Below are 53,221 nucleotides of genomic sequence, written 5' to 3' on the forward strand. Positions count from 1 at the left end.
CCGAAGTCATCAAGTTCATGTTCAAGATGGGCACCCCGGCCACCATCAACCAGGTGCTGGATCAGGAAACTGCCCAGCTGATCGCCGAAGAGCTGGGCCACAAGGTCAAGCTGGTCAGCGACACCGCTCTGGAAGACTCCCTGGCCGAGTCGCTGAAGTTCGAAGGTGAAGCCTTCTCCCGTGCTCCGGTCGTGACCGTAATGGGCCACGTCGACCACGGTAAGACCTCGCTGCTCGACTACATTCGTCGCGCCAAAGTGGCCTCCGGCGAAGCGGGTGGCATTACCCAGCACATCGGTGCCTACCACGTGGAAACCGACCGCGGCATGGTCACCTTCCTCGACACCCCCGGTCACGCCGCGTTTACCGCCATGCGTGCACGCGGTGCCAAGGCGACCGACATCGTCATCCTGGTCGTCGCAGCTGACGACGGCGTGATGCCGCAAACTCAGGAAGCCGTACAGCACGCGAAAGCGGCTGGTGTGCCGATCGTGGTTGCAGTGAACAAGATGGACAAGCCGGAAGCCAACCCGGACAACATCAAGAACGGCCTGGCCGCACTGGATGTGATTCCGGAAGAGTGGGGCGGCGACGCGCCATTCGTACCGGTTTCCGCCAAGGCCGGTACCGGTATCGACGAGTTGCTCGAGGCCGTGCTGCTGCAGGCTGAAGTCCTCGAGCTGAAAGCCACTCCGTCGGCCCCGGGTCGTGGTGTGGTGGTCGAATCGCGTCTGGACAAGGGCCGTGGCCCGGTAGCCACCGTGCTGGTTCAGGACGGTACGCTGCGTCAGGGCGACATGGTGCTGGTCGGCGTCAACTATGGCCGCGTGCGCGCCATGCTCGACGAGAACGGCAAGCCGATCAAGGAAGCAGGTCCGTCCATTCCGGTCGAGATTCTCGGCCTCGATGGTACGCCGGATGCCGGTGACGACATGACCGTGGTCGCCGACGAGAAGAAGGCCCGCGAAGTTGCCCTGTTCCGTCAAGGCAAGTTCCGCGAGGTCAAGCTGGCCCGTGCTCACGCCGGCAAGCTGGAAAACATCTTCGAGAACATGGGCCAGGAAGAGAAGAAAACCCTCAACATCGTGCTCAAGTCCGATGTGCGTGGTTCTCTGGAAGCCCTGCAAGGCTCGCTCAGCACCCTGGGCAACGACGAAGTGCAAGTACGTGTGGTCGGTGGTGGCGTCGGTGGTATCACCGAGTCCGATGCCAACCTGGCGCTGGCTTCCAATGCCGTACTGTTCGGCTTCAACGTTCGTGCTGACGCCGGTGCGCGCAAGATCGTCGAGGCCGAAGGCCTGGACATGCGCTACTACAACGTCATCTACGACATCATCGAAGACGTCAAGAAGGCGCTCACCGGTATGCTCGGCAGCGATGTTCGCGAGAACATTCTGGGCACCGCCGAAGTGCGTGACGTATTCCGTTCGCCGAAGTTTGGCGCGGTTGCCGGTTGCATGGTCATCGAAGGTACCGTCTACCGCAACCGTCCAATCCGCGTGCTGCGTGAAGACGTGGTGATCTTCGAAGGTGAGCTGGAATCGCTGCGTCGCTTCAAGGACGACGTCGCCGAAGTGCGTAACGGCATGGAGTGCGGTATCGGCGTGAAGAGCTACAACGACGTCAAGGTCGGCGACAAGATCGAAGTGTTCGAGAAAGTCCAGGTGGCTCGCAGCCTGTAATCGCGAGTCGCAACACGCAACGCCCGGCCCCGCATTCGCGCGGCCGGGCGTTTGCCGCTTTTGAGTCCGCTGACGAATAGACAGCGGACGAAGTAAAGGTAAGTAGAAAATGGCCAAAGATTACAGCCGTACCCAGCGTATCGGCGATCAGATGCAACGCGAACTGGCCCAGCTTATCCGGCGTGAGGTCAAGGACCCGCGTCTGGGGCTGGTGACCATCACCGCCGTCGATGTCAGCCGTGATATCGGTCACGCCAAGGTGTTCATCACCGTCATGGGGCAGGACGACGCCGAGGCGATCAAAGAGAGCCTCAAGGTACTCAATGACGCGGCCGGCTTCCTGCGCATGCAGCTGGGCAAGGCGATGAAGCTGCGCAGCGTGCCACAGCTTCACTTCCACTACGATGAGAGTGTCCAGCGCGGTGCTCACCTGTCGGCGCTGATCGAGCGTGCCGTAGCGGAAGATCGTCTGCACGACGACACCGCGGGTTCCAAGGAGTAAGGCGTGGCGCAGGTCAAACGTATTCGCCGCAAGGTCGACGGCATCATCCTGCTCGACAAACCGCACGGTTTCACGTCCAACGCCGCGCTGCAGAAAGTGCGTTGGCTGCTCAATGCCGAGAAGGCCGGTCACACCGGCAGCCTCGATCCACTGGCCACCGGTGTGTTGCCGCTGTGTTTCGGTGAAGCGACCAAGTTCTCCCAGTATCTGCTCGACGCTGACAAGGGCTACGAGACCGTCGCTCAGTTGGGCGTTACCACCACCACTGGTGATGCCGAAGGTGATGTTATCGAACGGCGCCCGGTGACCGTCGGTCGCGCCGAAGTCGAGGCACTACTGCCGCGTTTTCGCGGTGAAATCAAACAGATACCGCCGATGTACTCGGCGTTGAAGAAGGACGGTCAGCCACTCTACAAGCTGGCCCGTGCGGGTGAAGTAGTGGAGCGCGAAGCGCGTTCTGTTACTATTGCGCGCCTGGAACTGCTGGCCTGCGAAGGCGAGCAGGCCCGTCTGGCGGTTGATTGCAGTAAAGGCACCTATATTCGTACGTTGGTCGAGGATCTCGGCCAATTGCTGGGCTGCGGTGCGCATGTCGCCGAGTTGCGTCGTACCAAGGCCGGACCGTTCGATTTGACGCGCACCGTGACGCTGGAAGAACTGGAAGCTGCACACGCCGAAGGTGGCAACGAGGCGCTGGATCGCTTCCTGCTACCGGCCGATAGCGGTCTGCAGGACTGGCCTTTGCTGCAGTTCTCCGAGCACAGCGCGTTCTACTGGTTGCAAGGGCAGCCAGTGCGAGCGCCGGAAGCGCCGAAGTTCGGTATGGTGCGGGTGCAGGATCATAATGGTCGCTTCATCGGCATCGGTGAAGTGAGTGACGATGGGCGTGTTGCCCCGCGTCGATTGATTTATACCGGTGCGTAGCACCGAACGATTCGGCCGAGATGGCTGAAAGCCTGATGCTGACGATGTCGTCATCAGGTACTCCGAGGGTGGCTGTTAGTAGGCACGGTCATACCTCTTTTTAAAACACGGGGAGCGATTCCCGGCCTATTGAGACTGCTTCGGCAGTTTCCAGATGAGAGGAAGCCAACATGGCACTCAGCGTTGAAGAAAAAGCCCAGATCGTTAACGACTATAAGCAAGCTGAAGGCGATACCGGTAGCCCGGAAGTGCAGGTTGCCCTGCTGACCGCCAACATCAACAAGCTGCAAGGCCACTTCAAGGCCAACGGTAAAGATCACCACAGCCGTCGTGGTCTGATCCGTATGGTTAACCAGCGTCGTAAGCTGCTGGACTACCTGAAGGGTAAAGACACCAGTCGTTACAGCGCCCTGATCGGTCGCCTGGGCCTGCGTCGTTAATAGACGCGAGCTGCACAAGTTGGAAGCTGGGAGTTCGGCGTCGCGGGTGGGGAGTGATCCTCACCTCGTGGCGCTGGGCTTCCAGCTTTTGGCTTTTCGAGGGATGCATCGGGTCCGACTCCCGCGCCTCTTTCCAATTTCCCCCAAGGCAACAAAGAGAAGGAAAACACCGTGAACCCGGTAATCAAGAAATTCCAGTTCGGTCAGTCGACCGTTACCCTCGAGACTGGCCGTATTGCCCGTCAAGCCTCCGGCGCAGTGCTGGTCACCGTTGACGACGACGTCAGCGTACTGGTCGCCGTAACCGGCGCCAAAACTGCCGACCCAAGCAAAGGCTTCTTCCCGCTGTCCGTGCACTATCAGGAAAAGACCTACGCTGCCGGCAAGATCCCTGGCGGTTTCTTCAAGCGTGAAGCGCGTCCTTCCGAGAAAGAAACCCTGACCTCGCGTCTGATCGATCGCCCGATCCGTCCGCTGTTCCCGGAAGGCTTCCAGAACGAAGTGCAGGTCATCTGCACCGTGGTTTCCACCAGCAAGAAGACCGATCCGGACATCGCTGCGATGATCGGTACCTCGGCTGCCCTGGCTATCTCCGGTATCCCGTTCAACGGCCCGATCGGTGCTGCGCGCGTTGCCTTCCACCCGGAAACCGGCTACCTGCTGAACCCGAACTACGAGCAACTCAAGGCCTCCAGCCTGGACATGGTCGTAGCGGGCACCAAGGACGCCGTGCTGATGGTCGAATCGGAAGCCAAAGAGCTGACCGAAGACCAGATGCTGGGCGCCGTGCTGTTTGCCCACGAGGAATTCCAATCGGTCATCCAGGCTGTTACCGAGCTGGCCGCCGAAGCCGCCAAGCCGACCTGGGACTGGCAGCCGAAAGCCGAGAACACCGCTCTGCTGAGCGCTATCCGTAGCGAGTTTGGTGAGGCAATTTCCCAGGCTTACACCATCACCATCAAGCAAGACCGCTATGCGCGTCTGGGCGAGCTGAAAGATCAGGTCGTTGCCAAGTTCTCCGGTGAAGAAGGTCAGCCTTCCGCCGGTGAAGTCAAAGAAGCCTTCGGCGAAATCGAATACCGCACCGTGCGCGAGAACATCGTCAACGGCAAACCGCGTATCGATGGCCGTGACACCCGCACCGTGCGTGGCCTGAACATCGAAGTCGGCGTTCTGGACAAGACCCACGGCTCGGCGCTGTTCACCCGTGGCGAAACCCAGGCACTGGTCGTTGCCACCCTCGGCACCGCTCGCGACGCGCAACTGCTCGATACCCTTGAAGGCGAGCGCAAAGACCCCTTCATGCTGCACTACAACTTCCCACCGTACTCGGTCGGTGAGTGTGGTCGTATGGGCGCCACTGGCCGCCGCGAAATCGGTCACGGCCGTCTGGCACGTCGTTCGGTTCAGGCCATGCTGCCGGCTGCTGACGTGTTCCCGTACACCATTCGTGTGGTTTCGGAAATCACCGAGTCCAACGGTTCTTCCTCGATGGCTTCCGTCTGCGGCGCTTCCCTGGCCTTGATGGACGCTGGTGTACCGATGAAGGCGCCGGTTGCCGGTATCGCCATGGGCCTGGTCAAGGAAGGCGACAAGTTTGCCGTTCTGACCGACATCCTCGGCGACGAAGATCACCTGGGCGACATGGACTTCAAGGTTGCCGGTACTGCCAATGGCGTTACTGCACTGCAGATGGACATCAAGATCCAGGGCATCACCGAAGAGATCATGGAGCAGGCGCTGGAGCAGGCGCTGGAAGCTCGCCTGAACATCCTCGGCCAGATGAACCAGGTCATCGCCCAATCGCGCAGCGAGCTGTCGGCTAACGCGCCGACCATGCTGGCGATGAAGATCGACCAGGACAAGATCCGCGATGTGATCGGCAAGGGTGGCGCGACCATCCGTGGTATCTGTGAAGAAACCAAGGCCTCGATCGACATCGAGGACGATGGCTCGATCAAGATCTTCGGCGAAACCAAGGAAGCGGCCGAGGCTGCCAAGCAGCGCGTACTGGCCATCACCGCGGAAGCCGAGATCGGCAAGATCTACGTCGGCAAGGTCGAGCGCATCGTCGACTTCGGCGCCTTCGTCAACATCCTGCCGGGCAAGGACGGTCTGGTGCACATCTCCATGCTGAGCGATCAGCGCGTGGAGAAGGTCACCGACGTGCTGCAGGAAGGCCAGGAAGTGAAGGTTCTGGTACTGGACGTGGACAACCGCGGCCGTATCAAGCTGTCGATCAAGGACGTAGCGGCTGCCGAGGCCTCTGGCGTCTAAGCACGCACGGTTGGTCTGTTCGAACGAGAAGGGCTCCTGCGGGAGCCCTTTTTTGGTTCTTCGCATTCTCGCGGGGAGGATACGTTTGACACCGGACTTGAAATTACGTGTTAGCTGTCGATGACTTGACACTCTCCATTAGCACGCCGCCTGGCCTGATGGGTTTCGCCCCTTACGGGCGAGTCACTTTCTCTTGCTTGCCCAAGAGAAAGTAACCAAAGAGAAGGGCACCCCACCATTCGGCCCCGGCTGCGCCGGGGTTCCCTCGTTCCATCACCGCTCCAGGGGCACGCCACGAAGGGCCATCCCTGGCCCATCGTGGCTCTCGCGACATCCATGTCGCTCAACCCCTTCCACGGCGATTCCACTCGGCCTCCTGAAGGGGATTTGGACGTCGTCTGTACCATCGCAGATGAAGAGCAAAGGCAAAGACCAGACGCCGCCAATTCCAATTCCGCAAAGATTACGCAAGCTCGCGACCTGGTCCCCTTCAGGAGGCCGAGTGGAGGTGTTGCGTAGGGGAGCGAGCCGCATGGATGCGGCGAGATACCGATGGCGGCCCCGCTTAAAGGGCCAGGGATGGCCCTTGTAAGCCGGCCCCCGGAGCAGCACCGGAGCGAGGAAACGCAGCGAAGCGGAGTAACAGCCGCAGGCTGGCCCGTAGGGTGAGCAAAGCGAATCAAGTTTCGCGCAGCGAAACCCGGATGTCGGGGTGCCCTTCTTTGGCACACCTTTCTTGGGCAAGCAAGAAAGGTGTGGCGCCCGTAAGGGGCGCAACCAAAACGCTCAATGGACTCGGTAATGAATAGTGCTAAGCCAGTAAGCGATACGCACACAAACTTGCCAGTCCGGCGTCAACTCGCACTTGCTCCAAGCTATGCGAAAAGCCTTTTTGTGCTTGATCGGCAGGTTCTGCCGCTTGCACCGGAGACTTCCTGGGCGCGCATCGCGATTTGTGCGCCGGTCACTGTTCATGCGTGCCTTTGATGCCCTTATGGGCCTGATCGAGTACGTCAGTACTTCAAGATCATGCAAATTGCCCGAGGCTTTTCATCCAACTCGGCGAAATGCAATCAAAAGCATGGTTTGGTATTTTGTTAAGTATTTGTTTTTAAAGGGAATATTTTATTTTTTAAACCTGGCACAGCCCCTGCAACAGTACTGGTGAACCTGCAGCCAGGAGATGGTTTGCAGATTGTCTGGAATGTACAGGAGTCGAATCATGAAACAGCCAATCAACCGTTTTGCCGCTACCACCCTGACCGCTGCCGTACTGAGCATGTCTCTGGCCTCGGCGGCCTTCGCCGCACAGCCGACCATGCTGGCAGCCAATGACACTGTGGATAAAGCCGAGCAGGCGGTATCCGACACCTGGATCACCAGCAAAGTGAAGTCCACCTTCGTTGCAGACTCGAACCTCAGCGCGCTGGACATCAAGGTCGAGACCAACCAGGGCGTGGTGTCTCTGTCCGGCACTGTTGCCACCGATGCCGAGCGTGATCTGGCTATCGCCAAGACCAAGGAAATCGAGGGTGTGCGTGACGTGTCCGCCGATGCCCTGAAAGCCGCTGACTGATAGCCGAGCCGGCCGGGCTAGAGCCCGGCCTCACTTTCTGTCACTGGGAGAATGACCATGAATAGCGACATCATCAAAGGCAAATGGAAGCAGCTCAACGGTCGCATCAAGGAGCGTTGGGGCAACCTGACCGATGACGACCTGGACGTCGCCGAGGGCCACAGCGAATACCTGGCCGGCAAGCTGCAAGAACGTTACGGCTGGACCAAGGAAAAGGCCCAGCAAGAGCTGCGCGATTTCAGCGACAAGCTCTGAGCACGGATTGCCGGGCAAGGATGCCCATACGTACGGATAGCTTCAGAAACGGATATCTCTTCAGCACGGATGGCTACAGGCAGGACGCCTGATCAGCACGGATAGCGACAAGCATGGAGGCGCGAAGGCCCCGCCGGTGTGACCGGCGGGGCCTTGATTTTTATGCAGGGCGCACGATGCGATCGTCACTGCGAGTGCGCTGCATGCAGCGCAGCATCAACTGCCGCGCTTGCTGCGGACCTCGGTCAGGCGCCCGCCTTCGAAACGCAGGAAGTGGTACATGCCGCTTTTCGGGCCGTATATCCACTCCTCGACACTCACCTCATTACGAAAACCGTAGCTGTCGACCACTTCCTTGTAACCGACAAACTCGCGACTGGACGGCTCTCCACATTTGTTCAGCACCTCTGCGGTGGGCGCTGTCTTGCTGACCAGAGCGCTACCGCAGCGGTAGGTGGAAGACGCCTCGGCCATCAGAGGCAGGCAGAGCAGGGTGAGCAGACAGCTGAATTTGCGCATGAGAGCCTCCTGTTCAGCGTTCGCGCCGACGTTCGATGGCCGTCAGGCGGTTACCCTCGAAGCGCAGGATGCTGAGCATGCCGTTGCTCGGGCCGTATACCCACTCCTCGATCATGTACTCGCGGCGGTCATAGGAGCCCAGGGTGTAGCCGACCGGATCGCGGTGCACCGGCGCGCCACATTTGCGTTCCACCTCGAACGGACGGTCGCCAAGGCTGACCAGGGCGCTGCCGCAGCGTAGCGTGTCGGCCTGCGCAGTAGCGCTGAGCAGGCCGGCAGTCAGGGTGGCAAGCGTGATGATGGATAAGCTGCGCATGATCATTGGCTGTCCAGGTGCAGGGTGGTGAGCACGCGGCCGTCGGCTTCGGGTTCACCCAGGTTGGCATCGATCAGGTAGACGCGTTCATCGTACAACCCGCCTTGTTCAACCAGATAATCCTTGATCGTTGCAGCGCGTTGCTGAGCCAGTTGGCGCAACAACAGCTTGCTTTGAGCCCAGGAGTCCAACACCGCCGTGCGCATGTTCTGCTGGCGTTGCTCCTTGTCCAGTTCGGCCCATTCGGCCGGCGGCTGTTGCTTGAGGCGGGTGCGATAGATGCCTTCGAGCAGAGCGGCTTGTTCGTCTTCGGCGACCGTCAGCTCATCGGGACTGGCTGGCACCCGGTCACCACGGCGTTGCAGTACCTTGTACCAGGTTTCGCGAAATTCGCGCTGCAGACGCTGTTCGGCCAATAACGGGCCATCGGCACTCTGTGCGGCCTGGCCTTCCACCTCCAGGCGCAGATTGGGGCGTTCCCCCAGCGCTTTGGCCAGCGTGTCCAGTGCCTGGCGCGCGTCACCCTCAAGCTCTGCAGAGCCGGCGGCGAACGGCACGGTGCTGAGGTCGACGTTACCGCCGCCGACCAGCCCGGCGATGAATTTGAACGGCGCCTGGGCTGTGCGCAGCACCAGGTTGCGCAGGGTCTGCCAGACGATGGGCATGACACTGAACTCGGGATTGTTGAGGTCGCCCTTGACCGGCAGCTCGATGGCGATGCGCCCCTGAGTGTCTTTGAGCAGGGCGACTGCCAGGCGAATCGGCAGGTCCACGGCGTCCGGGCTGTCGACTCGCTCGCCCAGTTGCAGGTTCTCCACCAGTACCTTGTTCTCGGCGTTGAGCTGGCCTTTCTCGATGCGGTAGTGCAGGTCGAGGTTGAGGCGGCCCTTGCGGATGCGATAACCGGCGAATTTGCCGGAGTAGGGCGTGATGGTGGTCAGCTCGACATTCTTGAAGCTGGTGGCGATATCCAGACTGTTCAGCGGGTCGAAAGGTGTCAGCTTGCCCTTGATGCTCATCGGCGCGTAGCGGTCGACCTTACCCTGGATATCGACGCTGGCGGCTTGCGGCTTCTGATTGTCGAGTACGCCGATGCGCCCGTTCATCTGCTGAACGGCGGTGGCGAAGCTGGGGGTCAGGCTGAAGTCGGCGAAGTTGGCCGAGCCGTCATTGATGGTTACACCACCGATGCGGATCGCCAGCGGCTCACCCGCATCGGCCTTGCTCTCGTTCGGCGACGCCGGCTGCGGCACGATCAGCTCGCTGACGTTAGTGGTCAGGTTCTCGTTGATCACGAAGCGTGCGTAGGGCTGATCCAGTTCGACGCGCTCGATGGCCAGACTTTGACCATGGCGATAGTCGATGCCGCCCACCCGTACCTGCTTCCAGCGTACGAAATCGCGTTCGCGCAGGGTGTCCAGGGTGTGCAGCTGATCGACCCTGGCGCTGCCGGTGACGCTGAGCGCCAGCGGCTCGGTGCTCTTGAGCTGCACGTCGAGATCACTGCCGAGCAGGCCGCTGCGCAGTTCCAGGCGAATGAAGGGGCTCAGATAGGCCTGCGCCAGACGCAGATCGATGTCCTGCGTGGCGACCTTGAGTTGAGCGCTGGTTGGGCTCAGTTGTACGTTGCCGGCCGCCTGCAGCTTGCCCTGTTTGCCGAGACCGCTATCGAGCCTGAGGTCGAAAGGTTTGTCGCCGAGACTGTCGAAATTCTTCAGATCCAGGTTCAGTGGGCCGACCTCCACTGCCACTTCCTGCTGCGGTACGCGGTCGGCCAGGTGAGCCTTGTAGTCGCGTAGCTGCACATCTTGCAGCAGCACTTGCCAGGGCTTGCTATCGCCGGCTTGCGACGTTGGCTCGGCCGTCTCGCTACTGACGCTTTCGGGTTTGGCGAACAGCTTCTGCCAATCCAGCTGGCCGTCGGCTTCGCGCGCCGCCCAGGCTTCGAGGCCCTGGCTAAGCACCTGGCCGATCACCACCTGCTGCTTGGCCAGGTCAAAACTGGTGTTGTCGATATCCAGGCGTTGCAGGCGTAACAGCGGTTTGCCTTGCGGATCGTCGATGGCGAAGGGGGCCAACTGCACCTTGACCTTGCTCAGTTGCAGCTCGGTACCGCTGGAGAGGTCGAGGCGATAGTCGCTGCTGAGGTCGACCTGGCCTTCTTTCAGCACCAACGGCAAGGCATCCCGCACGTAAGGCCAGAAGGTGCTCAGGCGGCCATCGCTGATGCTCAGACTGCCGCTGGAGGTGATGGGCGTCAGGCTGACCTGGCCGCGCCAGTCGATCTGCAAGCCGTGCGGGCCACTGGCGGTCATGGTCATTTCGGCGTTGTCACCGGCCAGGGTGCTGAGGTTGTGCAATTCCAGATCGAGCGCGTCATAGGCGAATTCCACGGCCTCGCTCGGGCGCAGGTCCTGGAAGCGCAGTGACTTCTCACGCAGACGGATGCTGTCGATGCGCAGCGGGAAGGGCTCGCTGCTCTCTGTCTTGGGTTCCGCCTGGCTTTCCGGCAGGTTGAACAACTGGGTGAGATTGAGCGTACCGTCTTTGGCGAAGAGTATTTCAGTGCGCGCACCGTCAAGCTCGACGTCACTCAGGTGCAAGGCACCGCTCCACAGGCTGTCACTTTGCAAGTTGGCGTAGAGGCGCTGGAAGCTCACTTGCTCCTGGCCACTCTCGCCGATACGCAGGCCCCAGAGGCTCAGCTCGAGCGTGAAGGGGTTGAGCTGCACGCGCTGCAGCGAGGCGGGCACCGTGCTGTACTGCGCCAACTGCTGATTGGCGACACGCAGGGCGATGCCCGGCAGAATCAGAAAGCCGATCAGGCTGTAGAGGAAAACGGTGATCAACAGTGCGCTCAGCGCGCGCTTCAGTCCTTTGGGCATGGCTTGGCGTCATCTATCCAGACGAGGAGACGACTTGGAGTATGGCACGGCGGTTCGGTTCCGGTCGTTATCGCTGCAGTCAGATTGCGTGCCGGCCGAGCTTCAAAGCTGCAGGATCAGGGTTTTCAGCGGCGGTTTGGCGTCATGCGAAGGGAAGTCCGGTGCCGGTGCGATGACCTGGCAATCCTGCACTGGGCGGCCGAGTTTCTCGGCGCAGCGAAGCACTTGGGCGCGCCAGTCGCTCATCTCCACTTTTGCCAGGTTGTTGCAGCACACCAGGGTGCCGCCTTCGGCAGTGGCCAGCAGAGCTGGCTTGAGCAGACTCTGGTAATCACGCAGCAGATCGACCGTACCGAAGGCACTCTTGGCCCAGGCTGGCGGGTCGAGGAACACAAGATCGAACTGACGCGGTTGCAGGCGCGGGTAACTCGGCAGTTTTTGCCCGCGTCGGCTGCTGATCGGTAGATCGGCCAACTGACGAATCGCCGGGAAGTAATCGGACTGGATGAACTGCATGGCGGGCAACTCGGGGTTGAGCGCACCGTTTTCGCGGCCCACGGCGAGGTTGCCCTGGGCGAAGTCGAGGTTGGTCACCTCGCGTGCGCTACCCGCTGCGGCGCACAGGCCGACGCCGCAGGTGTAGGCGAACAGGTTGAGCACGGACTTGTCGGCGCTGTTGGCCTTGACCCAGCCGCGGGCGTTGCGCAGGTCGAGAAACAGCAGCGGGTCCTGTCCGGCATGCCGGCCGCGTACGCGGTAATTCAGCCCCCATTCGTGGCCGACCATATCCTCCAGCGCTGCCTCGTCGGCCTGGAACAGGGTTGGGTCGCGATCGATCCGCGAATTGCCCTTGGAGCGGTCGTTGTAGACCAGGAGCAGCGGCTGACCCAGATGAGTTTCGACGTTGCCGACGATGCTGTGTAGCTCGCTGGCCTCAAGTGGTTGATGAAAACTCTGTACCAGCAACTGCGGGCCGTAGCGGTCCACGGTCAGGCCAGGCGCGCCTTCCTGGCTACCGTGGAACAGTCGGTAGCAGTCGGTGCCTTGGGCGTGCAGGTCTGCGAGGAGGTTTTCGCGAGCAGCGAGGGCGGCGCGCAGCGCCTGGTCAAGAGAAGGCATGCGCGGCGTCTCGGAGAAAGGGAGGCGCAAGTTTATCAAGAAAAGCCGCGGGGGATGGACGTGGGTCGGTGGCCTACAGGCGCGGCGCTAAACGACGCTGGGCGCGCTGCGCTGCACTGTTACGAATCGCCCAGCGCAGCAGCGTGGCGGTGCGTTGCACGCTGCTGCGAATCAGCGGACGGCGCCAGGGCGCCTGGTGTTCGCCGAGCAGGTCGCTGGCCCATTCCGGCAGCAGGTCTACACCGGCCTGCATCATCAGATTGCCGAAGGGTTTGGCGAGAATATTGGGCATCGGTGCGGCATACAGCAGCCGCACCACTTCGCGGGTTCGCGCGTCACACAGCAATTGCGGGCGCATGCGCTGGAGGTAGTCGCTGATGGCCTGGCGCGATTTAGGGACGTCCTGCGCGCCGAGGCGTTCGGCGATCAATGCCACTTCGCGGTAGTAACGATGCTGTTCGGCCACCGGCAGTTGCGGGTCGACGTAGCGCAGGTAGCCGGCGAGAAACTGGCTGACCTCGGAGACATGCACCCAGGTTAGCAGCTCGGGGTCGCTGGCGGCATAGGGGCGACCGTCCGGCGCGCTGCCGACCACCTGAAGGTGGATGCGGCGCACCTTGTCGATCAATTGCTCGGCATCGTGCAGGCCACCATAGGTGGTGCCGGCGATGAACAGGCTGGTGCGGCGCAGGCGGCCGAGCATGTCCTGGCGAAAGGTAGAGTGATCCCACACCCCGGCCAAGGCCAGCGGGTGGAGCATCTGCAGGAGCAGGGCGGAGATGCCGCCGACCATCATCGCAGTGAAGTCAGCGTGGACTTTCCAGACCATCGACTCGGGGCCGAACAGCCCGGCATCACCGTGCGGCTGATCGAGGTCGAGCACGCCCAGCGAGGCGCCGGTGAGGCTGTGCACCTGTTTTTCGATTTGTCTGCGTAGGGTTTCCATGGCGCGCAGTTTCGGCGCTTGGCTGGCGCAAGACAAGATGAGCCCGGCCCTTTCGGGCCGGGCGGAGGGTCAGCGGTTGAGACGCTGATCGATCAGGCTGTCGACCACGCTGGGGTCGGCCAGGGTCGAGGTGTCGCCCATGTTTTCCAGCTCGTTGCAGGCGATCTTGCGCAGGATGCGGCGCATGATCTTGCCTGAGCGGGTCTTGGGCAGGCCCGGTGCCCACTGGACCAGTTCCGGCTTGGCGAAACTGCCGATCTCCTTGCCGACCAGGGTCAGCAGATCCTTCTTCAGCTCGTCGGAAGGCTCCTGGCCATTCATCAGGGTGACGTAGGCATAGATGCCCTGGCCCTTCACGTCGTGCGGGTAGCCGACCACTGCCGCTTCGGCCACGGCATCGTGCAGCACCAGTGCGCTCTCCACTTCGGCGGTACCGATGCGGTGGCCGGATACGTTGATCACGTCATCCACGCGGCCGGTGATCCAGTAGTAGCCGTCCTCGTCGCGGCGTGCGCCGTCACCGGTGAAGTAGTAGCCGGGGTAAGGCTTGAAGTAGGTATCGATCATGCGTTGATGATCGCCGTAGACGCTGCGGATCTGGCTCGGCCAACTCGCCTTGATGGCCAGTACGCCGCTGCCGGGGCCATCGATCTCCTTGCCCTGTTCGTCGAGCAGCACCGGTTGTACGCCGAAGAACGGACGGGTGGCCGAGCCGGGCTTGAGGTCGGTGGCGCCAGGCAGCGGAGTGATCAGGATGGAGCCTGTTTCGGTCTGCCACCAAGTGTCGACGATGGGGCAGCGGCTATCGCCCACCACATGAAAGTACCACTCCCAGGCTTCCGGGTTGATCGGCTCGCCCACCGTGCCGAGCAGGCGCAGGCTGCTACGCGACGTGCTCTTGACCGGGGCTTGACCCTCGCGCATCAGTGCACGCAGGGCGGTCGGTGCGGTGTAGAAGGTGTTGACCTGGTGCTTGTCGATCACCTGCCAGAAGCGCGAAGCGTCCGGGTAGTTGGGCACGCCTTCGAACATCAGAGTGGTGGCAGCGTTGGCCAGTGGGCCGTAGACGATGTAGCTGTGCCCGGTAACCCAGCCGACATCGGCGGTGCACCAGTAGATGTCGCCCTCGTGGTAGTCGAACACGTACTTGTGGGTCATCGCTGCGCCGAGCAGGTAGCCGCCAGTGGTGTGCAGCACGCCCTTGGGTTTCCCGGTGGAACCCGAGGTGTAGAGGATGAACAGCGGATCCTCGGCGTCCATCGGCTCGGCCGGGCAGTCGGCATCGACTTCCTTCAGCGCCTGGTGGTACCAGAGATCACGACCTTCCACCCAGGCGATATCGCCCTGAGTGCGTTCGACTACCACCACGGTGGAGACGTCCGGGCAGCTTTGCAGGGCCTTGTCGACGTTGGCCTTCAAGGGGATGTACTTGCCGCCGCGCACGCCTTCGTCGGCGGTGATCACTGCACGGCAGTCGGCATCGAGGATGCGGTCGCGCAGGGCATCCGGAGAGAAACCGCCGAACACCACCGAATGCACCGCACCGATACGCGCGCAGGCGAGCATGGCGTAGGCTGCTTCGGGAATCATCGGCATGTAGATGCACACCCGGTCGCCTTTCTTTACGCCACGGCCCTTGAGCACGTTGGCCAGTCGGCTGACGTTGTGGTGCAGCTTGTTGTAGGTGATGTGTGCCGACTCGGCCGGGTTGTCACCTTCCCAGATGATGGCGATCTGTTCGCCGCGCTTTTCCAGGTGGCGATCAATGCAGTTGTAGGCAACGTTGAGTTGGCCGCCCTTGAACCATTCGGCGTGGCCTTGTTTCAGGTCGCTGGTATGCACCTTGTCCCAGGGTTTGAACCAGTCCAGAAAGGTCTTGGCCTGCTCGCCCCAGAAGGTCTCGGGTTGCTCGACGGACTGTTGATACAGGCGCAGATAAGCATCGTTATCCAGGTGTGCGCGCTGACGTACCGCGTCGGCCACGGGGTGGCGGGTGATCTCGAACATGGCGGGCTCCTTGTAATTGTTTGTCCGCAACAATCACAAGGGTGCACCCAAGCAGGCGCTTGGTTCAAGGGGCGATATTCGACGCAAGAGCGGCTGCGCGCCGTGAACACTGCCCGGCGCTTGGCCCCGGGCAGCGTCAGACGCGTGCATCAGCCGCGATGATGTTCGCGGAAATGAGCGATCAGGCCCTGGGTCGATGCATCCGATGCACTGCCATCGAGCTGGCCGGTCAGGCGCTGATAAACCTCCTTGCCCATCTCCTTGCCCAGCTCCACGCCCCACTGGTCAAAGGCATTGATGCCCCAGATGGCGCTCTGCACGAAGACCTTGTGCTCGTAAAGGGCAACCAGCGCGCCCAGCTCGAACGGTGCGATGCGGTTCATCACCAGGATGTTGCTCGGGCGATTGCCGGGGATCACCTTGTGCGGCGCCAGGCGCTGTACGTCGGCCTCGGCCATGCCCTTGGCGCGCAGTTCGGCCTCGGCCTCCTCACGCGTCTTGCCCTGCATCAGCGCCTGGGCCTGCGACAGGCAGTTGGCGAACAACCACTGGTGATGGTCGGACAATGGGTTGTAGCTGTTGACCGGAACGATGAAGTCCGCCGGTACCAGCAGGCGGCCCTGGTGCAACAACTGGTGGTAAGCATGCTGGCCGTTGCAGCCGACACCGCCCCAGATGATCGGCCCCGTGGCGATGTCCAGCGCGCTGCCATCCTGGCGCACGCTCTTGCCGTTGGACTCCATGTCCAACTGCTGCAGGTGCTTGGTGAAGTTACGCAGGTAATGGTCGTAGGGCAGGATGGCGTGGCTCTGCGCGTCCCAGAAATTGGTGTACCAGATGCCCAGCAGGGCCATCAGCACCGGCATGTTCTCGGCCAGGGGTGCCTGGGTGAAGTGCTGGTCCATGGCGTAGGCACCGGCCAGCAGTTCCTTGAAGTTGGACACGCCGATGGCCAGGGCGATGGGCAGGCCAATGGCCGACCACAGCGAGTAGCGGCCGCCGACCCAGTCCCACATGGGGAAGATGTTCTCTTCGCCGATACCGAACTCGATGGCAGCCTTGCGGTTGCTGGTTACGGCGATGAAATGGCGGTGCAGCTCTTCTTCCGGGCCGCCCATGGCCAGGTACCAGTCGCGCGCGGCCAGGGTGTTCTTCAGGGTTTCCAGGGTGCCGAAGGACTTGCTGGAAACGATGAACAGGGTAGTTTCCGGGTTGAGGCGGGCGGTCAGTTCGCGGAATTCGCTGCCGTCGATATTGGCCAGGTAGTGGCAGCGCACACCGCGTTGGGTGAACGGACGTAGTGCTTCGGAAACCAGTTGCGGGCCGAGGAAGGAGCCGCCAATGCCGATGTTGACCACTTCCTTGATCGGTTTTTCGCTGTAGCCGCGCCACAGGCCGCTGTGAATGCGACTGACCAGCTCGGTGACCTGGTTCAGGACGCGATGGACCTCGGGAATGATGTCATGGCCGTCGACCAGCAGGCGGCGGCCAATCGGGCTGCGCAGGGCGGTATGCAGCGCGGCGCGGCCTTCCGAAGCGTTGACCTGTTCGCCGTGGTACAGGCTGGCGATGGACTCCTGCAGACCGGCCTGCTCGGCCAGTTGAATCAGCAGATCGAGGCCGTGCTCATCGATCAGGTTCTTCGAGTAATCCAGCAGCAGCCCGCAGCTGTCGAGGGAAAAGCGCTGGTAGCGCCGTGCGTCTGCAGCGAAGGCTTCGCGCATGCTGAAACCGGCCATCTCGGCGCGATGCTGCTGCAGGGCCTGCCAGGCGGGCAGGGTGGTGACGTCTTGAGGCTGCTGGTAATAGGCCATCGGAGCTCCTGGTCCACAAAAGCAAAAGGCCCGGATCGATCCGGGCCTTTGAGAGTGTAACCGGCTGCCTTTGCGGGCAGCTACTGGCGTGGCAGTTCAACCACCAGATTATCGATCAGGCGGGTGCTACCCAGCTGTGCAGCAGTCAGCACCACCAGGTGATGATCGTCGAGCTGGGCCGGGCGCAGGTTCACCGCGTTACGGATCTCCAGGTAATCGGGGATGAAGCCAGCACCACGTTGCTGCGCCTGGGCACTGTCGATAAGCCGTGCGTAATCGCGAGCGCCACGCTGCAGCTCTTCGGCGATCGCTTGCAGGCCTCGATACAGCGCGGGGGCGGCGGCGCGTTGCTCCTCGCTGAGGTAGCCGTTGCGCGAGGACAGCGCAAGGCCGTCCTCGGCGCGTTGAGTTGGCGCACCGATAATCTGGATCGGCATGTTCAGGTCCTGCACCAGTGCGCGGATCACTGCCAGTTGCTGATAGTCCTTCTCGCCGAACACGGCCAGATCAGGCTGGACCATGTTGAACAGCTTGGTCACCACCGTCGCGACGCCCTCGAAATGCCCCGGACGACTGGCGCCGCAGAGGCCTTCGGAAACACCGGGAACGATGACGCGGGCCTGGTCACCCATGCCGTGCGGGTAGATTTCCGCGACATCGGGGTGAAACAGCAGGTGGCAGCCGGCCGCCAGCAGTTTCTCCTGGTCGGCGGCGAGGGTGCGCGGATAGGTGTCCAGATCTTCACCGGCGCCAAACTGCAGTGGGTTGACGAAGATGCTGGCAACCACGAAATCGGCGCGTTGGGCGGCGATCTGTACCAGCGAAACGTGGCCCGCGTGCAGATTGCCCATGGTCGGCACGAAACCGATTTGCTTGCCCTCGGCCCGTGCCTGAGCGATGGCTGCGCGCAGCTCGCGCAGGGTCTTCACCGTGGTCATGCGGAAAACCCATGTTCGGCAGCCGGAAAGCTGCCGTCTTTGACGGCCTGTACGTAAGCGCTGAAGGCGCCCTGAATGCTGCTCTGGCCCTCCATGAAGTTACGCACGAACTTCGGCGAACGACCGGACAGCGACAGCCCGAGCATGTCGTGCTTGACCAGCACCTGGCCATCGGTGGCGCTGCCTGCGCCGATGCCGATCACCGGAATCTTCACCGCCTGGGTGATTTCCGCGGCCAGCTCGCTCGGTACGCATTCGAGCAGCAGCATGGCCGCACCGGCCTGCTCCAGTGCCATGGCGTCGGCACGCATCTGCCGCGCCTGCGCTTCCTGGCGGCCCTGAACCTTGTAGCCGCCGAGAATGTTCACCGCTTGTGGGGTCAGGCCCAGATGCGCGCACACCGGTACGCCGCGCTCGGCCAGCAGACGGATTGGCTCGGCCAGCCAGCCAGCACCTTCCAGTTTGACCATGTGCGCGCCGGCCTGCATCAGCTTGGCGCTGTTGTGCAGAGCCTGCTCGGTGGTGGCATAGGCCATGAATGGCAGATCGGTGACGATCAGTGCGCCCTGGTTGCCGCGTTTGACGCAGGCGGTGTGGTAGGCCATTTCCTCGACGCTGACCGGCAGGGTGCTGTCGTGGCCCTGCAGGACCATGCCCAGGGAGTCGCCGACCAGCAATACGTCGACACCCGCCTGGCAGGCCGCATGGGCGTAGGTGGCGTCATAGCAGGTCAGCATGGCGATCTTTTCACCGTTCTGCTTGAGGCTCTGCAGGGTGGTCAGGGTAACGTCAGGCATTTCAAAGGTCCTCGCTCAGGCTCGGTATACCGCTTCTATCTGGCTGCAATCCGGCCTGGATTGGCATCAAAGGTGCGCCCGGCGCTGGGCGACGGGACGCCTATAGTCCTGATGGGGGGGCGTGAAGTCAATTGCAGGTGTTACCGCTCTGTTACTGGCGTTACCGCCAATGCCCGTGGCGAACGGCCGAGCTAGAGCTGGCGCGGGCTTGCGGCGGGTAGCAGGCGCAGAACAAGGTGAAGGTGGCTGGCGCTTGCTCGGGCGTCACTCCGGCAGGCGCTCCAGGCCGGTGAAGGGGCAGGCTTCGAGCAATGCATTGAGGCTGCGGCCGTCTGGCAACTGCAGCTCTGCGGCCAGCTCGGCCAGCGGGTAGAGCACGAAGGGCCGCGCGTGCATGTGGTAGTGCGGCACGGTCAGGCGCTCGTCGTCGATCAGGCGCTCACCGAACAGCAGGATATCCAGGTCCAGTGTGCGCGGTCCCCAGCGTTCGGCCTTGCGCACGCGACCCTGCTCCTGCTCGATGCGTTGCAGCGCGTCGAGCAATTGCCAGGGTTCCAGCGCGGTATCCAGCGCTGCCACGGCGTTGACGTAACGCGGTTGATCCGCCGGGCCCAGGGGGTCGCTGATGTAGAACGACGAGTGCGCCTGCAAGCGGCTGTGCGGCAACTGGGCGATAGCATGCAAGGCCGCGCGTAGCTGTTGCAGCGGCTCGGCCAGGTTGCTGCCAAGGCCGATGTAAACCCGCTCCATCATTCGCCGCCGCTTTCGTCGCTGCGCTTACGCCGATTGTTGTTGCTGCGGCGACGTTTGCGTGGCGCGGCGCCGGTGCTTTCGCCTTTGCCAGCGAGGTCGCGAATCATCTGCCGGCGCTCACTGTCGTTGGCGTCTTGATAGTCCGTCCACCATTCGCCCAGGCCTCCGGTGTCTTCCCCGGCCAGTTCGCGCAGCAGGAGGAAGTCATAGCCGGCGCGGAAACGCGGGTTCTCCAGCAGCAGATCGGCACGCTTGCCGCTGCGTCGCGGCAGGCGCTCCTGCATGTCCCAGATTTCGCGAATCGGGATGGTGAAGCGCTTGGGCACAGCAATGCGCTGGCATTGCTCGGCGATCAGTTCGTGGGCGGCTTCCTGCATGGCCGGAATCGGCGGCATGCCTTTGCTCTGCAACTGCAGTACGCGGGCCGGCAGGGCAGGCCACAACAGTGCGGCGAAGAGGAAGGCCGGCGTAACTGACTTGCCATCGTGGATGCGGTCGTCGGTGTTGATCAGCGCCTGGCGAATCAGCTTCTCGGTGTACTGCGGGTTCTGCTTGAGCGCTGCGCCGCTGGCCGGGAAAAGTTGAGCGAACAGGTCGTGCTCGAGCAGCAGGTCAAAGGTGTATTCGGCGTAACCGGCGAGGAACAGCTTGAGCACTTCGTCGAACAGGCGTGCCGAGGGAATGTCGCGCAGCATCGGCGCCAGACGGCGAATCGGCGCGGCGCTGTGCTTCTCGATATCGAAATCCAGCTTGGCGGCGAAACGCACCGCACGCAGCATGCGCACCGGGTCTTCCAGGTAACGCTGCTCAGGGTCGCCGATCAGGCGTACCTGATGGTTGCGCACATCGTGCATGCCGCGGGCGTAGTCGAGGATGTGCTCCTGGGTTGGATCGTAGTACAGCGCGTTGATGGTGAAGTCGCGGCGCTGTGCATCGTCTTCCAGAGTGCCGTAGACGTTGTCGCGCAGGATGCGGCCGCTTTCGTTGCGTGCCGCCTGGTTGCTGTTTTCCTCTTCCTCGCCTTGTGGGTGGTTGGCGCGGAAGGTAGCGACTTCGATGATCTCGCGGCCGAAATGCACGTGAACCAGCTTGAAGCGGCGGCCGATCACCCGGGCGTTACGGAATTCGGCACGCACCTGCTCGGGCGTGGCGCTGGTTGCGACGTCGAAATCCTTGGGGTCGATATCCAGCAGCAGGTCGCGAACGCAACCACCGACCAGATAGGCCTGGTAGCCGGCCTTCTGCAGGCGCTCGACCACGCTGATGGCGTGACGGCTGATCTCGTTGCGCTTGAGCGGATGTTGGCTGCTGCTCAGCACTTCGGGAGTGCTGCGTGGGCGTGGGGCACGGCGCAGAGGTGAGTGGAAAGATTTGAACAGCTTTTTCAGCATGGGATGCACTGTTTGGAGTAGTGGTCGGCCTGCTGCGCATGCGCTTGAAAATCGAATTGCGTGGGCATCACGGCGTTAAAAGCAGTTTGCTTTGGCAAGGTTTTTCAACTGCATGCGAAACGATGACCGCATGATTGCTGCGGATTCTAGCATCGTGTAGGGAGAAGGTGTGTAGAAGGGCGGCAGGCGGGGATCTGAGGACCGGAAGCTACTGGGGGAGCCGAAGCTCCCCCCCAAGTTGGTGCGTGCTCTGTTTTTATTGTTATTGAGGGCCTGTTGTTTTTGTTGTTTGGCCCTTCCCGGCTTGCCGTGGCTTACCGGGTGCTCCCCAGAGAGGGGAGCCAATAGCAAACGGATTTCTTTGGACGCTGATGCTGCCTTAATCAACCAGTTCTGGCGCTGCCTTGAAGCAGTTTTATTGTTCTCAGCCTGGTCGCTGGGGCGAACCCCTCGCGGCAACTCCTCTCCAAAAGAATCAGTTAGCTGCGCCTCCGTACCTTGTTGTTTTTGTTGTTCTGGAGTCGTTACGTCTTGTTCTTATTGTGTAGGGCATTGCTTGTTATTGTTGTTGTGCCAGAGATAAAGCAGATGCCGTGCCAGTTTTTGTGATTCCTTGTAAATCAAGGGCTTGCGGCATTCGTGGGTGTTCGGTGGGGGATAAAAAGGCCGGGTTTTCGTTACCGATAGACCCGGCCTTTGTTACGAGATATTGAAACGGTAACAACCTGTGGAACCCGTGTGCGGGCAGGTTGTCACCGTCGCCGTGCCGTCAAGGGCCGCTGGTCACACCGGATTTGCGTCGCGGAATGCCCAGGCGCTGGCGGCGTTCCCACAGGCATTTGCGACTGATGCCCAGCTTGCGCGCCAGCTCGGTCTCGGTCATGTGATCCTGGTGCTCGAGGACGAAGTGCTGGAAGTAATCCTCCAGTGACAGGTCCTCGGTCGGCTCGTGACTGTTGCCACTGCTCTGCCCGGCCACTGCTGGCAGGCCGAAGTCCTCGTCATCCAGATCGTCCAGCTCGATATCGATGCCCAGCAGGTCGGCGGAAATTTCCGCACCCTCGCAGAGAATCACTGCGCGCTCGATGGCGTTTTCCAGTTCGCGCACGTTACCCGGCCATGGGTAGTGGCGGATCGCTTGCTCGGCATCATGAGCGAAACGCAACGGCTCGCGGCCCATGCGGGTGTACTGACGCACCAGGAAGGCCTGGGCGATCTCGATCACGTCGCTACCGCGCTCGCGCAGCGCTGGCAGCTTGAGGGCGATGACGTGCAGGCGGTAATAGAGGTCTTCACGGAATTGGCCGGTCTTGGCCAGGGTCTTCAGGTCGCGGTGAGTGGCGGCAATCAGGCGCACGTCCACTTTCTGTGACTGCACCGAGCCGACCCGGCGAATCTCGCCTTCCTGCAGCACGCGCAGCAGGCGCGCCTGGGCTTCCAGCGGCAGTTCGCCAATCTCGTCGAGAAACAGCGTGCCACCGTCGGCCGCTTCCACCAGACCAGCGCGCCCGGCGCTGGCGCCGGTGAAGGCGCCTTTTTCGTGGCCGAACAGCTCGGACTCGATCAGGGTTTCCGGAATGGCGGCGCAGTTCACCGAAATCAGCGGTGCCTTGGCGCGCTTGGACAGGTTGTGCAGGGCGCGTGCAACCAGCTCCTTGCCAGTGCCGGACTCACCCTGCACCAGCACATTGGAGTCGGTGGGGGCGACCTTGCGAATCTTGCTGTAGAGCTCCTGCATGGCGGCGCAGGAGCCGATGATGCCGATCTCGCCATTGGCGTTATCCACCACCTTCTCGGCATTGCCACTGCGTGCGCTGTTACCGGTGGCTGGCGCGGGTGCGCTCTTGGCTTCCTGGCGGTCGCGCAGGATGCGAGCGACCGCCTGCAGCATCTCGTCATGGTCGAAGGGTTTGGCAATGTAATCGACCGCGCCCATCTTCATCGAGTCCACCGCCGAGCGCAGGCTGGCGTAGCTGGTCATGATCAGCACCGGAGTACCTTCGCCCAGTTTGATCAACTCGGTACCTGGCGCGCCAGGCAGACGCAGGTCGCTGACGATCAGGTCGAAGGTGGGAATGCTGTAGCGCTCCTGGGCTTCCTGTACCGAGCCAGCTTCGCTGACCTGGTACTGATTGCGTTCGAGCAGGCGGCGCAAGGCAGAGCGGATAATGGTTTCGTCTTCGACGATAAGAATATGTGGCATCAATTCGGTCTCTCGACGGTCACGGAGGTGCCATGGGCAGCCTCTCTCGCTGTTTACATCGCTACGGACGTCGCCTCGACATGCCTCGGTAGGGTGACCCGAATTCGAGTGCCCAATTGGCGCTCGGGGTCAGCCGGGCTGTCGATTGTTATCTGTCCATAATGCTCTTCCACGATCGAATAGACCAGCGCGAGGCCCAGGCCGGTCCCTTCGCCAGGGTCCTTGGTGGTGAAGAAGGGCTCGAACAGGCGGTCGATGATCGCCTTGGGAATACCGCTGCCCTCGTCCTCGACGATCAGGTCTACGGTGTGCTCGCTGGCTTCGCTGCGTACGCGGATGGCGCCGCCGGGAGGCGAGGCGTCACGGGCGTTGGACAGCAGGTTGATCAGCACCTGGGCCAGGCGCTGCGGATCGCCGCAGGCCCAGTGCTGCGGATCGCACAGGTTGTAGAACTGGATATCGAAGTTGCGCTTGTTCAGCGACAGCAGACCGATGGCGTCCTGCGCCACATCGGCCAGGCACACCGGCTCGTCGCTGCGCTGGTGGCTGCCGGAGTGGGCGAAGCTCATCAGCGATTGGACGATGCGTGACACGCGCTTGGTCTGTTCGAGAATCTGCCCGCTGATTTCGGTCAGCTCGGCGTCGGTCTCACGTTCCTCGCGCAGGTTCTGCGCCAGGCAGGCGATACCGGTGATCGGGTTGCCGATCTCGTGGGCGACGCCCGCAGCGAGACGGCCGATGCTGGCCAGGCGCTCGGAGTGCACCAGTTTGTCTTCGAGCATCTGCGTTTCGGTCTGGTCCTCGACCAGCAGCACCAGGCCGCTGTTACCGGGTGCCAGTGGCTCGTTGATGGCCGCCTTGTGCAGGTTGAGCCAGCGGATCTGGCCATCGAGCGCCAGGTGCTGTTTATGCAGGTGCTGGTCGGGGCGTTCGATGAAGTCCTGCAGCAGGCTCTGCCAGGGTTCGCTCAGGGTGCTCAGGCGTGAGCCGACGATGCGTTGTGCGGGGATGTCGGTGAGTTCTTCCATGGCCCGATTCCACATCAGGATCTCCTGGTCCTTGGCCAGCGAGCACACCCCCATCGGCAACTCCTGCAGGGTCTGGCGGTGGTAGCGGCGCAGCGCATCGAGCTCGGCGGCCAGGCCGGTAAGGCGCGACTGGTAGTCCTCCAGGCGGCTTTCGATGAAGTGGATGTCCTCGGTGACGTAGCCCTCGGTGCCGGACTTGTAGGGCAGGAAGGTTTCCACGATGTCCTGCGCCACGCTCGGGCCCATCAGACCGGAGAGGTTGGCCTCGATTCGGTCGCGCAGGCGGCGCAGGGCATAGGGACGGCTTTCGTCGAAGGGCAGGTGCAGGTCACGCAGAGCCTGTTCCACCTCGCGCTGTGCGGTCTTGGCGCCAAGCGGCTTGGCCAGTTGCGCGGCGAAGTCCTGCGGCGAGTCGGCGACCAGCTCGCGCCGTTGCGGGCGGCGCACGTTGTCCACCGCGCAGGCTTCGGCGGCGCTCTTCTCCTCGGGGCTGGCGTCGGTGAACAGCGATACCAGGGTGAACACCAGCACGTTGGCGGCGAGCGAAGCAATGGCCGCCAGGTGCCAGCTGGCATCGTCGAGCACATAGATGACGTTGAACAGCGGCAGGTAGAAACCTTCCAGATTGCCCAGCAGCGGCAACAGCATGGTCAGCGCCCAGACGCTGATGCCGGCCAGCAGGCCGGCGAGGAAGCCGCGGCGATTGGCCGTCTGCCAATACAGCACCGAGAGCACGCCGGGCAGGAACTGCAGGGTGGCGACGAAGGCGACGATGCCCAGGTTGGCCAGATCCTGCTGCGCACCGAGCAGCAGGTAGAAGCCGTAGCCGGCCATGATGATGAAGGCGATCAGCGCGCGGCGCGTCCACTTCAGCCAGCGGTAGATGTTGCCTTCGGCTGGGGGCTGGTACAGCGGCAGCACTAGGTGATTCAGCGCCATGCCGGACAGTGCCAGGGTCGAGACGATGATCAGGCCGCTGGAGGCCGACAGCCCACCGACATAAGCCAATAACGCCAGGGTTTCACTGTTGACCGCGATCCCCAGGCCCAGAGTGAAGTACTCGGGGTTGGTGGTTGCGCCGAGCTTGAGACCCGCCCAGAGAATCAGCGGCACCGCCAGGCTCATCAGCAACAGGAACAGCGGCAGGCCCCAGCTGGCACTGACCATGGCGCGCGGGTTGAGGTTCTCGGTGAAGGTCATGTGGTACATGTGCGGCATGACGATGGCCGAAGCGAAGAACACCAGCAGCAGGGTGCGCCACGGGCCTTCCTGCAGCGGTGTGTGCAGGGTCGACAGCGCGGCCTGGTTTTGCACCAGCCACAGCTCCAGCTCACGTGGGCCGCCGAATACCTGATACAGCGCGTACCAGCCAATGACGCCCAGCGCGACCAACTTGACCAGGGACTCGAAGGCGATGGCGAACACCAGGCCCTCGTGCTTCTCGCGGGTGGCGATATGGCGCGCGCCGAACAGGATGGTGAACAGGATGATCAGGCCGCAGTAGCTCAGCGCGACCTTTTCCTGCAATGGTTCGCGGCTGAGGATGCCGATGGAGTCGGCCACCGCCTGGATCTGCAGGGCCAACAGCGGCAGCACACCGATCAGCATGAACAGCGTGGTCAGGGCGCCGGCCCAGGTGCTGCGAAAGCGAAAGGCGAACAGGTCGGCCAGCGATGACAACTGGTAGGTGCGGGTGATGCGCAGGATCGGGTAGAGCAGCACCGGCGCCAACAGGAAGGCCCCGGATACGCCGAGGTAACTGGCCAGGAAGCCGTAACCATACTGGTAGGCCAGACCCACCGTGCCATAGAAGGCCCAGGCGCTGGCGTAGACGCCAAGTGACAGGGTGTAGGTCAGTGGATGGCGGATGATCCAGCGGGGGATAAGGCCGTGTTCACTGACCCAGGCGACACCGAACAGCACCAGCAGATAGCCGGCGCTGATCAGGATCAGTTCGCTCAGGCTAAAGCTCGTCAGCATCGCGTTGGCTCTGAAGGATGAAGGTAACGACGATCAGGATCAGCCACAGCAGATAAGGCCGATACCAGGCGCCATTGGGGTCGATCCACCAGTCCATGATGGCCGGTGAGAACAGGTAGATCCCCACTACCAGGATCAGAACCAGTCGGTAGATATACATGTGACATCTCGTCGAAAGATGCCGCGATGGTAAAGGAAGCTGCGCGCTTCAAGCCACAAACTTGAAGTCAGCCATGTAGGGTGCGCCATGCGCACCGAGGCCGTGCGAGCTTATCCGGTGTGCACTGGTGCGCGGCGCGCCCTACCTCAATTGCGTTTCGGCCAGGGTGCGGCTGCGCGGAATGCGTGTGGCGTCCCAGTTGGCGATGCCCCAGGCCAGCAGCTCGGCAGATGCCGCGCCTTGCAATTCGGCGGGTGGTTGTTGCCCCAGCGCGCGCAGGGCGCGTAGCAGCAGAGGCCCGGCCTGATCGGCGGGTAGTGGTGGCGAGCGGTAGCTCTTGCCCAGCTTGTGCCCGTCCGGCTGAATGATCAGCGGCACGTGCAGGTAACGCGGTTGCGACAGCCCCAGCAGTTCCTGCAGATAGAGTTGGCGCGGGGTGGAGTCGAGCAGGTCGGCGCCGCGCACCACGTCGGTAACACCTTGCCAGGCATCGTCCAGCACCACGGCGAGCTGATAGGCGAACAAGCCGTCGCGCCGGCGAATCACGAAGTCGCGGACTTCACGGCCCAACTGCTGGCGAAATTCGCCCTGCACTCGGTCGATGAAGTGATAGTCCAGCTCTGGCACGCGCAGGCGGATGGCCGCTTCGTGGTCAGGGTGGCAGGCGTTACGGCAGAACCCCGGATAAATGCCGGCGTGGCCTTCGAGCTGCTTGCGCGAGCAGATGCAGGCGTAGGCCAGGCCCTGGCTGAATAGCCGGGCGATCACCGCTGTGTATTCGGCGTGGCGCTCGCTCTGGCGCACCAACTCGCCGTCCCACTCGAAACCGTAGGCTTCCAGCGTGCGCAGAATCGCATCCTGAGCGCCGGGCACTTCCCGTGGCGGGTCGAGGTCTTCCATGCGCAGCAGCCAGCGACCGCCAGCGGCGCGGGCATCGAGGTAGGAGGCGAGAGCGGCGACCAGCGAGCCGAAGTGCAGATAGCCGCTGGGCGTGGGGGCGAAGCGCCCGACATAGGCTGTGTTCATGGAGCTAGAGCCAGAAACAGAGCGGGGCGCCTAAGCGCCCCGTTGTCAGATCAGGAACCGACCTGCTTTTCCTTGATTTCCGCCAGCGTCTTGCAGTCGATGCACAGCGTGGCGGTCGGGCGGGCTTCGAGGCGGCGAATGCCGATCTCTACACCGCAGGAGTCGCACCAGCCGTAATCGTTGTCTTCGATCAGCTGCAGGGTTTCGTCGATCTTCTTGATCAGCTTGCGCTCGCGGTCACGGGCACGCAGTTCCAGGCTGAATTCTTCTTCCTGGCTGGCGCGGTCGGCCGGATCCGGGAAGTTGGCCGCTTCGTCCTGCATGTGGTGCACGGTACGGTCGACTTCCTGCATCAGCTCCAGCTTCCACTTATTGAGGATGCCGGTGAAGTGAGCGCGCATCGGCTCGCTCATGTATTCCTCGCCCTTCTTCTCTGGATAAGGCTCGAAACCACGAATCAGCTGGCTGGTGCTTTTGGCTTTTTCTTTTGTGGGCATGGATGACGCCTCTCACTCTTTCAAATCCATCGCGCAGGTTATTCCATTGCCAGGCGTTTGTCCGGCCCTGCGACTGCAAGCCGGCGAACTTACCAGATCAAATCGGGGCGCGCTACTCCCGGTTGTCTATGCCTTGTCCGGTGTGTGAGCGAAATCCGCAAGGGACTGCTCTGCAAGCGTAGCGGCGCTTTGGCGCCCTTGCCGTGGCCTTGAGCTGCCCTGCTAGAATCCGCGCCTCGCAACCCTGAAGACAGACTCATGGCTCAGCTCTACAGTGCGCGCAGTCGCGCCATCGAACCCTTCCACGTGATGGCCCTGCTGGCGCGTGCCAACGAGTTGCAGGCCGCCGGCCATGATGTGATTCACCTGGAAATCGGCGAGCCGGACTTCACCACGGCCGAGCCGATCATCCGTGCCGGCCAGGCCGCGTTGGCCGCCGGGCACACGCGCTACACTGCGGCCCGCGGCCTGCCGCAGCTGCGTGAAGCCATCGCCGGCTTCTACGCCGAGCGTTACCGGCTGAGCATCGATCCGCAGCGTATTCTGGTTACACCGGGCGGCTCCGGCGCACTGCTGCTGGCCGCCAGCCTGTTGGTCGACCCGGGCAAGCACTGGTTGCTGGCCGACCCGGGCTACCCGTGCAATCGTCATTTTTTGCGCCTGGTCGAAGGCGCCGCGCAACTGGTGCCCGTCGGCCCGGACGTGCGTTACCAGCTCACCCCGCAATTGGTAGAACGGCATTGGGACTCAGGCAGCGTCGGCGCCCTGGTCGCGTCGCCGGCCAACCCGACCGGCACCTTGCTGCACAAGGATGAGCTGGCGGCCCTGTCGACCTGCCTCAAACAGCGTGGCGGTCATCTGGTGGTGGACGAGATCTACCACGGCCTGACCTACGGCTGCGATGCCCCGAGCGTGCTGGAAGTGGACGACGATGCCTTCGTCCTCAATAGTTTCTCCAAATATTTCGGTATGACCGGCTGGCGCCTGGGTTGGTTGGTGGCGCCTGAGGCGGCGGTGCCTGAGTTGGAGAAGCTGGCGCAGAATCTCTATATCAGTGCGCCGAGCATGGCCCAGCATGCCGCGCTGGCCTGCTTTGAACCGGCCACGCTGGCGATCTTCGAAGAGCGGCGTCATGAATTCCAGCGTCGCCGTGACTACCTGCTGCCGGCATTGCGTGAGCTGGGCTTCGGTATCGCCGCCACGCCTGAAGGCGCCTTCTATCTATATGCCGACATCAGCGCCTTTGGCGGCGACGCCTTCGCTTTCTGCCGGCACTTCATCGAAACCGAGCATGTGGCCTTCACCCCGGGTCTGGATTTCGGCCGTTACCAGGCTGGGCACCATGTGCGCTTCGCCTATACGCAGAACGTCGAGCGTCTGCAGCAGGCGGTCGAGCGTATCGCGCGCGGCCTGAAGAGCTGGAAGCCCGATGCGCTTTGATCCGCCGCTGGAGGAAGGGCGGCTGTTGCGCCGCTACAAGCGCTTTCTCGCCGATATCGAGACGGCCAGCGGCGAGCAGATGACCATCCACTGCGCCAACACCGGCTCGATGCTCAACTGCATGAGTGAAGGCTGTCGGGTGTGGTTCAGCCGCAGCAACGATCCCAAGCGCAAGTTGCCGGGCAGTTGGGAAATCAGCGAAACGCCGCAGGGGCGCCTGGCCTGCATCAACACCGCGCGGGCCAACGCGCTGGTGGAAGAAGCGCTGCGTGCCGGCGTGATCAGCGAACTGGCTGGCTTTACCGCGCTCAAGCGCGAGGTGGCTTACGGGGTGGAGAACAGCCGCGCCGATTTTCGTCTGGATTACCCGGACGGGCCGGCCTTTGTCGAGGTCAAGAGCGTGACGCTGGGCTTCGATGGCAGCGATGTGGCGGCCTTTCCCGATGCAGTGACGCAGCGCGGCGCCAGGCACCTACGCGAGCTGGCCGCGCTGGCGCGTGCCGGAGTGCGCACGGTGCAACTGTACTGCGTGAATCTCTCCGGCATTCGCGCAGTGCGCGCCGCCGAGGAAATCGATCCGACCTACGCGGCGGGATTGCGTGATGCCAAGGCTGCGGGGGTGGAGGTGCTGGCCTACGGCGCCGAGCTCAGCCCTGAAGGGATCACCCTGGTCCGCCGGCTGGAAGTCCTTGCGTAGGGTGCGCCGTGCGCACCGGCTACTGCTTTGGGAACGCCGTGCGCACAGCGCATCCTACGGCGCAATCCAGATTCCGTTCGCGTCTTCCTTGCACGCCAGCCTCTGCAGCGCCTGGCCCTCGCACGGGCCAGCCACGCATTCACCGCTCTCGATCAGAAACAGCGCACCGTGAGTCGCGCAGCGGATCAGGCTGCCGCTGTCATCGAGAAAATCGTCTGGCCGCCACTCCAGGGCAATGCCGCGATGTGGGCAGCGGTTGATATAGGCGTGCACCTGACCGTCCCTGCGTACCGCAAGCAGGTTCAACTGGTCGAGCACGAAGCCCCGGCTCTGACCCTCGGCCAGTTCCTGTGGGGCGCACAAGCGAATCATCGCGGTTTCCCGTTAGCGTGAAGGTCGACGACCTCGGATGACCTTCCTCCGGCAGGAAGAAGGTGGCGCATAGCGCCGCAAGACGGGCGAATTATCCCGCAAGAAGGAGGAGGGCGCATCCTTGCGCCAAGTGGAACTCAGAACTGCCAGGAGGCCGACACGCGGAAGGTGCGACCCGGCTCGCTGTAGTAGTCGACCGGTTGAGGTGTGGTGCGGCCGCCAATGCTGGGCACATTGAGGGCGTTCCAGTACTTCTTGTCGAACAGGTTGAACAGACCGGCCTGCAGCCGGACGCCATCCAGCGCTGCCGGTTGCCAGTAACCGGTGAGGTCGACCACGCCATAGCCGGGGGCCTTGAAGTCGCTGTCGTTCTCGACCTTGTCGCGACGGCGGGCGGCGGTCAGCATCAGGTCCGCACCATAGTGCTGCTGGGTGTAGCTGAGACCGAGGGTGCCAGTCAGCGGGGCGACCGAGTTCAGGTGCTGTTTGGTTTCGCGGTCCTTGCCCACGGCCCAGGCGACCGAGCTCCAGGCTTGCCAGGAGGGTGCGAACTGCCAGTGCGCGGTGCCTTCGGCGCCGTAGATACGCACCTTGTCGCGGTTCTCCATCACCTCGAAGAAGGTCGGGAATTCTCCGGCCTGGAAGCCGTAGTCCTCTTCGTTGGCGGTGATGCTGTCGATGAAGTTCTTGTAACGGTTGTCGAACAGGCTGACGGAGCCGCCGAGATGCTTGTCGCCCAGGCGCGCGCCGACTTCGTAGCCGGTGCTTTCCTCGGGCTTGAGGTTGGGGTTGCCGACGCGCGCGTAGCCCATGCCGGAGTTGGTGAAGGTGCTGTACAGCTCGTTGACGTCCGGTGCCTTGAAGCCCTGCGCCCACTGCGCGTAGAGGGTTGCCAGCTCGTGCGCCTGCCAGGTCAGCAGCAGGCTGCCGGCCCAGTTGGAGTCCTTGTTTTCGGTGAGCATCACACTGTCGCCGGCCAGCACGTAACCGCTGGTGCCGCTCTTGGGTTTGTACTCGTAGCGGTCATAGCGCACGCCCGGCGTCAGGGTCAGTGTGTCGCTGAGGGCGATGTCGTCTTTCAGGTAGAGGCCGTACAGGTTGCCCGGCGTCTTCGGCATTTCGGCCTGATTGGTGTGCAGGTTGATGCAGGAAAAGTAGATGCCGGCGGGCGTGCTGTCCGGGCGCGGCGGGAAGGGCGGTACCAGTACGCTGGGGCAGGCATCGTAGCCGCCGCTGTACTGCTCGGCCTCGATGCGGCTCCACTCCGCACCCAGGGTCAGGTTGTGCTGCCCCAGTTGCTTGCCCAGGCTGCCGTTGATGCCGTATTGGGTTTTCTCGATTTCGTTGTTACGGCCGAACGGGCCGGCGAGGGTTCCGGCGCGAGTGGCGTCCACCTCGTCTTCGCGACGCAGCTTCTGCCAGTAGACGATGGTGTCGGCCCAATCCAGCAGGCTGTCGCTGCTCTCGGCACGGTACTGGTGGTCGAAGGACAGGCGCTTGCGCTCGTTGCTCTCGCGGGTTTCATAGTGCCGTGGATAGTTGGCGGTGCCCTGGTTGATGCGGCTGTCCATGTCTTCTGTGCGCTCGAACAGTTCGGCGGTCACACCGACGCGGTGCCCGCCGCCGAGCTTCTGCTGAACCTTGAGCAGCAGGCTGTGCTGATCGGTGTCACTGGGGTTGGCCTCGGTGCGCTGGCTGCCCAGAACATCACGGTTGCCCTGGTTATCGAGCTCGTGCCCCTTGCGCCCGCCAGCCTGGAGCAACCAGGAGGTGTCGTTGAAACGACCGGCCAGCGCGGCATTGAGCCCCCAGCTGCGGTCGGCGCTGTCGTAGTCGTTCTTGATCATTCCGGCGAACTCGTCCTTGTCGCCCAGCAGGTCGTCCGGGTTCAGCGTACGCAATTGCAGCGCTCCGCCGAGGGCGCCTGAGCCAACCTGGCTGGAGTTGGCGCCGCGCACCACGTCGATGGAGGACAGACCCTGGAAGTCGATGCTGTTGAGGCCGCCGTTGACGTCGCGCACGGCGTCGTTCAGCCAGGGCATGCGAATACCATCGAGGGTGGTGAGCACACGGTCGCGGTCCAGACCACGGATGTTGATGCTGTTGTTGCTGCGGTTGTAGTTCAGTCCCGGCTCGGCACGGCGCGACAGGTCATCGAAGCTGCGAATCTGTCGGCGTTCCAGCGTCTGGGCGTCGGTCTGGGTCGTGGTCGGCAGCGGTTGCTTGGCCGCCACTCCAGTGACCTCGACAGCGGGTAGCTCGGCTGGCGTTTCAGCCAGAGCCAGCGAAGGGCACAGCAACAGCAGCGCGAGCCAGGAGCGGCGAGCGAGGGGCGGGCGAACGTGCATGGTGATACTCCGGTGCATGTGTGGCAGCTCTGCGACTGCCTGGTTGGCGACGGCGCAAGACGTTAACCAGATTACTTATTTGATGCAAATAATTCTCAGGTAGATTATCGTTCTCTCAAATTGCACTGCCGTGTCGGTACGCGTTCGCGTCGCCGACGGTGGTGGTAACTGCCCGTGAGAGAGGAAATCCCGATGAGTACCGCAAATAACTTGGCAGCCCCGGCTGCTGGTCTTTACCAGGCCTGGCAAACGCTGCGTGATGAGCAACCCCGTCTGCGCGCCCGGGAAGCAGCGGCGCAGCTAGGTGTCAGCGAGGCCGAGTTGACCGCTAGCCGCCTGGGCATCGACGCGCAGCGCTTGCGCCCGGATTGGGCCGCGCTGCTGCCGGCGCTTGGCGAACTCGGTCGGGTCATGGTGCTGACGCGTAACGAGCATTGCGTCCATGAGAGCAAGGGGCTGTACCGTGAAGTGAGCGTTGCCGCATCCGGGCAGATGGGCCTGGTGGTGTCTGCCGACATCGACCTGCGCCTGTTCCTCGGTGGTTGGGCCAGCGTGTTCGCCATCGCCGAGGAAACCGCCAAGGGCACCCAACGCAGCATCCAGGTGTTCGACCAGCAGGGCGTCGCCGTGCACAAGGTCTACCTGACCGAGCACAGCAAGTTAAGCGCCTGGCAGCCGTTGGTCGAGCGTTTCGCCGGCGAGCAGAATGCCGAGCTGCAATTGCTGCCACCGCCAGCCGCACCAGCGCGCAAGGCCGATGCGGAGGTCGACAGCCAGGCGCTGCGTGAGGGCTGGGCGACGCTGCAGGACACCCACCATTTTTTCGCCCTGCTGAAAAAGCATGAAGTCGCGCGTACCCAGGCGTTGCGCCTGGCGGGTGAGCAATGGGCGCAGCCGCTGGCGACCTCCGAGCTGACAGTGCTGATGGAGCAGGCCGCTGCCCGTGAAGTGCCGATCATGGTGTTCGTCGGTAACCGTTACTGCATCCAGATTCACACCGGCTCGGTGCACAATCTGCGCTGGATGGACAGCTGGTTCAACGTACTCGACCCCGATTTCAACCTGCACCTGCAGACCCGTGGTGTGGTCGAGCTGTGGCGCGTGCGCAAGCCCAGCGTCGATGGCGTGATCACCAGCCTGGAAGCCTTCGATGCCGAGGGCGAGCTGGTCGTCCAGCTGTTCGGCGCTCGCAAGCCTGGCATGGCTGAGCGTGATGACTGGCGCGAGCTGGCCGAGTCGCTGCAGGTGCTGGCCTGATCCGTGCCGGATCCCCGCTGGGGCCGGTCGATGTCACGTTCGAGGAGTCGAGACCATGCGTCTTGCGAATATTCTGGGCGGCCTGGCGGCTGTCCTGCTGTTTCCCAATCTGGCGCTTGCAGAGCCATTGCCGCAGCGCTGGGTGAGTTCCGGTGGTGCCCTGAGTGAGTGGGTGGTGTTGCTGGGCGGCGAGAGCAAACTGGTGGGTGTCGATACCACCAGTCGTCATCCGGCGTCGCTGACCAAGCTGCCCAGCGTCGGTTATCAACGGCAACTGGCTGCCGAGGGCATTCTCGCCCTGCGCCCGGACCTGCTGCTGGGCAGCGAGGAGATGGGCCCGCCACCGGTGCTCGAGCAACTGGCAGCAGCCGGCGTACGTATCGAACGTCTGACGGCGCGCGCGGAGCTGGACAGCCTGCAAGCCAACCTGAAACGTCTGGGCCAGTTGCTCGGGGATGAAGCGGCAGCGCAACGCGCCTTCGCCGATTACCAGGCGCGTCTGCAGACTCAGCAGCAGTGGGTCGAGCAGGCCCAGCGCAGCCAGGAAGCGCCCGGTGTGTTGCTGTTGCTCGGGCACGCCGGTGGCAGCCCGTTGGTGGGCGGCGTCGATACTGTGGCCGATTGGCTGATCAGTCGCGCCGGTGGGCGCAACCTGGCCAGTCACAATGGCTACAAGGCGCTGTCCAGCGAAGCGCTGCTGGCGCTCGATCCGCAGGTCGTGGTGGTCGCTGATCGTGCTCTTGAAGGCGATGCTGCTAGGCAGGCCCTGCTGCAGCAGAACCCGGCGCTGGCCGGTACGCGTGCGGCGCGCGAGGGGCGTTTGCTAACGCTCGACCCGACCCTGCTGGTCGGCGGTCTTGGACCGCGTGTGCCGGATGGGCTGGCGATGCTCGGCGCAGGCTTTTATCCTGCCAGCCACTCTCTGACAGCTGAAGCCAAACGCGCGCCATGACCTCACCTCTTTCGACGCGCCCATTGTTCATCGCACTGGGCCTGCTGCTCGTGCTTGCGCTGTGGCTCTCGCTGGCGCTCGGCCCGGTCAGCCTGCCGCTGGGCGACACTCTGCGTGCCGCGCTGCGTCTGCTGGGCGTGCCGCTTGCAGCTGATGCGTCGGTGCAGCAGGCGGAACTGATCCTGGCGCAGATCCGTATGCCGCGCACGCTGCTTGGGCTCGCCGTGGGTATGGTGCTGGCGCTCTGTGGTGTGGCGATGCAGGGGCTGTTTCGCAACCCTCTGGCGGACCCTGGCCTGGTCGGCGTTTCCAGCGGTGCCGCGCTGGGCGCTGCGGTGGCCATTGTTGGCGGCGCCGCGTTCGGCGGTTTGCCCGAAGCCTTCGCGCCTTATCTACTGTCGGCCTGTGCCTTCGTCGGTGGCTTGCTGGTGACGGCGCTGGTCTACCGCCTGGGTCGGCGTGATGGGCAGACCCACGTGGCGACCATGTTGCTGGCCGGCATTGCCCTGACCGCACTCGCTGGCGCGGCCATCGGCCTGTTCACCTACCTGGCTGACGATGCGACGTTGCGTACCCTGACGTTCTGGAACCTGGGGAGTCTCAATGGCGCCAGTTACGCACGGCTCTGGCCGTTGTTGCTGGCAACGCTGGCCGTGGCGCTATGGTTGCCGCGGCGGGCACGAGCGCTGAACGCGCTGCTGCTGGGCGAGTCGGAGGCGCGCCACCTCGGTTTCGATGTGGAGCGCCTCAAGCGCGAGCTGGTGTTCTGCACGGCGCTGGGTGTCGGCGCTGCAGTAGCCGCCGCCGGCCTGATCGGCTTTATCGGGTTGGTGGTTCCGCACCTGATGCGGCTGCTGGTCGGCCCCGATCATCGCTTGCTGTTACCGGCATCCGCACTGGCCGGTGCCAGCCTGCTGCTGCTGGCTGATCTGGTTGCACGCCTGGCGTTGGCACCTGCCGAGTTGCCGATCGGCATCGTCACGGCGCTGATCGGCGCACCGTTCTTTCTTTATCTGTTGGTGCGGGGGCGAAGCTGATGCTGCAGGTCGAACGGTTGGAAGTTCGCCGCGGGCCCTGTGTGGTGCTCAGTGACATCGATCTGCAGCTGCGTCCAGGCGAAGTGCTGGGTGTGCTGGGGCCGAATGGTGCGGGCAAGAGCACCTTGCTGGCAGCGCTGACCGGCGAGTTGCCGGCCAGTGCCGGGCAGGTGACGCTGGAGCAGCGCGCGCTCGATGAATGGTCGGGGCCGGAGCGTGCCCGGCGGCTTGCAGTGCTACCGCAGAGTTCGAGCCTGAATTTCGCCTTCCGCGTCGAGGAGGTGGTCGCCATGGGCCGTCTGCCTCACGACAGCGGTCGCGTGCGCGATGCGCAGATCATCCTGGAGGCGCTGCACGCAGCTGATGCAGCGCACTTGGCCGGGCGCAGCTATCTTGCCCTGTCCGGCGGTGAGCGTCAGCGCGTGCACCTGGCGCGAGTGCTGGCGCAGCTGTGGCCGGGCGGCGAGGGGCAGATTCTGCTGCTCGACGAGCCAACCTCGATGCTCGACCCCCTGCATCAGCACACCTGCCTGCAGGCGGTTCGTCGTTTGGCTGAATCCGGTGCGGCGGTGCTGGTGATTCTCCATGACCTCAATCTGGCTGCGCGTTACTGTGATCGCCTGTTGTTGCTGGAGCAGGGCAGGGCGCATGCGCTGGGCACGCCTGCCGAGGTGTTGCGGGCCGAGCCGCTGCAGGCCGTTTTCGGCCTGGAGGTGCTGGTGCAGACTCACCCCGAGCGCGGCCATCCCCTGATCGTCGCACGCTGAGCCTTGGAGAGTTCGATGCGAGTGGTTCTGCTGAGTTGTCTGATGCTGCTGGCCGCCTGCCAGAGTCGATATGCGCTACCGCCCCCGGCGCCGCTCGCTCCGCTGGGCCGCGAGCACGCCGACCTGGGTCGTATCGTCGATCTTGCCAGTGGGCAAACCATCAGCCCTGAGCAGTTGCTGAGTCGCCTGGCGCCGGCCCAGCGGGTGTTGGTCGGCGAACAGCATGACAATCCCGATCACCATGCCGTGCAGCTCTGGCTGTCGCGTGAGCTATCCCGGCAACGCCCGCAGGGCAGTATGTTGATGGAGATGCTCAATCCCGATCAGCAGAGCAGGGTCGATCAGGCCCAGGCCGCTGCACGCACAGGGCAGGTGCCTGCAGATCCGTTCGACGCGCTGGCCTGGCAGTCGGGATGGGGCTGGTCGCTGTACGGACCGCTGGTGCTACATCAGTTGCGTCAACCTTATCCCCTGCTCGCGGCCAATCTGGACCGTGCCGAGATCATGCAGATCTACCGCCAGCGCCCGACCTTGCAGGGCGAGCGCTCCAGTGCAGGCGAGGTGCAAGCGCGTTTGCTGGCGTATATCCGTGAATCGCACTGCGATTTGCTGCCGGACAGCCAGTTGCCGGCGATGCTCGCCGTGCAGCAGCAGCGCGACCGGCGCATGGCCGAGGCGCTGTTGGCCGCACCGCAGCCAAGCCTGCTGCTGGCTGGCGCCTTTCACGTGCGCAAGGACCTCGGCGTGCCGCTGCACCTGGGTGATCTCGATGCGCAGACCGGCAATGTGGTGCTGATACTGGCTGAGGTCGGTCGTGCGGTGGACGCGTCCATGGCTGACTACGTCTGGTTCACCGCCGCGCAGCCTGCGCAGGATCACTGCGCCAAACTGCGACCCTAGCCGCCTTTCGCAGGCAGGCCGCAAGGTATCCTCGGCGCTTTGCCGCTCTGGAGCCTGCCCTATGTCCACTGACGTCCGCGACCTGCTGCAAGGTTATTTCAACGCCCTCAATGATCGGGATATTCGCGCCTGCCTGGCACGGGTCAGTGACGAGCTGATTCTGGAGCCCAATCAGGGGTTCGCCGAGCACGGGCGCGACGCCTTCGCTGCTTTTCTCGAGCGGCAACTGCATTGCTATCGCGAGACGGTCGATGCATTGGTGATTCTGGCCGAACCACAGGGGCGGCATGCTGCCTGCGAGTACCGCGTCATTGGCGAGTACCTGGCGACCGACGATGGGCTGCCGGAGGCCTGCGGGCAGCGTTACGAGATGCGGGCGGGCGCGTTCTTCGAAATCGGCAATGGGCTGATCACGCGCATCAGTCTGCATTTCAACCTGCCGGACTGGCTGGCGCAGGTCGACGATTGAATCCGGCTAGGGGCATCGGCTGGAGACAGCGGGACGGACGTTCGTCCAGGCAAAAAAAGACCCGGCAAGAGCCGGGTCAATAACCGTGATTAGCCTGATGAGGAGATAATCTGAAGAGTCCGACTGAATGGTCTCTTTAGCTTATCGGCTGATCTCGCGATCAGTTGAGGTAATAATAACAATTCTCATTTTCATAGTCAACGCCCTTTTGAGAATTTTTCTCAGAAAGTTTTTGCCGAGCTCAGAAATGCAAAACCCCGGCGATGGCCGGGGTTGGTCGAGACCAAATGAAGGCTCAGGGCTCGCCGGGCAGGCGCAGCTGAGTCACTTCCTTGTTCAGCAGGTCGATGCGTCGGGCCATGCTCTCGATCAGGCTGTGAGCGATGCGCGGGTTACTCTGCATCAGGCTGAGGAACTGCTCCTTGGGGATCACCATGACCGTGCAAGGTTCGCTGGCGACCACCGTGGCGCTACGCTTCTCGCGCGTGAACACTGCCATGGCACCGAAGATTTCGTCCTTCTGCACGTCACCGACCTTCTGGCCGTCGACGTAGGCCTCGGCGTGGCCCTCGATGATGATGAACACGTGGTCGGCTTCATCGCCCTGGTGAATCAGTTCCTCACCGGCAGCGAAATGCTGGAAGCCAGTCGCCGGACGGATCTCCGGTTGTTTCAGGCGTGCCAGTGCGTCGGACAGCAGGGCAGTATGGCCGATCAGGTATTGAATGAACTGTTCCTGGCGCTGCTCGCTCGCATAGATGTGTTGGAACACGTCACTGCGCGAATAGGGAATCAGGCTGATGGGTTCTTCACTGCTGTAGCGGCAGGAGGGCAGATCGATGCCCTGACGCAGGCCGACCAGATCGCCTTCCTGCAGATAGAACAACGGGCGCTCGTCGACCAGCGCATGCAACAAGCCATTCTCGATGATGAATAGCTGATTGCCTGGCAGTACCTGAGCCAGGTCATCGACACGTTCCAGGCGCAGTGGCTCACCCGCGGGTTGCAGCCCTTCCAGCAGCTGAGTGGGGATACTCTGTAGGCGGTTGATCAACTGATCGGCGTAGGCCGGTTGCTCCCCGAGTAAATACATAACCGTAATTCCTTGAACTGGCTGGGCTGGCTGACCACACGAAGGTCCCTGAAACAATAGGCTGTGCGGCTCTTCGAGTAAATCACCTTGCACTGGTGTTGTGAGCTAGCTCTTGTTGTGGCTCTGGGCTTCGTCCAGCTTGCCGTTCAGTTCGGCCTTGTGCGCCGCAGGTAGCTCACTCCAATGCACATCGAGCAGCGCGCCCTCGATGGCGTAAAGCAGCACCTTGGAGGCACGGAAGCCACGCGCCCTGACCGCGCGATAGGCGCCGACAGCGCCGTAGCGGCGCAAGTCGTTAGCGCTGTGAATACCCACAGCGTGTAGCCACTGTGCCGAAGTCTTGCCCAGGTTCTTCAGGTGTTGCAGTTCGTCGTTCATCGGGCCTCCATGCGTGCGGGTGAAAGGTTCACGTTGGCGTGCCTGCCAAAAAGTGTAGCGGCCAATTGCCTGGGCCTGAGTGGCGCATACCGTGGTGTGTGCGCTGCTACTTGGTGCGATAACGCAGGCGCGTGCCGAAATTCACCGACATGAGAATTTCATCGGCGGTCAGTTCGACGGGAAAGTAGGCGCCGGAGATCTGTGCGTGGGCCAGGCTGGCGCCTTCGATCTTGGCGTTACGGAAGTCCAGGCCGCGCAGGTCGGCGCCGCGAAAATAGGCGTCGGTGAAGTTGATCGCGTCGGTGTCCATGTTGCGCAGGTCGAGCCCGCGAAAGTCGCCGCCAGACAGGTCGACTTCGACACCCTTGGGCTTCTGCGCATTGAAGCCCTTCACGTCGTCGTTATGCAGGAGGTGGTAGAGCGGATGATCAAGCTGGCGTGGCTGGCTCATGGCAGATACCGGTGGTGGTCTCACCGGCAGTATAGAAGCCCTGCCAGGGTTTGCCTGGCAGGGTGAAGCCATGGGTCAAGGGCGCGACGATGCTCAGATCCCTGGCAGACGCTGGCGAATACGTTCGACCAGGCTGTCCAGGCTTGCACTGTCGTGTGTATCGACGCGCTTGCTATGGCTCTGCTCCTCGTCGTCGAGTGGTTCGCGACTGGTTTGCTGGGCCTGGATAACGTCCAGCGTCGCATCGGACGGGTCCTGGTCTTCGATCTGGCGCTGCTCCAGCCAACTGGCGATGACGGCTTGCGGCGCATGGCAGTCGAGAATCAGGAACGGCACACCAGTCTCTTCAGCGACTTCGCTGGCAGCCTGGCGTTGCGCTGACTTGAGATAGGTTGCGTCGATCACCACAGGAAAGCCTGCCAGTAGTGTCTGGCGCGCCAACTGGTGCAGGCGTTGGTAAGTCGCCTGGCTGGCGTCGCTGCTGTAGATGCCGGCGCTTAACTGGTCCTTGGCTTCGGCACTTTGCTCGCCAAACAGGCGCTTGCGCTCGATGTCGGAGCGCAGGCGAATGGTGCCCAGTGCTTCGACCAGGCGCATGGCGACATGGCTCTTACCGACAGCGGATACGCCATGGGTGATGGCCAGGAAGGGCGATGGAATGGCGCTGTAGCTCTCCGCCAGAGCGGCGTAGCCACGGTACTGGCGCAGGATCACTGCTCGCTGCACCGAGTCCTGTTCCTGACCCAGGCGGAACAACGCGACTTTGCCACGAACCATGGCGCGGTAGGCCTTGTAGAAATTCAGCAGTTGCAGGGCTGCATAGTCGCCGGTGCGTTCCAGCCAGCCGCTGATGAAGCGGCGTGCCAGGCACTTGAGGCCGCGGTCTTCGAGGTCCATCGCGAGGAAGGCGATATCGGCGGTGACGTCGGTAAAACGGAAGGGTTCGTTGAACTCGATGCAGTCGAACAGCACCACGTGACCATCGATCTGGGCGGCGTTGCCCAGGTGAATGTCACCGTGGCATTCGCGGATGAAGCCCTGCGTCTTGCGTTCGTTCAGTAGTGGTTGCAGGCGTTCGTAGCTGGACTGAGCCCAGGCCTCGAGGGCGTCGAGTTGCTGCAGGTCTGCCTGCTCGCTGAGCATTGGACGAATCTGCTCGAAATTTTGTTGCACCGGAACCATTACCGCTTCGGCAGTGCCTAGCGGATGATCCTGCGGTACCTTCGGTGCGTTCAGGTGAAAAGTGGCGATCTGCTCGGCCAGGGCGTCGATATGGGCGTCGTTCAGTTCGCCGCGGGCCTGAATGGCGCTGAGCAGTTGCTCCTGCGGAAACTGGCGCATTTTCAGTGCATATTCGATGGCTGGCGTGCCGCCGTCGAAGCTGGGTGCGTCTTCACTGCCGCTGATCGGCAACACGTCCAGATACAAATCCTTGGTCAATCGCTGGTTGAGGCGCAGCTCTTCTTCGCAGAAATGACGGCGTGCATCGAGCTCGGTGAAATCGAGAAAACCGAAGTTGACCGGTTTTTTGATCTTGTAGGCGTATGGGCCAGTGAGCAAAACCCAGGAAATGTGGGTCTCAATGACCTGAAACCCATCCACAGGGTGCGGATACAGGGCCGGGTTCTGCAATGCGGCAATCAGGGCTTGGCTCACGTTCGATCCTTGTTCTAGACGCTGTTCGAGCTGGGCATTATGGCCGCTGTGAGCTGCTCTGCAAACCATCCGGGCGGCCTGCTGGCCCCTATGTAAAGTGCGTATAATCCCGCCATGACTCGAAAACGCTCCCCCCGCTCAAACAAAAAATCCCGCTCGTCCGGCATGCGTCCCTGGCTTGCATGGGGCCTCAAGCTCGGTCTGGTTGGCCTGGTGATCCTGGCTGGCTTTGCCGTTTACCTCGATGCCGTGGTGCAGGAAAAATTCTCCGGCAAGCGCTGGACCGTGCCCGCAAAGGTTTACGCCAGACCGCTGGAGCTCTTCGTGGGCCAGAAGTTGGCCAAGGATGACTTCCTGCGCGAACTCGACGCCCTGGGCTATCGCCGTGAAAGCACGGTCAATGGACCTGGCGCGGTATCGGTGGCGGGTAACAACATCGAACTTAACAGTCGCGGCTTTCAGTTCTACGAGGGCGCCGAGCCCGCACGGAAAGTCCGAGTGCGCTTCTCTGGCGATTATGTGGCCGGGCTGACCCAGGCCGATGGCAGCAATCTGGCGGTGGCGCGGCTGGAACCGATGCTGATTGGCGGGCTTTACCCGGCGCACCAGGAAGATCGCATTCTGATCAAGCTGGATCAGGTGCCGGCCTATCTGATCGATGCATTGGTGGCGGTCGAGGATCGCGACTATTTCGAACACTTCGGCGTATCACCCAAGGGTATTGCCCGCGCGCTGTGGATCAACGCGTCCTCCGGTCGCCTGGTGCAGGGCGGCAGCACCCTGACCCAGCAGTTGGTGAAGAACTTCTACCTGACCAACGAGCGTACCCTGCTGCGTAAGGGCACCGAAGCGATGATGGCGGTGCTGCTGGAGCTGCATTACGACAAGCGCGAGATTCTCGAAGCCTATATGAACGAGGTGTTCCTCGGTCAGGACGGGCAGCGCGCCGTGCATGGCTTCGGTCTCGCCAGCCAGTACTTCTTCAGTCAGCCGGTATCCGAACTGAAGCTGGAGCAGGTCGCGTTGCTGGTGGGCATGGTCAAAGGCCCCACCTACTTCAACCCGCGGCGCAATCCCGAGCGTGCGCTGGCGCGCCGCAATCTGGTACTCGACCTGCTTGCCGAACAAGGCTCGATCACCCCCGAAGAAGCCGCGACGGCCAAACAGAAGCCGCTCGGCGTGAGCGCGCGCGGCAGCATGGCTGACAGCTCGTTCCCGGCGTTCCTCGACCTGGTCAAGCGTCAGTTGCGTGAGGATTATCGTGAGCAGGATCTGACCGAAGAAGGCCTGCGCATCTTCACCAGTTTCGATCCGATTCTGCAGCTCAAGGCTGAAGAGGCGCTGGCCGAGACGCTCAAGCGCCTGGCCGGACGCAAAGGCGTAGATGAAGTGCAGGCCGGTATGGTCGTGACCAACCCCGAGACTGGGGAAATTCAGGCATTGATTGGCAGCCGTCAGCCGCGGTTTGCTGGCTTCAACCGAGCGCTGGACGCCGTGCGGCCGATAGGTTCGCTGATCAAGCCGGCGATCTACCTGTCGGCGCTGGAGCGTCCCAGCCAGTACACCCTGACCAGTTGGCTGGAGGATGAACCCTTCTCCATCAAGGGGCAGGACGGCCAGGTCTGGACGCCGCAGAACTATGACCGCAAGGCTCACGGCACCATCTACCTGTATCAGGGGCTGGCGCACTCCTACAACCTGTCTACGGCCAAGCTCGGCCTGGAGATCGGCGTGCCCAATGTGCTCAAGACTCTCGAGCGATTGGGCGTCGAGCGCAAGTGGCCGGCCTATCCGTCGATGCTGCTCGGTGCTGGGGCTCTGACGCCGATGGAAGTGGCAGGCATGTACCAGACCCTGGCCAACGGGGGGTTCAACACGCCGTTGCGCGGTATTCGCAGCGTATTGACCGCGGACGGCGAGCCGCTCGGGCGCTATCCATTCAAGATCCAGCAACGTTTTGATCCGGGAGTCATTTACCTGGTGCAGAACGCCATGCAGCGCACCATGCGTGAAGGCACGGGGCGTTCGGTGTACAGCCAACTGCCCAGCTCGCTGAATCTGGCGGGCAAGACCGGCACCAGTAACGACTCGCGTGACAGCTGGTTCGCTGGCTTCAGTCAGGATCTGCTGTCGGTGGTGTGGCTGGGGCGCGATGACAATGGCCCAACCCCGCTGACCGGTGCGACCGGTGCGCTGCAGGTCTGGACCGGCTTTATGCGCAAGGCTGATCCCCTGCCGCTGGATATGCCGATGCCGGACAACGTCACCCAGGCTTGGGTGGATCGTCAGACGGGTCTGGGCTCGGCTTCGGGCTGCCCGAATGCGGTACAGATGCCTTATATTCGCGGCAGTGAACCTGCCCCGGGCTCCGCTTGTGGTATCCAGGCACCTGTCGAGTCGGTGATGGATTGGGTCAAGGGTTGGTTGGAATAACGGCCGAGTCGAGTGGCTCGGTGTTACCTGAAGAGGATTGGATGTGAACAAGAAGTGGCTTGCCACGATGCTGGCAACAGCGGTTCTGAGTGGTTGCAGTACGGTGCCGCAGGGTTCGATTCCGGTGATCGATGCCGGCTCTCCGCTATCGTCGGGTGGTTCTGGTCCGTCGACCAGCCCAGCCCCCGCAGCTACGCCGCAGCGTATTGAGGAAGACTCCGGGGTTGTCGTGATGGTGCCGCAGGGTGCGGTCTCCACGCCGCTGCAGACAGACTCACAGCCGATCACCTCCAGTGGCGGCCTGACCTTTGATCCACCCGTGAGCAGTCAACCTTCTGCGCCGAGCCAAGGCAGTTTTGGTTCCTCGGCACCGAGCGTGCCCAGTGGCATTCCCAGCGGCGGTGGCCTGGCGGCCGACGAGCAACTGGATGGACCGGTTCTCGCGCTGCTGACCACTGCTCAACAGCAGCAGGGCGGTGGCGATCTGAATGGTGCCGCCTCCAGCCTGGAGCGTGCCCAGCGCATCGCACCGCGTGAGCCGCAGGTACTCTACCGCCTTGCCGAGGTACGTATGGCTCAAGGCGATGCAGCGCAGGCCGAGCAACTGGCACGTCGTGGTCTGACTCAAGCCAGTGGCCGCCCGGCACTGCAGGCCAGCCTGTGGGATCTGATTGCCCGCGCTCGCGAGGGGCAGGGTGATCCCGCTGGTGCTGCCCAGGCCCGTGAGCGCGCACGAGTCAATCTCTGATGGATGCTCGCGTGAGCGCACTGGCCGAACACTTGCTGCTGATCGAGCGTGAGTTGCGGGTGCTGGGTTGGTGGCAGGAGGAGGCGCCCAGCGCCGAGGCCCTTGCCAGCCCGGAGCCGTTCTGTGTCGATACGCTGGCGTTCGAGCAATGGCTGCAGTGGATTTTTCTGCCGCGAATGAAAGTGCTACTGGAAAGCGGCGCTGCCTTGCCGTCGGTGTCGGGTATTCAGGCGATGGCCGAGATGGTCTATCAGCAGCAGCCGGGCATTGCGCGCCGGCTGCTTGAATTACTCGGCGAGTTTGATCGCCTGATCACGCGCACGCCCTGAGGGTATGCGCGTAGTCCATTACTTGCAGTTTTCTGCGATGGACTTCTTCAGTTCGGTGATGCGTTCCTGGCGCTCGTTCTCGTCGATGCGGCGAACCTCGCCACCATCCTCGATGCGCAGGCGAGGATTGTTCTCAAGCTGAGCCAGGTTGGTGCGAGCTGTCTCGCAGTACTGCTTACGCTCGGCTTCCTGCTTCGCCACATATTCCTTGACCTTCTTGTCGATGGCAGCCTGCTCGGGGTCGAGCTGTTCATCGAAACTGGGTGCCGGCTCACTGGGTGCCGGTCGGGGAGGTGGTGCTGCAGTATTGATGGTCGTGGCCTGTTGGCCCTGCGGAGGTTGCGCGCCAAAGTGGGTCACGCCTTTGTCATCTACCCACTTGTACACCTGGCTGGCCATGGCGGACGTGCTCAACGCGAGCATCAAGGTGCCAGTAAGAATCATGTGGCGCATGCTGTTTCCTTTATCGAGAGCGGCGGTGCTGATGGTTACTATAACCAAAAGCCGGCTATCTTCATCCTGCGCTGCGTCACAGCAGCAGGTTGAATAATAGGTTAGCCATCGCTTGACTTGCCCTCGCCGAACCCGAACAATTCAGCCTGCCCCCGTAGTGGAGTCCGCCGCAAGCGTCCTTCAGCTCGGGGAAAAGAGGCGCTACCCGCGCCGAACCGTGACACCCGCAACGCGTTACCTCGCGCTGGGAGGGCCAGCCCCGCAAGACCATGGGCTGCTCCGTTACTCGTCAAGCTGATGTTTCGAATCCACGATCACCGTCGTGCGTGTCCGCTGACAGTAAGAACCTACTTAGGGCTGCCCGTTGGCGGGTGGCATACTGGCGTTCAAGAGGTGAACAACGTGGAGCTTTTATCCGGCGCTGAAATGGTCGTCCGCTTCCTGCGTGACGAAGGCGTTAAGCATATCTATGGGTACCCTGGCGGTGCTCTCCTGCACATTTACGATGCCCTGTTCAAAGAGCCGGAAGTGACTCACATCCTGGTGCGTCATGAACAGGCAGCGACCCATATGGCTGACGGCTATGCCCGCGCCACCGGCAAGGCCGGTGTGGTGCTGGTGACCTCTGGCCCTGGCGCGACCAATGCCATCACCGGTATTGCGACTGCCTACATGGATTCCATTCCGATGGTGGTGATCTCCGGCCAGGTGCCGAGCGCCATGGTCGGCACCGATGCCTTCCAGGAAACCGACATGGTCGGTATTTCCCGCCCGATCGTGAAGCACAGCTTCATCATCAAGCACCCGTCGGAAATCCCCGAGGTGCTGAAGAAGGCGTTCTATCTCGCCGAGTCCGGTCGTCCCGGTCCGGTCGTGGTCGACATTCCGAAAGACATGGGCGATCCGACCCAGAAGTTCGAATACGTCTATCCGAAGAAGGTCAAGCTGCGCTCCTACAGTCCGGCGGTACGTGGTCACTCCGGCCAGATCCGCAAGGCGGCCGAGATGCTGCTGGCCGCGAAGCGTCCGGTCATGTACTCCGGCGGTGGCGTGATCATGGGCGGTGCCTCTGCGCCGCTTACCGAGCTGGCGCAGATGCTCAACCTGCCGGTGACCAACACCCTGATGGGCCTCGGCGGCTATCCGGGTACCGACCGCCAGTTCATCGGCATGCTCGGCATGCACGGCAGCTACACCGCCAACCTGACCATGCACCATGCTGACGTGATTCTGGCCGTCGGTGCGCGCTTCGATGACCGCGTGATCAACGGTGCGGCCAAGTTCTGCCCCAACGCCAAGATCATTCACATCGACATCGATCCGGCTTCGATCTCCAAGACCATCAAGGCTGACATCCCGATCGTTGGCCCGGTGGACAGTGTGCTGAGCGAAATGGTCGCCATCCTCAAGGAAATCGGCGAAACCCCGAACAAGGACACCGTTGCCAGCTGGTGGAAGCAGATCGAAGAGTGGCGCGGTAGCGGCCGTCTGTTCCCTTACAACGAGGGCGACGGTTCGATCATCAAGCCGCAGACCGTGATCGAAACCCTGTGCGACGTGACCAAGGGCGATGCTTTCATCACCTCCGATGTGGGTCAGCACCAGATGTTCGCGGCGCAGTACTACCGCTTCAACAAGCCCAATCGCTGGATCAACTCCGGCGGCCTGGGCACCATGGGCTTCGGTTTCCCGGCCGCAATGGGCATCAAGCTGAACTTCCCGGAAGCCGATGTGGCATGCGTCACCGGTGAGGGCAGCATCCAGATGAACATCCAGGAGCTGTCGACCTGTCTGCAGTACGACCTGCCGGTGAAGATCGTCAACCTGAACAACGGTGCCCTCGGCATGGTCCGCCAATGGCAGGACATGCAGTACAACAGCCGTTATTCGCACTCCTACATGGAGTCGCTGCCGGACTTCGTCAAACTGGCTGAGGCTTATGGCCATGTCGGTATGCGCATCACTTCGCTGAAGGACCTCAAGCCCAAGCTGGAGGAAGCCTTTGCTTTGAAGAATCGCTTGGTGTTCCTCGACATCGCGGTGGATTCCAGCGAGCACGTCTATCCGATGCAGATCAGAGACGGTGCGATGCGTGACATGTGGCTGAGCAAGACGGAGCGGACCTAAGATGCGACACATCATTTCCCTGCTGCTGGAAAACGAGCCGGGCGCCCTGTCGCGCGTGGTTGGTCTGTTCTCCCAGCGTAACTACAACATCGAAAGCCTCACCGTTGCGCCAACCGAGGATCCGACGCTGTCGCGCCTGACCCTCACCACCGTTGGGCAGGATGAGGTGATCGAGCAGATCACCAAGAACCTCAACAAACTGGTCGAGGTAGTCAAGCTGGTCAACCTGTCGGAAAGCGCCCATATCGAGCGCGAGCTGATGCTGGTCAAGATCAAGGCCACTGGCGCTCAGCGTGCCGAGGTCAAGCGTACTACCGACATCTTCCGCGGCCAGATCGTGGATGTGACCAGCAGCGTCTACACCGTGCAGCTGACTGGTACTAGCGACAAACTGGATAGCTTTATCCAGGCCGTCGGCACTGCATCGATCCTGGAAACTGTACGCAGTGGCGTCACCGGTATCGCACGTGGCGACAAGGTACTGAGTATCTGATCGTCATGGTGAAAAAAGCCCCGCCTGGTGCGGGGCTTTTTATTGCCCGAAATTCAGCGTTGGCGATTCCAGAAAGCGGCGATCAGCGGGGCCTTGAGGCGTTTTTCCAGCGCGAACAGACCAATGTCATAAGCGGTTAGCGGTGGCTGGATGTCGTAGATGCGAATGCGTGCGGTCAGTGGGCTGTTGTCCAGTACGATCTGCGGCACCACCCCGATACCGAAACCCAGGCTGACCATACTGACGATCGCTTCGTTGCCGCTGACCTGGGCATAGATGCGCGGCTTGATGTTGTGGCTTTTCAGCCAGCGATCGGTACGTGTCCGTGCCAGGCCCTCTTCCGAAAGAATCATCGGCACATCTTTCCAATTCTCCGCCGTTGGATGCCTCAGTTGTTCCTCGTTCAGCAGTTGAGGCGCTTGGGGGCCGATAAAGCGCAAGTCAGAGCGCGTGATCGACTGAAACTTGACCCCGACCGGCAGGCTGTCGGGCAGGGCGCCGATGGCCAGGTCTTCCAGCCCTTGTTGCACGCGCTCCACTGCTTTCGCGGGATCGCCGGTATGCAGTTTCATTTCGATGCGCGGGTAGTCCTGACGAAAGCTACTGAGGATGTCGTAGAGGAAGCTGTAGCTCGCGGTGACCGAGCAGTACAGCGACAGCTCGCCGTGCAGATTCAACTGGTCCTGCATGAAGGTCTGGCGAATCGCCTGCCAGCCATTGATGACCTCGCTCGCGTACTCGCGAAACTGCTGGCCCTCGCGGGTCAGGCGGACTGAGCGGTTGTCGCGAACGAACAGCGCAGCGCCGACTTCGTCCTCTAGCTGCTTGATGCTACGGCTGAGCGCAGAAGGGCTGACATGCTGCTCGCGGCTGGTTCGACCGAAGTGCAGGTTGTCAGCCAGGGAGAGAAAAAGCCTGAGAGAGTGACTGTCCATTTATATTTCATAAATCGGCATGTGGTGTTGCAAATATATCATTTTACGCAATGGTTCGAATCACTTAAGGTCTCTCTGTCGCGGTGCTCCGCACCCCATCCCTTTCGATACACAAGAGCCAAGAACATGAAAGTTTATTACGACAAAGACTGTGACCTCTCGATCATCCAGGGCAAGAAAGTTGCCATCATCGGCTACGGCTCCCAGGGCCACGCTCAGGCGTGCAACCTGAAAGACTCCGGCGTCGACGTCACCGTCGGTCTGCGTAAAGGCTCCGCTACCGTTGCCAAGGCTGAAGCCCATGGCCTAAAAGTCGCTGACGTGGCTTCCGCCGTCGCCGCTGCCGACCTGGTAATGATCCTGACCCCGGACGAATTCCAGGGCCAGCTGTACAAGAACGAGATCGAGCCGAACATCAAGAAGGGCGCCACCCTGGCCTTCTCCCACGGCTTCGCCATCCACTACAACCAGGTCGTACCGCGTGCCGATCTCGACGTGATCATGATCGCGCCGAAGGCTCCGGGCCACACCGTTCGCACCGAATTCGTCAAAGGCGGCGGCATCCCTGACCTGATCGCTGTTTACCAGGACGCTTCCGGCAATGCCAAGAACGTTGCCCTGTCCTACGCCTCGGGCGTTGGCGGCGGCCGTACCGGCATCATCGAAACCACCTTCAAGGACGAGACCGAAACCGACCTGTTCGGTGAGCAGGCCGTTCTCTGCGGCGGTACCGTCGAACTGGTCAAAGCCGGTTTCGAAACCCTGGTCGAAGCTGGCTACGCGCCGGAAATGGCCTACTTCGAGTGCCTGCACGAACTGAAGCTGATCGTCGACCTCATGTACGAAGGCGGCATCGCCAACATGAACTACTCGATCTCCAACAACGCCGAGTACGGCGAGTACGTCACCGGCCCGGAAGTGATCAACGCCGAATCCCGCCAGGCCATGCGCAACGCACTCAAGCGCATCCAGGACGGCGAATACGCCAAGATGTTCATCAGCGAAGGTGCCACTGGCTACCCATCGATGACCGCCAAGCGTCGTAACAACGCCGCTCACGGTATCGAAGTCATCGGTGAGCAACTGCGTTCGATGATGCCGTGGATCGCTGCCAACAAGATCGTCGACAAGGCCAAGAACTAAGGTCTGCGATGTGCGAAAGAACGCGGCTTTATGCCGCGTTTTTTCATTCTGGGGCGAGGCTTCTGGTATAAAGCCAGCTCGCTGATTGGCGAACTGAGTTCAGTCGTCCCGGTCGAAATTTGTCAAACCCGTTGCAAGGTGCTGTTCATGAGTGAAGGTCCCGAGGATCAAAAGCCGGCTGGCGATAATCTGGAAAGCCTGCTGCCGATCGACGAGCACATAGAGGAAGGGCAGGACGCGGAAGGGCGCAAGGTGCGTCACCGTGGTATTTACCTGCTGCCCAATCTGTTCACCACGGCAAACCTGTTCGCCGGTTTCTACTCCATCATCAACGCGATGAACGGCAACTTCTATGTGGCTGCTGCCGCTGTGTTCGTCGCTATGGTGCTTGATGGTCTGGACGGCCGCGTGGCGCGTTTGACCAATACGCAAAGTGCGTTTGGCGCCGAGTACGACTCGCTTTCCGATATGGTGGCCTTCGGAGTTGCACCAGCTCTGCTCGCATTCGAATGGGCGCTGGGTAGCATGGGCAAGGTAGGCTGGATGGTCGCCTTCATCTATGTTGCTGGCGCAGCCTTGCGCCTGGCGCGCTTCAACACGCAGATCGGTAGCGTCGACAAACGTTACTTCATCGGCCTAGCCAGTCCGGCGGCGGCGGGTGTGGTTGCCGGTACGGTGTGGGCGTTCAGCGATTTCGGTATCAAGGGCTCGAACATGTCCTTTGCGGTGGCGCTGCTGGTCGCTGCTGCAGGGTGCCTGATGGTCAGCAACATCAAGTACTACAGCTTCAAGGACCTGGACCTGAAAGGGCGCGTACCTTTCGTGGCCATTCTGGCCGTGGTGCTGGTGTTCGCGGTGGTGTTCAGCGATCCGCCCCGTATCCTGCTGCTTATCTTCCTGGCTTACGCAGCCTCCGGTCCGATTCAGTACCTGTTGCAATTGCGTCGTCGTAAATCTGTCTGACGCTGTAATTTCTCCTGCACTCCGTGGTCTACAGTTCGTTTCTCGAACTGTAGTCGCGGAGTCGCCATGCTCATCCGAGTACCTCCCTCTTCTCGGGCTCTTGAGTCCGAAGTCACCCCGGAATCCGTTTACCTTTCCCGTCGCAAGCTGATGCAGGGCTCGCTGGCGCTGGCTGCGATGGCGGCTATGCCCGGTTGGGCCAGTGCCGAAGCTCAAGGGCGCTACAGTGATGTCGAGCCCGCCAAGGCGCCTGGCTGGTTCGAAGAGAAACTGGCGGCCACGCGCTGGCAAGCGATTACGGCTGAAGGTGAAAGCATCACGCCGTTCAAGGACGCGACGCACTACAACAACTTCTATGAGTTCGGCACAGGTAAGGGCGATCCGGCGGCCAATGCCGGCAAGCTGCAGGTCGAGCCCTGGACGGTGATGGTCGATGGCGAGGTGGGCAAGCCGGGGCGCTATGCCATCGAGGATCTGGTCAAGCCGCATGCGTTCGAAGAGCGCATCTATCGACTGCGCTGTGTCGAGGCCTGGTCCATGGTAATTCCCTGGTTGGGCTTTCCTTTGGCCGAACTGCTCAAGCAGGTCGAGCCCACCTCATCGGCTCGTCATGTGCGTTTCGAAACGCTGATTGATCGTGAGCGCATGCCGGGCCAGCGCTCGGGGTTCTCTCTGATCGATTGGCCTTATGTGGAAGGCTTACGTCTGGACGAGGCCATGCATCCTTTGGCCTTCATGGCTGTCGGTATGTACGGCCGAGTGCTGCCGAACCAGAACGGCGCTCCCTTGCGTCTGGTGGTGCCTTGGAAATATGGCTTCAAAAGCATCAAATCCATCGTACGCATCAGCCTGGTGAGCGAGGCGCCTAAAACTACCTGGGAGCGCATTGCGCCGAACGAGTACGGCTTCTATGCCAACGTCAATCCGCAGGTGGATCATCCGCGCTGGTCTCAAGCAACCGAGCGGCGTCTGCCCAGCGGGTTGTTCAGCCCCAATGTGATTGATACACGGATGTTCAATGGCTATGAGGAGGTCGCTGACCTCTACGCGGGAATGGATCTGTCGAGGTACTACTGATGCGCTACAGGCTCTGGCGCGTCAGCGTATTCCTGGCTGCATTGGTACCGCCGCTGTATTGGCTGTACTGCGCCGTCTTCAATTTGCTGGGGCCTGACCCCGGTAAGGTGCTAGTGGATAATCTGGGGCTCGGTGCTCTGATCCTTCTGTTGATCACCTTGGCAATGACACCGCTGCAGCAGTTGACCCGCTGGAGCGGTTGGATCGCCGTGCGCCGACAGTTAGGTCTATGGTGCTTTGCCTACGTAACGCTGCACCTGTCCGGCTATATGCTGTTTATCGCCGGGTTGCGTCTGGATCTAGTGCTTCGCGATCTTTCCGAGCGTCCTTACATCATCGTTGGGGCGCTGGCGTTCATTGGCTTGCTGGCATTGGCTGTTACCTCGAATCGTTTCAGCATCAGAAGACTGGGGCGCAAGTGGAAGGCTCTGCACCGTCTGGTCTACGTCATCCTGTTGCTGGCCTTGCTGCATATGCTTTGGGTGGTGCGTGCGGATCTGGGTGAGTGGCTCGCTTATGCGCTCATCGGTGGGTCGCTGCTGCTGATGCGTGTTTCTGCAGTGGCAACTGGGTTGCAGCGAGCTGGCGTCCTTTGGCGAGAAAATCCGAAGAAAGTTGAAATATAAGCTTGACGCATATTCTGCTGGATGTAGAATGCGCGCCACTTC

48 protein-coding genes (1 of these 48 running past the window's edge) are annotated in these 53,221 nt (G+C 62.1%); 24 read left to right on the top strand and 24 right to left on the bottom strand.

Going from position 1 to position 53,221, the window contains the following annotated elements; genetic code table 11:
* From infB to CXP40_RS21615, 7 genes are all read left to right on the top strand, one after another.
* Positions 1 to 1,682: the 3' portion of a translation initiation factor IF-2 gene (gene infB / locus CXP40_RS21580; RefSeq protein ID WP_106735388.1), read on the top strand. Its footprint begins 805 nt before the window's first position; only the last 1,682 of its 2,487 coding nucleotides appear in the window; its start codon lies beyond the left edge, outside the window; it ends in the stop codon at positions 1,680 to 1,682.
* Between the two features lie 109 nt (positions 1,683 to 1,791).
* On the top strand, positions 1,792 to 2,184 hold the full coding sequence (gene rbfA, locus CXP40_RS21585; RefSeq protein WP_004424397.1) for a 30S ribosome-binding factor RbfA: 393 nt from the start codon (positions 1,792 to 1,794) through the stop codon (positions 2,182 to 2,184).
* 3 nt (positions 2,185 to 2,187) lie between these two features.
* Complete coding sequence (gene truB / locus CXP40_RS21590; RefSeq protein ID WP_106735389.1) at positions 2,188 to 3,108, top strand: tRNA pseudouridine(55) synthase TruB; 921 nt, start codon at positions 2,188 to 2,190, stop codon at positions 3,106 to 3,108.
* Positions 3,109 to 3,278: 170 nt separating this feature from the next.
* Positions 3,279 to 3,548, top strand: coding sequence for a 30S ribosomal protein S15 (rpsO, locus tag CXP40_RS21595; protein WP_004424394.1), 270 nt, complete (start codon positions 3,279 to 3,281; stop codon positions 3,546 to 3,548).
* Between the two features lie 171 nt (positions 3,549 to 3,719).
* A complete protein-coding gene (pnp, locus tag CXP40_RS21600; protein WP_106735390.1) occupies positions 3,720 to 5,825 on the top strand; it encodes a polyribonucleotide nucleotidyltransferase in 2,106 nt (701 codons plus the stop codon).
* 1,222 nt (positions 5,826 to 7,047) lie between these two features.
* Positions 7,048 to 7,401, top strand: a complete 354-nt coding sequence (locus tag CXP40_RS21610; RefSeq protein ID WP_106735392.1) for a BON domain-containing protein — start codon at positions 7,048 to 7,050, stop codon at positions 7,399 to 7,401.
* 57 nt (positions 7,402 to 7,458) lie between these two features.
* A complete protein-coding gene (locus CXP40_RS21615; protein WP_013716987.1) occupies positions 7,459 to 7,656 on the top strand; it encodes a CsbD family protein in 198 nt (65 codons plus the stop codon).
* Positions 7,657 to 7,872: 216 nt separating this feature from the next.
* Here the strand turns inward: CXP40_RS21615 and CXP40_RS21620 are convergent, their stop codons facing one another.
* The 16 genes from CXP40_RS21620 to dksA all read right to left on the bottom strand — a co-directional run bounded on the left by CXP40_RS21620 (position 7,873) and on the right by dksA (position 28,035).
* On the bottom strand, positions 7,873 to 8,175 hold the full coding sequence (locus CXP40_RS21620; protein ID WP_106735393.1) for a DUF2845 domain-containing protein: 303 nt from the start codon (positions 8,173 to 8,175) through the stop codon (positions 7,873 to 7,875).
* Positions 8,176 to 8,188: 13 nt separating this feature from the next.
* A complete protein-coding gene (locus tag CXP40_RS21625) occupies positions 8,189 to 8,497 on the bottom strand; it encodes a DUF2845 domain-containing protein (protein WP_106735394.1) in 309 nt (102 codons plus the stop codon).
* On the bottom strand, positions 8,494 to 11,376 hold the full coding sequence (locus CXP40_RS21630; RefSeq protein ID WP_106735395.1) for a DUF748 domain-containing protein: 2,883 nt from the start codon (positions 11,374 to 11,376) through the stop codon (positions 8,494 to 8,496). The genes CXP40_RS21625 and CXP40_RS21630 overlap by 4 nt, the downstream gene beginning before the upstream one ends.
* Positions 11,377 to 11,478: 102 nt before the next feature.
* Entirely contained in the window at positions 11,479 to 12,495 is a 1,017-nt protein-coding gene (locus CXP40_RS21635) for a class I SAM-dependent rRNA methyltransferase (RefSeq protein WP_106735396.1), read from the bottom strand.
* A 73-nt stretch (positions 12,496 to 12,568) separates the two neighbouring features.
* Positions 12,569 to 13,441 (bottom strand): oxygenase MpaB family protein, encoded by an 873-nt coding sequence (locus CXP40_RS21640; protein ID WP_106735397.1) that lies wholly within the window; start codon positions 13,439 to 13,441, stop codon positions 12,569 to 12,571.
* Positions 13,442 to 13,510: 69 nt separating this feature from the next.
* Positions 13,511 to 15,448 (bottom strand): acetate--CoA ligase, encoded by a 1,938-nt coding sequence (gene acs / locus CXP40_RS21645; protein WP_106735398.1) that lies wholly within the window; start codon positions 15,446 to 15,448, stop codon positions 13,511 to 13,513.
* 149 nt (positions 15,449 to 15,597) lie between these two features.
* A complete protein-coding gene (pgi, locus tag CXP40_RS21650) occupies positions 15,598 to 17,262 on the bottom strand; it encodes a glucose-6-phosphate isomerase (protein WP_106735399.1) in 1,665 nt (554 codons plus the stop codon).
* A gap of 80 nt (positions 17,263 to 17,342) precedes the next feature.
* On the bottom strand, positions 17,343 to 18,200 hold the full coding sequence (panC, locus tag CXP40_RS21655) for a pantoate--beta-alanine ligase (protein WP_106735400.1): 858 nt from the start codon (positions 18,198 to 18,200) through the stop codon (positions 17,343 to 17,345).
* On the bottom strand, positions 18,197 to 18,997 hold the full coding sequence (gene panB / locus CXP40_RS21660; protein ID WP_106735401.1) for a 3-methyl-2-oxobutanoate hydroxymethyltransferase: 801 nt from the start codon (positions 18,995 to 18,997) through the stop codon (positions 18,197 to 18,199). Before panB ends, panC begins: the two co-directional genes overlap by 4 nt.
* Before the next feature lie 264 nt (positions 18,998 to 19,261).
* Positions 19,262 to 19,750, bottom strand: coding sequence for a 2-amino-4-hydroxy-6-hydroxymethyldihydropteridine diphosphokinase (gene folK, locus CXP40_RS21665; protein WP_106735402.1), 489 nt, complete (start codon positions 19,748 to 19,750; stop codon positions 19,262 to 19,264).
* Complete coding sequence (locus tag CXP40_RS21670; protein ID WP_106735403.1) at positions 19,747 to 21,141, bottom strand: polynucleotide adenylyltransferase PcnB; 1,395 nt, start codon at positions 21,139 to 21,141, stop codon at positions 19,747 to 19,749. The genes folK and CXP40_RS21670 overlap by 4 nt, the downstream gene beginning before the upstream one ends.
* A 769-nt stretch (positions 21,142 to 21,910) precedes the next feature.
* Positions 21,911 to 23,344 (bottom strand): sigma-54 dependent transcriptional regulator, encoded by a 1,434-nt coding sequence (locus CXP40_RS21675; RefSeq protein WP_106735404.1) that lies wholly within the window; start codon positions 23,342 to 23,344, stop codon positions 21,911 to 21,913.
* 53 nt (positions 23,345 to 23,397) lie between these two features.
* Complete coding sequence (locus tag CXP40_RS21680) at positions 23,398 to 26,352, bottom strand: sensor histidine kinase (RefSeq protein ID WP_106735405.1); 2,955 nt, start codon at positions 26,350 to 26,352, stop codon at positions 23,398 to 23,400.
* Positions 26,336 to 26,512 (bottom strand): hypothetical protein, encoded by a 177-nt coding sequence (locus tag CXP40_RS21685; protein WP_003244646.1) that lies wholly within the window; start codon positions 26,510 to 26,512, stop codon positions 26,336 to 26,338. Before CXP40_RS21685 ends, CXP40_RS21680 begins: the two co-directional genes overlap by 17 nt.
* Before the next feature lie 141 nt (positions 26,513 to 26,653).
* A complete protein-coding gene (gene gluQRS / locus CXP40_RS21690) occupies positions 26,654 to 27,538 on the bottom strand; it encodes a tRNA glutamyl-Q(34) synthetase GluQRS (RefSeq protein WP_106735406.1) in 885 nt (294 codons plus the stop codon).
* Between the two features lie 50 nt (positions 27,539 to 27,588).
* The gene (dksA, locus tag CXP40_RS21695; protein WP_099526079.1) at positions 27,589 to 28,035 is read right to left on the bottom strand and encodes an RNA polymerase-binding protein DksA; all 447 of its coding nucleotides are present in this window, start codon (positions 28,033 to 28,035) and stop codon (positions 27,589 to 27,591) included.
* 258 nt (positions 28,036 to 28,293) lie between these two features.
* Between dksA and CXP40_RS21700 the strand changes: the two genes are divergently transcribed.
* The gene (locus CXP40_RS21700; protein WP_099526078.1) at positions 28,294 to 29,475 is read left to right on the top strand and encodes a pyridoxal phosphate-dependent aminotransferase; all 1,182 of its coding nucleotides are present in this window, start codon (positions 28,294 to 28,296) and stop codon (positions 29,473 to 29,475) included.
* Complete coding sequence (gene sfsA, locus CXP40_RS21705; protein ID WP_106735407.1) at positions 29,465 to 30,172, top strand: DNA/RNA nuclease SfsA; 708 nt, start codon at positions 29,465 to 29,467, stop codon at positions 30,170 to 30,172. Before CXP40_RS21700 ends, sfsA begins: the two co-directional genes overlap by 11 nt.
* A 54-nt stretch (positions 30,173 to 30,226) precedes the next feature.
* Here the strand turns inward: sfsA and CXP40_RS21710 are convergent, their stop codons facing one another.
* Both CXP40_RS21710 and CXP40_RS21715 read right to left on the bottom strand, forming a co-directional pair.
* On the bottom strand, positions 30,227 to 30,544 hold the full coding sequence (locus CXP40_RS21710; RefSeq protein ID WP_041980719.1) for a Rieske (2Fe-2S) protein: 318 nt from the start codon (positions 30,542 to 30,544) through the stop codon (positions 30,227 to 30,229).
* Between the two features lie 137 nt (positions 30,545 to 30,681).
* A complete protein-coding gene (locus tag CXP40_RS21715) occupies positions 30,682 to 32,892 on the bottom strand; it encodes a TonB-dependent hemoglobin/transferrin/lactoferrin family receptor (RefSeq protein WP_106735408.1) in 2,211 nt (736 codons plus the stop codon).
* A 192-nt stretch (positions 32,893 to 33,084) separates the two neighbouring features.
* On the opposite strand from CXP40_RS21715, the gene CXP40_RS21720 reads away from it, so the two are divergent.
* From CXP40_RS21720 to CXP40_RS21745, 6 genes are all read left to right on the top strand, one after another.
* A complete protein-coding gene (locus tag CXP40_RS21720) occupies positions 33,085 to 34,149 on the top strand; it encodes a hemin-degrading factor (protein WP_106735409.1) in 1,065 nt (354 codons plus the stop codon).
* 55 nt (positions 34,150 to 34,204) lie between these two features.
* Complete coding sequence (locus CXP40_RS21725; RefSeq protein WP_106735410.1) at positions 34,205 to 35,101, top strand: hemin ABC transporter substrate-binding protein; 897 nt, start codon at positions 34,205 to 34,207, stop codon at positions 35,099 to 35,101.
* 50 nt (positions 35,102 to 35,151) lie between these two features.
* The gene (locus CXP40_RS21730) at positions 35,152 to 36,138 is read left to right on the top strand and encodes an iron ABC transporter permease (RefSeq protein WP_177429705.1); all 987 of its coding nucleotides are present in this window, start codon (positions 35,152 to 35,154) and stop codon (positions 36,136 to 36,138) included.
* Complete coding sequence (locus tag CXP40_RS21735; protein ID WP_106735412.1) at positions 36,138 to 36,905, top strand: heme ABC transporter ATP-binding protein; 768 nt, start codon at positions 36,138 to 36,140, stop codon at positions 36,903 to 36,905. The genes CXP40_RS21730 and CXP40_RS21735 overlap by 1 nt, the downstream gene beginning before the upstream one ends.
* A gap of 15 nt (positions 36,906 to 36,920) precedes the next feature.
* Complete coding sequence (locus CXP40_RS21740) at positions 36,921 to 37,805, top strand: ChaN family lipoprotein (protein ID WP_106735413.1); 885 nt, start codon at positions 36,921 to 36,923, stop codon at positions 37,803 to 37,805.
* A 61-nt stretch (positions 37,806 to 37,866) separates the two neighbouring features.
* Positions 37,867 to 38,274 (top strand): nuclear transport factor 2 family protein, encoded by a 408-nt coding sequence (locus CXP40_RS21745; RefSeq protein ID WP_106735414.1) that lies wholly within the window; start codon positions 37,867 to 37,869, stop codon positions 38,272 to 38,274.
* 295 nt (positions 38,275 to 38,569) lie between these two features.
* Here CXP40_RS21745 and CXP40_RS21750 read toward each other — a convergent pair whose 3' ends face one another.
* The 4 genes from CXP40_RS21750 to CXP40_RS21765 all read right to left on the bottom strand — a co-directional run bounded on the left by CXP40_RS21750 (position 38,570) and on the right by CXP40_RS21765 (position 41,852).
* Positions 38,570 to 39,367 (bottom strand): cyclic nucleotide-binding domain-containing protein, encoded by a 798-nt coding sequence (locus CXP40_RS21750; RefSeq protein WP_106735415.1) that lies wholly within the window; start codon positions 39,365 to 39,367, stop codon positions 38,570 to 38,572.
* 105 nt (positions 39,368 to 39,472) lie between these two features.
* Positions 39,473 to 39,745, bottom strand: a complete 273-nt coding sequence (locus CXP40_RS21755) for a TfoX/Sxy family protein (protein ID WP_099526068.1) — start codon at positions 39,743 to 39,745, stop codon at positions 39,473 to 39,475.
* Between the two features lie 106 nt (positions 39,746 to 39,851).
* Positions 39,852 to 40,196 (bottom strand): pentapeptide repeat-containing protein, encoded by a 345-nt coding sequence (locus tag CXP40_RS21760; RefSeq protein ID WP_099526067.1) that lies wholly within the window; start codon positions 40,194 to 40,196, stop codon positions 39,852 to 39,854.
* A 93-nt stretch (positions 40,197 to 40,289) separates the two neighbouring features.
* On the bottom strand, positions 40,290 to 41,852 hold the full coding sequence (locus CXP40_RS21765; protein ID WP_106735416.1) for a bifunctional aminoglycoside phosphotransferase/ATP-binding protein: 1,563 nt from the start codon (positions 41,850 to 41,852) through the stop codon (positions 40,290 to 40,292).
* A 114-nt stretch (positions 41,853 to 41,966) separates the two neighbouring features.
* Here CXP40_RS21765 and mrcB point away from each other — a divergent pair, with 114 nt between their 5' ends.
* From mrcB to CXP40_RS21780, 3 genes are all read left to right on the top strand, one after another.
* On the top strand, positions 41,967 to 44,285 hold the full coding sequence (gene mrcB, locus CXP40_RS21770) for a penicillin-binding protein 1B (protein ID WP_157831704.1): 2,319 nt from the start codon (positions 41,967 to 41,969) through the stop codon (positions 44,283 to 44,285).
* Positions 44,286 to 44,352: 67 nt separating this feature from the next.
* Positions 44,353 to 45,033 (top strand): tetratricopeptide repeat protein, encoded by a 681-nt coding sequence (locus CXP40_RS21775; RefSeq protein ID WP_106735424.1) that lies wholly within the window; start codon positions 44,353 to 44,355, stop codon positions 45,031 to 45,033.
* Positions 45,033 to 45,362, top strand: coding sequence for a YqcC family protein (locus tag CXP40_RS21780; protein ID WP_099526064.1), 330 nt, complete (start codon positions 45,033 to 45,035; stop codon positions 45,360 to 45,362). The genes CXP40_RS21775 and CXP40_RS21780 overlap by 1 nt, the downstream gene beginning before the upstream one ends.
* Before the next feature lie 18 nt (positions 45,363 to 45,380).
* On the opposite strand, the gene CXP40_RS21785 is transcribed toward CXP40_RS21780, so the two are convergent.
* Positions 45,381 to 45,815 (bottom strand): DUF4124 domain-containing protein, encoded by a 435-nt coding sequence (locus CXP40_RS21785; protein ID WP_106735418.1) that lies wholly within the window; start codon positions 45,813 to 45,815, stop codon positions 45,381 to 45,383.
* A gap of 402 nt (positions 45,816 to 46,217) precedes the next feature.
* On the opposite strand from CXP40_RS21785, the gene CXP40_RS21790 reads away from it, so the two are divergent.
* Both CXP40_RS21790 and ilvN read left to right on the top strand, forming a co-directional pair.
* Positions 46,218 to 47,942, top strand: coding sequence for an acetolactate synthase 3 large subunit (locus CXP40_RS21790; protein ID WP_106735425.1), 1,725 nt, complete (start codon positions 46,218 to 46,220; stop codon positions 47,940 to 47,942).
* Position 47,943: 1 nt separating this feature from the next.
* A complete protein-coding gene (ilvN, locus tag CXP40_RS21795) occupies positions 47,944 to 48,435 on the top strand; it encodes an acetolactate synthase small subunit (protein ID WP_003462832.1) in 492 nt (163 codons plus the stop codon).
* Between the two features lie 53 nt (positions 48,436 to 48,488).
* On the opposite strand, the gene ilvY is transcribed toward ilvN, so the two are convergent.
* On the bottom strand, positions 48,489 to 49,370 hold the full coding sequence (ilvY, locus tag CXP40_RS21800) for an HTH-type transcriptional activator IlvY (RefSeq protein WP_106735419.1): 882 nt from the start codon (positions 49,368 to 49,370) through the stop codon (positions 48,489 to 48,491).
* A gap of 126 nt (positions 49,371 to 49,496) precedes the next feature.
* On the opposite strand from ilvY, the gene ilvC reads away from it, so the two are divergent.
* The 4 genes from ilvC to msrQ all read left to right on the top strand — a co-directional run bounded on the left by ilvC (position 49,497) and on the right by msrQ (position 53,179).
* Positions 49,497 to 50,513 carry a ketol-acid reductoisomerase gene (ilvC, locus tag CXP40_RS21805; protein ID WP_037001483.1) on the top strand — a complete coding sequence of 339 codons (1,017 nt, stop codon included), beginning with the start codon at positions 49,497 to 49,499 and terminating at the stop codon, positions 50,511 to 50,513.
* 147 nt (positions 50,514 to 50,660) lie between these two features.
* Positions 50,661 to 51,476: a CDP-diacylglycerol--serine O-phosphatidyltransferase gene (gene pssA / locus CXP40_RS21810; protein ID WP_041980762.1), complete on the top strand. Its 816-nt coding sequence runs from the start codon at positions 50,661 to 50,663 to the stop codon at positions 51,474 to 51,476.
* A 66-nt stretch (positions 51,477 to 51,542) separates the two neighbouring features.
* Complete coding sequence (msrP, locus tag CXP40_RS21815) at positions 51,543 to 52,553, top strand: protein-methionine-sulfoxide reductase catalytic subunit MsrP (RefSeq protein WP_106735420.1); 1,011 nt, start codon at positions 51,543 to 51,545, stop codon at positions 52,551 to 52,553.
* Positions 52,553 to 53,179: a protein-methionine-sulfoxide reductase heme-binding subunit MsrQ gene (gene msrQ / locus CXP40_RS21820; RefSeq protein WP_106735421.1), complete on the top strand. Its 627-nt coding sequence runs from the start codon at positions 52,553 to 52,555 to the stop codon at positions 53,177 to 53,179. The genes msrP and msrQ overlap by 1 nt, the downstream gene beginning before the upstream one ends.
* The last annotated feature ends 42 nt before the right edge of the window (positions 53,180 to 53,221 follow it).

The sequence above is a fragment of the Pseudomonas sp. YY-1 genome, assembly GCF_002843095.1.
Taxonomy (GTDB): Bacteria; Pseudomonadota; Gammaproteobacteria; order Pseudomonadales; family Pseudomonadaceae; genus Aquipseudomonas; species Aquipseudomonas sediminis_A.

What these genes read in the sequence shown, in the direction of transcription:
- msrP (WP_106735420.1), top strand. Translation starts at nt 51,543, where the DNA reads ATGCTCATCCGAGTACCTCCCTCTTCTCGGGCTCTTGAGTCCGAAGTC.
- panC (WP_106735400.1), bottom strand. Translation starts at nt 18,200, where the DNA reads ATGACCACGGTGAAGACCCTGCGCGAGCTGCGCGCAGCCATCGCTCAG.
- gluQRS (WP_106735406.1), bottom strand. Translation starts at nt 27,538, where the DNA reads ATGAACACAGCCTATGTCGGGCGCTTCGCCCCCACGCCCAGCGGCTAT.
- CXP40_RS21775 (WP_106735424.1), top strand. Translation starts at nt 44,353, where the DNA reads ATGCTGGCAACAGCGGTTCTGAGTGGTTGCAGTACGGTGCCGCAGGGT.
- CXP40_RS21675 (WP_106735404.1), bottom strand. Translation starts at nt 23,344, where the DNA reads ATGCCACATATTCTTATCGTCGAAGACGAAACCATTATCCGCTCTGCC.
- ilvC (WP_037001483.1), top strand. Translation starts at nt 49,497, where the DNA reads ATGAAAGTTTATTACGACAAAGACTGTGACCTCTCGATCATCCAGGGC.
- CXP40_RS21750 (WP_106735415.1), bottom strand. Translation starts at nt 39,367, where the DNA reads ATGTATTTACTCGGGGAGCAACCGGCCTACGCCGATCAGTTGATCAAC.
- pssA (WP_041980762.1), top strand. Translation starts at nt 50,661, where the DNA reads ATGAGTGAAGGTCCCGAGGATCAAAAGCCGGCTGGCGATAATCTGGAA.
- CXP40_RS21785 (WP_106735418.1), bottom strand. Translation starts at nt 45,815, where the DNA reads ATGCGCCACATGATTCTTACTGGCACCTTGATGCTCGCGTTGAGCACG.
- CXP40_RS21745 (WP_106735414.1), top strand. Translation starts at nt 37,867, where the DNA reads ATGTCCACTGACGTCCGCGACCTGCTGCAAGGTTATTTCAACGCCCTC.
- CXP40_RS21725 (WP_106735410.1), top strand. Translation starts at nt 34,205, where the DNA reads ATGCGTCTTGCGAATATTCTGGGCGGCCTGGCGGCTGTCCTGCTGTTT.
- ilvN (WP_003462832.1), top strand. Translation starts at nt 47,944, where the DNA reads ATGCGACACATCATTTCCCTGCTGCTGGAAAACGAGCCGGGCGCCCTG.
- CXP40_RS21780 (WP_099526064.1), top strand. Translation starts at nt 45,033, where the DNA reads ATGGATGCTCGCGTGAGCGCACTGGCCGAACACTTGCTGCTGATCGAG.
- CXP40_RS21615 (WP_013716987.1), top strand. Translation starts at nt 7,459, where the DNA reads ATGAATAGCGACATCATCAAAGGCAAATGGAAGCAGCTCAACGGTCGC.
- ilvY (WP_106735419.1), bottom strand. Translation starts at nt 49,370, where the DNA reads ATGGACAGTCACTCTCTCAGGCTTTTTCTCTCCCTGGCTGACAACCTG.
- CXP40_RS21760 (WP_099526067.1), bottom strand. Translation starts at nt 40,196, where the DNA reads ATGAGCCAGCCACGCCAGCTTGATCATCCGCTCTACCACCTCCTGCAT.
- CXP40_RS21610 (WP_106735392.1), top strand. Translation starts at nt 7,048, where the DNA reads ATGAAACAGCCAATCAACCGTTTTGCCGCTACCACCCTGACCGCTGCC.
- panB (WP_106735401.1), bottom strand. Translation starts at nt 18,997, where the DNA reads ATGCCTGACGTTACCCTGACCACCCTGCAGAGCCTCAAGCAGAACGGT.
- folK (WP_106735402.1), bottom strand. Translation starts at nt 19,750, where the DNA reads ATGATGGAGCGGGTTTACATCGGCCTTGGCAGCAACCTGGCCGAGCCG.
- CXP40_RS21710 (WP_041980719.1), bottom strand. Translation starts at nt 30,544, where the DNA reads ATGATTCGCTTGTGCGCCCCACAGGAACTGGCCGAGGGTCAGAGCCGG.
- CXP40_RS21670 (WP_106735403.1), bottom strand. Translation starts at nt 21,141, where the DNA reads ATGCTGAAAAAGCTGTTCAAATCTTTCCACTCACCTCTGCGCCGTGCC.
- sfsA (WP_106735407.1), top strand. Translation starts at nt 29,465, where the DNA reads ATGCGCTTTGATCCGCCGCTGGAGGAAGGGCGGCTGTTGCGCCGCTAC.
- CXP40_RS21715 (WP_106735408.1), bottom strand. Translation starts at nt 32,892, where the DNA reads ATGCACGTTCGCCCGCCCCTCGCTCGCCGCTCCTGGCTCGCGCTGCTG.
- rbfA (WP_004424397.1), top strand. Translation starts at nt 1,792, where the DNA reads ATGGCCAAAGATTACAGCCGTACCCAGCGTATCGGCGATCAGATGCAA.
- CXP40_RS21630 (WP_106735395.1), bottom strand. Translation starts at nt 11,376, where the DNA reads ATGCCCAAAGGACTGAAGCGCGCGCTGAGCGCACTGTTGATCACCGTT.
- msrQ (WP_106735421.1), top strand. Translation starts at nt 52,553, where the DNA reads ATGCGCTACAGGCTCTGGCGCGTCAGCGTATTCCTGGCTGCATTGGTA.
- CXP40_RS21735 (WP_106735412.1), top strand. Translation starts at nt 36,138, where the DNA reads ATGCTGCAGGTCGAACGGTTGGAAGTTCGCCGCGGGCCCTGTGTGGTG.
- CXP40_RS21640 (WP_106735397.1), bottom strand. Translation starts at nt 13,441, where the DNA reads ATGGAAACCCTACGCAGACAAATCGAAAAACAGGTGCACAGCCTCACC.
- rpsO (WP_004424394.1), top strand. Translation starts at nt 3,279, where the DNA reads ATGGCACTCAGCGTTGAAGAAAAAGCCCAGATCGTTAACGACTATAAG.
- CXP40_RS21720 (WP_106735409.1), top strand. Translation starts at nt 33,085, where the DNA reads ATGAGTACCGCAAATAACTTGGCAGCCCCGGCTGCTGGTCTTTACCAG.
- pgi (WP_106735399.1), bottom strand. Translation starts at nt 17,262, where the DNA reads ATGGCCTATTACCAGCAGCCTCAAGACGTCACCACCCTGCCCGCCTGG.
- CXP40_RS21635 (WP_106735396.1), bottom strand. Translation starts at nt 12,495, where the DNA reads ATGCCTTCTCTTGACCAGGCGCTGCGCGCCGCCCTCGCTGCTCGCGAA.
- acs (WP_106735398.1), bottom strand. Translation starts at nt 15,448, where the DNA reads ATGTTCGAGATCACCCGCCACCCCGTGGCCGACGCGGTACGTCAGCGC.
- CXP40_RS21625 (WP_106735394.1), bottom strand. Translation starts at nt 8,497, where the DNA reads ATGATCATGCGCAGCTTATCCATCATCACGCTTGCCACCCTGACTGCC.
- CXP40_RS21685 (WP_003244646.1), bottom strand. Translation starts at nt 26,512, where the DNA reads ATGTATATCTACCGACTGGTTCTGATCCTGGTAGTGGGGATCTACCTG.
- dksA (WP_099526079.1), bottom strand. Translation starts at nt 28,035, where the DNA reads ATGCCCACAAAAGAAAAAGCCAAAAGCACCAGCCAGCTGATTCGTGGT.
- CXP40_RS21620 (WP_106735393.1), bottom strand. Translation starts at nt 8,175, where the DNA reads ATGCGCAAATTCAGCTGTCTGCTCACCCTGCTCTGCCTGCCTCTGATG.
- CXP40_RS21740 (WP_106735413.1), top strand. Translation starts at nt 36,921, where the DNA reads ATGCGAGTGGTTCTGCTGAGTTGTCTGATGCTGCTGGCCGCCTGCCAG.
- mrcB (WP_157831704.1), top strand. Translation starts at nt 41,967, where the DNA reads ATGACTCGAAAACGCTCCCCCCGCTCAAACAAAAAATCCCGCTCGTCC.
- CXP40_RS21680 (WP_106735405.1), bottom strand. Translation starts at nt 26,352, where the DNA reads ATGCTGACGAGCTTTAGCCTGAGCGAACTGATCCTGATCAGCGCCGGC.
- CXP40_RS21700 (WP_099526078.1), top strand. Translation starts at nt 28,294, where the DNA reads ATGGCTCAGCTCTACAGTGCGCGCAGTCGCGCCATCGAACCCTTCCAC.
- CXP40_RS21755 (WP_099526068.1), bottom strand. Translation starts at nt 39,745, where the DNA reads ATGAACGACGAACTGCAACACCTGAAGAACCTGGGCAAGACTTCGGCA.